Source organism: Planococcus sp. S3-L1, assembly GCF_030063085.1.
GTDB lineage: Bacteria > Bacillota > Bacilli > Bacillales_A > Planococcaceae > Planococcus > Planococcus kocurii.
Window position 1 is genome coordinate 115,344 of record NZ_JASISN010000004.1, and the last position, 57,671, is coordinate 173,014.

The window sequence follows — 57,671 nt, forward strand, 5'->3', positions numbered from 1 at the left end:
TCCCTTTTAAGTCTTGTTCTGTCCCAAAGCGATTTAAAGGCGTTCTGGATAATAACCCTTCCCGACCTTTATCCATCACTGCTTTTGACATTTTGGTTGGGAAAAATCCAGGGGCAATCGCATTAACATTGATATTATGCTGTCCCCACTTTGCAGCCAAATCTTTCGTGAAAGTAATGACGGCGCCTTTACTGGTGTTGTAGCCAATCGTATCCATTAACGTTGGATCAATTCCACCCAATCCGGCAACTGATGAGATATTGATAATTTTTCCGCTCTTTTGTTGGATCATCGCTTTTCCGACTTCACGACTCATCAGGAATGTGCCCGTAACATTTACATCTATCACTTTTTTCCAGGCATCTATCGGCATGTCAACAACAGGTGCCCCCCACGTGGCTCCCGAATTATTGACCAAAATATCTATCGAACCAAACGTTTCTAGTGTTTGTTGCACAAGGTTTTCTACATCAGACTCATTGGTGACATCACAGGCCAATGCTAATGTAGCGACTCCCATCTTTGCTAGTTTGTCTGCTATTTCCTGACAGGCCTCTACTTTTCGCGAACACAAGACAACGTTAGCTCCTGCCTCAGCAAAAGCTTCTGCCATCATAGCCCCAAGACCTCGGCCACCTCCTGTCACAATTGCCGTCTTACCATCTAGCTTAAATAACGCCATTACACTCATTTGTCATCCTCCTAACTGCTGATCGACCCTATACTAACTAGTCGGTATGTTCAGAATACTTAAAATTTATGTTACCGCTTCTCATTTTGTATTGCAAGAAAGGATTTCATAGTATGTAGAAAGGTTATCCCAAGAGAGCATGAACAATGACTTTTTAAGTGCAGCTCCTTTTGCATGCTACAGAACAAACTGATGTTCATTGCGACGTACGCTTCCTCGAAAGTTGCCGTTTTCATTGCCGTCAGCTGCTTTCTATATGCTCGGTGTCAGTCAAAAAAACAGCCGGAGAAAAAGAACCCTTTTTCTCCGGCTGTTTTATGCAAGAAGCTTATAGGACAGACCCAGCTTTTCATTTTCATTAGATGTTCACTATTTTTTTTGCTCGTGTTTGTCGCTGCCTTCATCTATTCGCCGAACATCGTAACTTTTAGTTTGTTACTCGACCCGCATCCAACCATTCAACTTTCTAACATATTCGAAATTTGATGAAGATCGATATTCCCACCAGACAAAATGACCGCAACCTTGTCATTTTTGCCCCCTACTTTCCCAGACATGACAGCAGCGAGTGCAGCGGCTCCTGATGGTTCGACAAGTTGCTTTGTACGTTCCATCAAAAATTGAAGAGTTTCTACTATCTCAGCTTCTGTAACCAGAACGGAATCATCCAAATGCTCTTTCAAAATAGGAAAGGTTAAATCACCCGGTTGTAAAGTACGCAGTCCGTCAGCGATAGTTGAAGTTTCGGAAATTGCGGTAATTTCTCCTTGTCGAAGTGATAAAAATGTATCATTTGCTGATTCAGGTTCGACACCTACCACTCGAACTGTCGGCTTCATGTTCTTGACCGCACAAAGAACACCAGCCATCAAGCCCCCTCCTCCTACTGGTACAACAATAACGTCAACTTCCATTACTTGTTGTAAAATTTCAAGTGCAACAGTGCCTTGCCCAGCGATAACAGCAGGATGATCATACGGGGGTATATATACTCCATTATTTTCTTTTGCACGTTGCTTAGCTCTTGGTATTCGATCAGCGGATGTTAACCCGCAATATTCAACTTCTGCACCGTATGCTTTAATAGCTGAGACTTTGGCACGATTCGCATCTTCTGGTACGACAATCACTGCGGGTATGCCCAGCTGATTAGCAACATAGGCAACTGCTTGCCCATGATTCCCTGACGACGCTGCTGTGATAAAGCACGCTCCTTCTGCCATTGCTTGCTTGACTGCATTGGCAGCTCCTCTTATTTTGAAAGAACCCGTTTTTTGGAGATGCTCTGCTTTTAAATAAACTTCTCTGTCACAACGGACGTTTAAAAGTGATGATGTTAAAATCGGAGTTTTATGGATAATATCGTTTATCTCCTCATGTGCTTTTTTTACGTCATCTAAGCTAACCACCTTGTTCACTTCCTCTCTTAATGATTGAATTTTTCTGTATGGACTGTATTTTATCATACTCACACTCAAGTAAATTAACTATTACAGTAATTCGGATCATCAGTAAGTACTTGCCGTTGTCACTTACAAACGGCTTGAGTATTCAATCCTTCTTCTTTCATGTAGACTAAAATTTCAAATCTTTTAAAGGGAGTGAAAAAATTGTTGAAGCGATTAGTCGTCACTGGTTACAAACAGCACGAACTAGGAATATTTGACGAAAAGAATCCCGGTATTCGCTTTATTAAAAAAGCGCTAGAAAACAGATTCCGTGTGTTACTTGACGAAGGGCTCGAATGGATTATTTTAAGTGGTCAGCTTGGTATCGAAACTTGGGCTGCAGAAGTCGTTCTTGAGTTGAAAGAAGAATTTCCTCAATTAAAATATGCGTTGTTAACACCGTTTATCGATCAAGAAAAAAGATGGAACGAAACTAAGCAAGAAAACTACCGAACGATCATCGACAGCGCCGACTTCCATCGCAGCTTAACTAGTAAACCTTACGAGGCGCCTTGGCAATTTATAGAGAAAAACAAATTTTTCCTGCGCAATTCTGATGGCATTTTAATCGTCTATGATGAAGAAACTGATGGTTCTCCAAAATTCATAAAAAAAGAAGCCGAACGTTACGCAGAGACAGCAGATTATGAAATACTAACGATAACTGGCGATGACCTCCGCGTTGTTGCAGAAGAAGAACAAATGGAGGAGTGGAATGATTAAAGACGAGTATGCCACAGCGGTTGACTATAGACCTGCTTTTAGGTACCCTTAAAGGCTATGTTAAAAATTTCCTCAGGAGGGTTTTATGAAAAAAGCTTCGAAAGTCTTTTATATCACATTTGCACTAGTAATTTTAACTGTTGCTTTTGGCGTTATCGCGCCGCAAGCCTTTGAGTCTGCCACTGGAAGTATCCGTAATTTTATCAATACAACATTCGGTTGGTATTATTTATTGATCATGGCAATTCTCATGATTTTTGTCATCATTATCATTGTGAGTCCTTACGGCAAAATTAGACTCGGCAAAGATTCCGATCGCCCAGAATTCTCAACATTCAGCTGGATCTCAATGCTGTTTTCTGCGGGTATGGGGATTGGTCTCGTCTTTTATGGCGCCTCAGAACCCTTATCTCACTTTGCTGTTCAACCTGCAACTGCTGTTCCAGGAACTGATGAGGCATTTAAGGAATCCTTGCAACGAACTTTTTATCATTGGGGGATTCACGTTTGGACGATGTACGGAATGGTTGCTTTATCTTTAGCCTTTTTCCAATTTAGAAAAGGCCAACCTGCATTAATTTCATCAACATTAAAGCCGATTTTTGGTGATAAAATGAACGGTCCTTTAGGGACGCTTGTTGACGTGCTTGCTGTTTTTGCTACCGTATTTGGTGTAGCAACTTCGCTTGGCTTTGGTGCTGCTCAAATTAATGGTGGACTCGCTTATTTATTTGGCGCACCTCAAACCTATTGGGTACAGATGGCAATTATCGGCGTGGTCACCATTCTATTCATCATTTCAGCATGGTCAGGACTTAACAAAGGCATCAAGTATTTGTCTAATACCAATATGGTCTTAGCCGTCGTTCTTTTAGTAATGGTGTTAATATTAGGTCCAACTCTGTTAATCTTGAACATGTTCACGGAAAATTTCGGAGAATACATTCAAAACCTAATTAGCACAAGTTTTAAATCTGCTCCACTAAATGCGGAAAACCGTAGTTGGTTGGACGGTTGGACTATTTTCTACTGGGCATGGTGGATTTCATGGGCACCATTTGTCAGTATGTTTATCGCGCGCGTCTCTAAAGGCCGCACCATTCGCGAGTTTCTGACAGGTGTCGTACTTGCGCCAACGATTTTTGGATCGATCTGGTTTGCCACTTTTGGAACAACCGCAATCAATTTCCAAAAGAGTGGTATAGATTTAGCTTCTTTCCCAGCTGAACAAACTTTGTTTGCGATGTTCAATGAGATGCCTTTTGGGTTTATCATGTCAATTGTCGCTATTTTACTGGTCAGCACATTCTTTATCACATCCGCTGATTCAGCCACTTTTGTGCTAGGAATGCAATCAACACGCGGTTCACTACTGCCTAGCAATCAAATCAAAATTTTATGGGGAATTGCTCAATCGACGGTAGCTGCAATTCTATTATCCGTAGGTGGTTTAACCGCAGTACAAAATACCATCATCGTTGCGGCATTGCCCTTCTCTTTTGTTATTATTTTAATGGTCATTTCTTTATTCAAAGCATTAAATTCAGAAATGGACATGATAAAAAATAAAAAATAAAAAAAGTCGTCTTCGGGAATGTTTCTGAAGACGGCTTTTCTTATTGATTAAACCAAGAAAGTTAGGGTAATGATAACTATACTATACATTTGGAGGTGTTCTAGTCATGCAGACAGAAACTCAAAAAGTGATACAGGAATCATTAGATGCCTTGCTAGAAAATGATTCATTTTTACCCGACCTAGAAAATCGCAGACAGGCATTCACTTCACTAAGTGCAATTCTTTCCACCCCCGACAATCTACATAAATCTTTTCTCAGGATTCCATTAGATGATGGAAGTGTGGTCCGAATTCCTTCTTATCGCGCACAGCATAACAATGCAATGGGTCCTTATAAGGGCGGTATCCGTTTCCATGAAAGCGTCAATGAAGATGAAATCATCAACCTCGCTTTTTTGATGACTTTAAAAAATGCTCTTCACAAAGTACCCTTTGGCGGAGCAAAAGGTGGCATCGTCATCAATCCGAGGAACTACTCAGAAAAAGAACTCAATCTCATTTCTAAAGAATATGTTCGGTATTTCACAGATGTTATCGGTCCTGACAAAGATATTCCTGCACCAGACATGGGTTCGGGTGAACGAGAAATGGACTGGATGATGGCAGAATATAAGGAAATCCATGACGGCACCCCTTACCTAGGAAGTTTTACTGGTAAAAGTGTTGTAAATGGTGGCTCACTTGGCAGGCGTGAAGCAACTGGCAAAGGAGTATACTTTACATTCCGTTATTTACTTCATGATTACGTGAAAGCCAATGAGCAAATGCTTGCCCAAAGCGACAACCTTTTTGCCAAAACGACATTAGAGTTATACGACCGGCCATTAAAAATGGCGGTTCAAGGATTCGGAAACGTGGGCTCTGTAGCCGCCCTCGAAGCCTATCACTGCCATTTGATCAAACATAAAATTGTCGCTGTTAGTGACCGCAACGTTACTTTATACAATGAAGACGGATTGGATATACCTACATTAATTGAATTCGCCAAAACGAATCGTGGTGATTTACCATCCACAGAAAAGCAGCTACAAAACGCTGCTATTAAGGCTGAAATCAAAGATCGCGACTGCCTAGTTACGTTACCCGTGGATATCTTGCTTCTCGCAGCGTTAGAAAACCAAATTCGAAAAGACAATATGGCAGACGTTCAAGCACGAATCATCATTGAAGGCGCAAACGCTCCGACTGCACCAGAAGCTGATCAATACTTGAGTGAGCATGGAGTCGTTATCATTCCTGATATTCTGGCAAATGCCGGCGGGGTCATTGTCTCTTATTTTGAGTGGCTACAAGGACGTGAAACTCAATTTTATAACGAAGCTGAAGTCTATCGGCTATTGATAGACAAAATGAAAGAAACGATGGACATGATTCTCCCGCAGTACTATGGAGATCCATTTGCTCTTCGTCAAAACTGCTTTATTCACGCGGTTATGCGATTATCGACTGTCATTTATCGACAGGGTAAGCTTTATTAAACGCAAACAACGCACAGCCTTATCAAGGGCTGTGCGTTGTTTACGTTTCTGACATTCTGCGTTGATGAGAAATTTCATATGCATGATGCCGGAAGTTTAGAATTCGATCTTCTGAACATTCGAGCCCTGCTGTCATAACAGTCGGGTCGAACAAAATATCTTCTGCCTCTGGTGCTTTTTCCGTTATTTCCAAATAGCCAACCGTTAGTCTTTCCCGAGTTTTTGGCCATTCTTTTGTCGGATCATCCGTGGGGTCTTCCGATTGACCTATTATGACATCAAGCCGGAATTTTACAGGACCTTTTGCAATCCGGTCTTCCATGTCTGCTTCGAAAAATCCGACCGGTAAAGCGATTGCGTCAAGCGGAGACAAAGTTTCTACTCCGTTTTCTGGTTCCCAAAGATATTTAATCGGCTGCTTTTGACCTTGTTGGCTAATCAAATAAAACGCGTGAATGGAATGGTACTGACCTGTAGCAAAACTAGAAGGCGCCTGCATTTTCCGAATATTATTGAGCATCGCCCCACTTTCAGGATAATCAGCTAATAAGCTTGCCAACTCTTTTAAACTAGGCTTTCCTTTTTTAAACGACTTCACCACGCCAAGCATTTCAGAAAAGATTTCAGGTGTTTTAGCAAAAAAAACAGGAGAGGTGACACCTACGATATTCGTCATTTCACCATCCGGCAAAAGGAATTGAACGGCCATTCCTTTGACTGGAGACATCGCATCAGCCCATGTTGGATCTGGAGAAAAATGTGAAAATCGGACAAATGCTGCGGTTTCTCCTTTTTGGAAATGGGGCGCTACAGTTAAATGACTAGCGGAACCGTTTGCTATAAAGCGAGCCTTATAGCTTTTTCCTCTTGCATGAGCTCTCCGGTAACCTGTTGGGACATCAAACACCTTTTCAATTTGATCAATAGTGGTCTTTGCCAGTTTTTTCATTTCATCACCTCTTATATCGTTGCATACCCTTTTTTCTACTTTTAACTTCTTCATTTAGATGAACATAAATGAATATTCTTTTCCCTAAAGGGAATACAGTAAAAGACAGTCGGATAACTAGTAATCGGAGGAGGGAACGTTAGTGGATTTCATATAGGAAAACAAAAAAATCTCAGCAATTGAAAATTCCGAAGAAATGGCATTTTTAAGCTATACAGCAAAAAATGAGGTACTAACTATCGATCATACTGAAGTGTCTCCACAGTTAGAAGGTCAGGGAATCGGTCAAAAACTAGTTGCACAAATTGTGGAATACGCCCGCAGTGAAAACAAAAAAATAGACCCCCAATGCCCATTTGCCAATAGCGTTATCGAAAAAACACCCGAATTCCAGGATGTACTGGAAAATAAATAATCACCCGTTTAGAACAAGAACTTGCTTTAAGCAAAGTAATTTTTAGATATCCAGCCAAGTGCTGGAAAAATAACCGAACTAAAAGGCGACCCGCAATGGGGTCGCCTTTTATACTTTCTATCTAAATTCGCCATCCGTGATGTTATACAAATAACTCCAGTTATCTGCTTTGTACAATTGGTGAAAAGTAAGTCGCTCTCCTGTACCCAGAATCACTTCTTCTTCAACTATCGCCACTACCATTGCCGTTCCTGTATTATCCAAGTTCAAGTAGACATCTCCAATAGAAGGGCGAATTGCGTTTTTCTCACGCAGTACTTCTTCTAATTGAGCATCTTGCTCGAGCTGTTCAGCCGACACCTTAGATTTATCAAAGTAAACGATATCGTTGCTGCTCGCTTCTTCGCCAGGTGTCATCACGAGAAATTCTTTTGATTTCACCGTATTTTGACGCGTCGTAATAACGTTTTTCCCTTCAACCGACTCAACTCTTTCAAATTCATTGAGCGAGTAATGATCCATGTAATCCGGATCTGGTTTAGTGATTAAGATATAGCCGCCTTCTTCTGCCGGCTGATTTTCACGCAAAGTAAATCTAGAACCAAAGAATAAGAAAGAATCCATGTGCTTTGGTTTGTAGAATGTGACTTCGTCAGCTTTGCTTGAGACTTGCTCCATATCTTTAACACGGAACATCAGTACTGACCTTTTAGCCAGCGGTTTTACAGAATAAACTTTGTGCAATTCATTTTGGTAATAAACGAATTGTCCTTTTCGTACTTGCAATAACTTCATAATTCATCCTCCGATACTATTGTTGCTATGCCTCCATTCTAGAGGAAAAATGGGCAGAAGTCCATGCAGGTACTTGAATAGTTTGGTATGCTACTATCACTAATCTATTTATGGTGGAGGTGCCTATACATGGACTATGAAAATCGAGATGAATACATCATTAAAAAATACCAACAAGATGAACAAATCATGGTACAACTTTTTGTTCAATGGTGTATAAACTATCAACTAAACCCCGCTGAACTTTATCAGCGTGCATACCCACAACAATTACAAAGTTCTGTCCTGACTGCTGCAATCGATCAGGCAGATGGCGAAAAACTGGACCTTAGCCACGAAACCTTATTGGATGTTCTCCAAATGTTTGGAAACGATGATTTGGCTTTTGTAGTTTCAGAAGAAATTGAAAAACTTTCAAAAAAATAAAAGATCGAGTGCCGACGCACTCAATCTTTTATTTTTTGCGTTTCCGCAGTTCTTTAGCTTTCATTTCAATGTAACTCGTCTGCAGATTTTCGTACCGGTTAGATGCAACATTGCTATAGATTTTATCAAACTTCGAATCCTTTTCGGCCGGTTCAATTTCTGCTTCAATTTCTTCCGGTTCTATAAGTCGTGAACGTTCTTCTAGTTCTTTTTCTTTTTTATCCTCCATCATCGTCAAGCACTCCTTTTTCTGATCCACTTCAATTTATTTAGCAAAAGAAGCCGGCATTACTACTGCCTTGACCTCGCCTGTTGCACATAGCGTTTCACCTGCGAAGACCTCTACCTTCACCTTAAATTTCTTTGGGTGAATTTCTTCGATTTTGCCAACTGCTTTTAAAGCAACTCCTTGAGGTGTCGGTTTTAAATAATCAACCTGTAAAGAAGCCGTAACAAAACGTGGCGGTGCTTCCCCACTTCCTGGCTCAAAACCGTTTTTTCGGTGCAGTGCTAACGACGCCGAACCCGTTCCATGACAATCAACCAACGATGCAATCAATCCTCCGTAAACAAATCCAGGAATTGCTGTATGTACTTGTTTTGGTCTATATAAAGTAACAGTTTCTTCGCCGTTCCAGGCTGTACGGAATTGATGACCTTCTGTGTTGAGTCTACCGCAACCATAACACCAGGCAAAGTCTTCTGCATATTCGTCCTGTATTGCCATTATTGAATGATTCTCCACGACTAATTCCCCCTATTCCTTTTTTAGCATTGAAAACACCTTACATAAACTTTAACTTTTCAAAAGTCTATACAAATAGCCTACACTAAAAAACTGATATTTCAAAATCCAAAGGAAAAAGCATGATCCTTTTCATCAGATCATGCTTTTTCCTTTTTCCATCCCTCGAAAACCCTGAGGGAGTTTTGCACGCGGAAAACCCTATTAAATTCTTTCTACAAACTGTACATCTCTGACGAATACGAAACTCTCGTCATTGCAGTTTAGTTACGCTGACTGTCATTCGCCAATAAGGCAATTGCATTCACATCAATATCTCAGTGAATTTTTTGGTACTGCAGTCAGGCTTTCAAATGCACTTCCACAAAAAACTTACGGCTTACTGTTTGAAACACTTACCGGATAGAAACCTGAATAACGATGGTCCCTGACAAGAGTAAATATCGTCAGTAAAGCAAATTTCCCGCCAAGGCTGTGCAATTTCTCGTCCGAAGGCGATTCTGGATCGAATCCAGTCGTATTCTTCTGACGGTGATTCCGCCTTGTATTTATATAGTACCACCATTAATCTATAAATAAACCTACTTTTTAAAATTTTTTAATAAATTCTGAAATTTATTTTTACATTTTTATATTTGCCGATTATACTAGTAATTAGTTCGAAATCCGTAATACATAGAGGAGAGATTATATGGTTACAAGTTTACCACCGCGTTCAACTATCCCCATCGAAGAGACATGGGATTTATCCAGTTTATACAATAGCTCTGACAGTTTCAATTTGGTCTTAGAAAATCTCGAGCAAGAAGCCAAAGATCTAAATCGAAAATTCCAAGGAAAGATTGTCGATTCGTCTACCATCATTTTAGTGTTAACAGACTACATGGCTTTTCTAGAAAAGTTAGTGTTGCTAAGTACTCATGCAAATTTGGCAGTCAGTACAGATCAAACAGACGATAAGGCTCAGCTGCAATCTAGTAAGTTTGGCGCAGCTGCCGCTAAAATTGGCAGCACACTTTCTTTTATTACTAGCGAACTTCTCGCTTTGCCGAAAGAAACAGTAGAGCAAGCAATAGAAGAATCAGCAGAATTTAATGTATTTCTTAATAAACTTCTCCGAAAAAAACCTTATCAGCTGCATCCAGAAGCAGAAAAAAGCTTGGCCGCTTACTCATCGACATTTAACGCACCTTATGGCCTTTACAATAAAACAAAAATGGTCGATATGAACTTTGAGGATTTTGAAGTAAACGGTCAAAAGTATCCACTTAGCTATGTCTCTTTCGAGGGGGATTGGGAAGCAGAACCGGATACAGAAATTCGTCGTGCAGCATTTGACGCTTTTTCAAAAAAACTAAAAGACTATCAGCATACGACGGCTAAAACTTACGATATGCAATTGCAGACGGAAAAAACAACAGCAGATTTACGTGGTTATGACAGTATTTTTGACTACCTTCTTTTTAACCAAGAAGTAAATCGCTCTCTTTATGATCGCCAAATTGATTTAATCACCAAGGAACTTGCACCTCATATGCAAAAATACGCCAAACTATTGCAGAAAGTCCATGGACTGGATCGGATGACTTTCGCCGATTTGAAAATTTCGTTAGATCCGAGCTATGAACCCGAAATTACGGTTGAAGAATCCAAACAATATATCGATGATGCTCTTGCCATTATGGGTCCGGATTATATTGAAATGGTCGATCGCTCTTATTCTGAAAGATGGATCGACTTTGCCCAAAACAAAGGGAAATCTACCGGCGCTTTCTGTTCGAGTCCTTACGGAAATCATCCCTATATTTTAATTTCTTGGACTGGTCGCATGAACGAAGTCTTTGTGCTGGCTCACGAACTTGGCCACGCGGGTCACTTCTATAATGCCAACCGAGAGCAAAACATTCTTAATGCACGGCCGTCTCTTTATTTTATCGAAGCACCTTCTACAATGAATGAAATGCTTGTCGCTAATCATTTATTGAAAAATTCGGGAGACCTGAAATTTAAACGCTGGGTAATTTCATCAATCGTCGCTAGAACCTATTATCATAACTTCGTTACACACTTACTTGAAGCTGCTTATCAGCGCAAAGTGTATGACCGGATTGATGCGGGGCAAAGCGTCAATGCGGGAATTCTGAACACGATTAAACGCAGTGTTCTGGAAGAATTCTGGGGAGATGCTGTCGACATTACAGATGGCGCTGAATTGACGTGGATGCGTCAGCCTCACTACTACCTCGGCTTATATCCCTACACTTACAGCGCGGGATTGACCATTTCCACTCAAGTATCCAAGCGAATTCTAAATGAAGGACAACCAGCCGTAGATGAATGGTTGGAAGTTTTAAAAGCCGGCGGCACTAAATCACCAGTAGAACTTGCACAGATGGCTGGAGTCGATATCACGACAGAACAACCATTACGCGACACGATTTCCTATATCGGAGAATTGGTTGACGAACTCGTCCGTCTTACTAACGAAATCGAAGCGGAATAACGAAAAGCGTAAGCGCCCGTGTAGATTTGACGGGCATAAGACAAACCGGCGAAGCGGCGTACTTTGCCGCACAGCTGGGTTGTCTTATGACCCTAGAATCTGGGCGCTGGAGTCTGGACATAGAAAAGCGCAAGCGCCCGTGTAGATTCGACGGGCATAAGACAAACCGGCGAAGCGGCGTACTTTGCCGCACAGCTGGGTTGTCTTATGACCCTAGAATCTGGGTGCTGGAGTTCTAGACACAAAAAAGCGCAAGCGCCCCAAAGTCTAAAAAAGAGCCTTACGCAAAGTAGCTGCGTAAGGCTCTTTCAATTTTCATTTTTTCTGCCACAATAATAGCTGCTCTACAGCAATGGCGATAATGGTACCGGTGATTAAACCATTTGATAACGTAGCTGCCACAACAGAAGGCAAGTTCGCCATGCTTTCAGTCGGTACAAACATGATGCCAACACCGCTCATCAGACCAAAAGCTACTACTTTATAAGCACGCTGTTTATTTGTTTCATATTCTAGTTCAATAAAGGCCATTTCCACCATTTTGGTGAATACTGCAAAAATGACAGCGTACGCTACCGGCGCTGGCAGCGAAGCAAGAATTGCCATGATATCCGGAAAAAAACTAATCAACACAACAATCACACCGCCAAAGATAAAAGGCTTTAGCGCTGGTGTTTTCGTGGCACTAACAAACCCAGCCGCTCCAGAAATAGGGACAGGTCCAATTGAAGAAAATAATCCAGCAAGAATATGATTGATTCCTGATGCTACGGATGCTTGCTTAATACGATCGGGTACCTCAATTGAAAAAGAATTCTTCAAAACACTCTCCATCACACGAATCGATGCCATCATATTGGCAATCAGCAAAATCGTCAAAAACAAGGCTGTGACGAACATCCCACTATCCCAAATCAACGGTCCAAAAACTAACATTTCCGGCATGGAAATTAAGTCACTAGTGGTGTTTTCAGCTTCTGGCAATTTGCCAATCACCCAGAAAATCAACCAACCTGCAGCAATTGCAAACAAAACAGAATAACGGCTAACCCAAGCTGCTTTATGATTCATAAAAAAGAAAGTCAATACGATGACCACAATACTGCCTATTAGTACGACCCCATCTACTGGGTCGCCTTCTGAAACGATTCCAAATAGGCCAGTCAAAATCGACTCACTAATTTGAAGCACCAACAATAATAAGTAAACAAAAGTAATGGTTGGTGTAAAGAGGACTTTCAGCTTATCAACTAAGCCTGTATAAGCAAACACAATAAACAAAACACCACTGTATAACAAGCCGCTTTGCAACGCTTGGAGAGATGCTTCCATAGTTGAATATAGTATTCCAACCAAACTCGCATAAACAATGAAAACTCCCCACCATAACCCGGCCGGCCCTTCATTAATTGGCACTCGGTGCCCGATAAACGCTTGCACTAAACAAGCAATTCCGAGTACGAATATAGTTCGTTGCACAAATAATGCCGCATCTGTCGTGTCCATACCGAAGATGCCGGTAATTGCGACTGGTGCTGCAATGGAAGAGGCGATCAGGAAAACCGCCCATTGCACTCCACCAAAAATATTTTTCATAATCAATTTCTCCACTTCTTACTGTTATCAATGATTACAGTATACACCTATTGAAACATAAAAAAACGAAGTCCTGACAGCTGTCAGAACTTCGTTTTTTTATGTGCTGCTTTTTTTTCGTTCGCTATGCGTACCGCTTCTTGTGGATCTACGACATCTTGATCTGATTTTCCAGCATCAAAACCATCTTTATATACTGCCGGATAACCTTGTTCTTCCAGTTGTTTCACTTGTTTACGAGAAGCTTTAACTAATAACCGAACAATCAGCACGGACAAAATAAATATAATAACGACAGAAATAATCCCAGGGATGTATTCCGATTTGTCTTCAGGAAAATATAAAAAATCCATTGTATTGATTCCCACCTTTAAACCTCAAGTTTCATCTTATTATACATGATTCATAAGGCTATTCTTTTACGGAACGTGAACATTTCATGGCAAGTTCTTTTGATCCTCCAAGAGTTTCATACTAATGAAAAAGCCGACTTCACGTGAAATCGACTTTTCAGGCTATTAATGATTTTCAGAAACCACAGTAAATCGCTTGTTTTCATGTTCACCGCTTTCGATTTCATCCACTACGGCAATTGCATAATCAGCATAGCTAATATAGCTTTTGCCTTTACGGTTAACAATAAACCCATCGTCGCCTTTTTGGTAACGACCTGTACGGCGTCCATCGGGATCGAAAAATGCCGCGGGACTTAAAAATGTCCATCGAACTCCCTCTGACGCTTCTAAATCGGCTAGATTCTGCGATTGTCCTCTCGCAATTGATTTAAAAGCCTCAGGAAACTCAGGGGTTTCAACCAAGCGAGTTGTCCGCGCTTCATCAACGAACAAACTACCGGCGCCTCCCACTACGATCAAACGAGTTCCTTGAGTTTTTTTCAATGCTTCTATTAAAATTCTTCCAGCTTCAATGTGCTGCTTAGCCTTTTCGGGTGGAACACCAAATGCATTAACTACAACATCGAATGGCGACAAATCTGCTGCCGTTAAACTGAAGACGTCCTTTTCGATCACTGACACATCTGGATTTTCGACTTTCTGTGAATTTCTGACAATGGCTGTTACTTCGTGACGTCTTTTTAACGTTTCTTTTAAAATCAGATTGCCCGCTTTTCCTGTAGCTCCGATAATTCCTATTTTCATTTACCTCTCCTCCAGTCTCTATTCCCTATATAGAAAACAATAGAATCCGTTTGCACTGCTTTAGCAGCTTTTTGTCAGACTCTTCAACGAGCTATTGAGTGGTTCACTGGAAATTTATACAGTAGCAACAGTAAAACGATTTGCGGCTTGTTTGAGAATTTCAAACGAGCGTTTTCTTTTCTCCTGATCGTAGATATAAGAAACCGCAATTACTTCATCGATCTGCAAGTCGGCTACAAACGTTCCCAAACGCTCGCTTATCGTTTCTTCATCACCTTTGAACGTGTATTGCGACATTCCCCGCACCTTCATTTCCTCGCGGTAACTCCATTGTCCGTCCATCGTATCAAGTGGCGGCTTCAATAAATTCTTACTACCTCTTACAACATTCAAATAAAATTGATCAGCAGACGTTGATAAAATTTCAGCTTCCTGATTGGAGTCAGCTCCGATAACGTTGACGCAAACCATCACATACGGTTCAGCCAAGTATTCAGAAGGTTGGAAGCCGTTGCGGTAAATTTGTAAGGCTTGTTCTAGTTGTTGCGGTGCAAAATGAGCTGCAAATACGTATGGCAGACCAAGACGTGCTGCAAGCTGTGCACTAGAAGTACTAGAACCTAAGATGTAAATCGGCACTCCCGTTCCTACGCCTGGATGCGCCCGGACAGGACCTTGTTCTTCAAGAGAGTTTAAATAGCTTTGCAATTCGACAACATCTTGCGGAAAAGCAAATGCCGTTTCTTGCGTCGTTCTGCGGAGCGCATGCGCCGTCTGCATGTCTGTACCTGGTGCTCTGCCAAGACCGAGGTTTAAACGGCCAGGATGCATCGTTTCTAAAGTTCCAAATTGCTCTGCGACAACCAATGGCGTATGGTTAGGTAGCATAATGCCACCCGAACCTACTTGAATAGATTCGGTGTTTTCAAGCACTTTAGAAATCAATATTGTTGTAGCAGAGCTTGCTAGTGTAGCTGTATTGTGGTGCTCAGAAAGCCAGAATCTACTGTATCCTAATTTTTCTACGTACTGGGCAATCGTGACCATTTCATCTAATGCATCTTTTGTCGTTCCGCCTTCACGAACTGGAACTAAATCCAGAACGGAAATTGGAAACGAATCTATAGGTTGTGTCATTGTCAAACTTCCTTTCAGCTTTCATATGCTTTAAGGATAGAAGTAAACTAGCTAGCACACAAACTATCTGCCTGCTGCTAGCTTATGTCAGCTGAGAGTCAAATCATATATTTTTTGCCGATCTTCGCAAACTCAACTTCGCCAGTATAGCTAGACTTAGCCGCTTGCAAAATCTCGGCCAAGTCTCCGTATTGAGGTAAGTGTGTTAGTAGCAGTTGCTTAACCCCTGCCTGTTCCGCCAACTCTCCTGCTTGTTTGCCACTCAAATGTCCTTGAATGATACCGACGTATTTCTCATAGAGATTCGATTCAGCAACTAACAGATCAGCTTCTCGAGCAAAATCCAGTAACTCATGCTTCCAGCCGGTATCTGCAGTAAATACAGCTGTCCGACCGTTTGCAGTGAATTTTATAGCTAGGCAATAAACAGGGTGAACTGTTTCACAAAATGACACTTGCCACGGTCCGAGTTCCATTGTTTCAGAAGCTTGTATCGCACGCCCTTCTGTCACCCCTTTATAGGAAAGCTTGCTAAATTCTTCTGAATCTTTGTCATGTGCATAAATTAACAAAGGCGTTTGCCATTCCTTTAACTGCATACCTACCATAGCCGCATGTTGAAGCACACCAATATCAGCAATGTGATCTGGGTGATAATGGCTAATAATTACAGCATTCAACTCACGTAACTCTGTGTAATTCTGTACGGCTGCTATTACTCCACTGCCGCAATCAACCAAACAGCGAAACCCCTCTTGTTCAATCAAAAATGCAGAAGTCGCTTCATTTTTATTGGGGTAGCCTCCCCAAATTCCAATCGGTATGATTTCCAAAAAATCACTCCCTAGCTTCAATTTCTTTCAGTATAACTGATTTGTCACACATCCTTTTGTTTAACCCCTCTTGCATCGTGGTATATATACTACTAAGTTAGAAATTATTTGGAGGGATTACATTGACAGTAAAAATGACAGTCGAAAACGCACTTCAAGCCAAATCAGAAATCGAAAAACTAGAAGCACAGGGATACACACATGAAGATATTTACATCTTTGCGCATGATAAAAAGCGTGGCAAGGACATCTCGAAAGCACTAGACACTGAAGAAGTCGGCATGAAAGAACAAGGCTTCCTCGATAGCATGAAAAACATGACAATTTCACGAGGCGACGAGCTTCGCTCGAAGATGGCTGCTGCTGGATTATCTGATCAAGAAGCAGAACAGTATGAAGAAGAGCTTGATAAAGGGAAATTGGTTATTATTGCAAATAAAGACGTAAAATAATTCACTAGTAAAGCATTGCCGGTCGAATCGGCAATGCTTTTTTTATGTACCAATTCAACATTTCCACTGATTTTTTCCTCCTATTTAAGTGTTACTAATATAGAGTTACCCAGTGCTTTACCTCTCTTTTTTATTGTATCGGCTTTATTTTTTTGCTATATTTAGATAAGGATTTTCTAATTTTTAAAAAACTTACATCCGTAGCAATCAGCATCAAGGGGGAACAACATGAAAAGTTTAAAAATGGGAAGTGCCTTTGTCGGCATTATTGTCGGTGCCGGATTCGCTTCTGGCCAAGAAATTCTTCAGTATTTTACTAGCTTTGGCTATATGGGAACTATTGCAGCAATCTTAGCAACTGCTTTATTTGCATATTTAGGAATGAGTTTAACTCGACTGGGAAGTCGTATGAAAACAACATCACATAAAGAAGCTATTTTTGGGATTAGCGGAAAAATAATTGGTACGATTGTTGATTACATCATCATCCTGACTCTTTTCGGAGTGGGTGTCGTGATGATTGCCGGAGCAGGCTCTATTTTCTCTCAGCAATTCAATTTGCCAGCTCCACTTGGTAGTACAGTCATGGCGATTCTGGTCGTCTTGACCATCATGCTGAATGTTAAAAAAGTCATTGCTATCATTGGCAGTATTACTCCATTTTTAATTATTGCCGTTGTAGTTTTAGCGGTCTATAGTTTACTGACGATGGATGCCACATTTGCATCATTAAACCCTATCGCTAATGATCAAGCTTCTGTTCTACCAAACTGGTTCCTGTCCGCTATAAATTACGTATCATTTAATATAGCTGTCGGTGCTTCAATGGCCATTGTCATGGGTGGTACTGAAAAAGACGAAAAAGTCGCAGCACGTGGGGGACTCATCGGCGGACTTATTTTAGGTGGTCTAATTATTTTGAGCCATTTGGCGATTTTCTCTAAAGTGGATGTTGTCGGTAGCGCAGAAATGCCTTTACTGCAAATAGCTGATGATTTATCACCAATTCTTGGAGTCTTCATGTCATTCATTCTTTTTGGCATGATCTACAACACTGCTGTCAGCATGCTGTTCTCATTCTCAGCGCGCTTTGTTGAAATGGGTACGATGAAATCTCGCATGTTCATCATTGCTGTCGGGCTTGTCGCTTATGTATTGAGTTTTGTTGGTTTCACGAAACTTGTTAGTCTGTTTTATCCGACCATCGGTTTTCTCGGTTTGTTCCTTGTTATTGCTTTGATTGTTGCAGACATTCGACAACCGCATAAAAAAAACTTCAATAACTAGAGGTGAAGCGAGTAATGAAAACGATTATTTGGATCAACGATACTAAACTAGAAGCTCTTCATTTCAAAGCAGAATTAATGGAGAATTCGAATGTTCACTCAAACAAACGAAAAATTTCTTTTGACTTCAAGGTAACAAGTGAAGACTATCATGACATTGCAGTATTGTTATATCAACTGAATTTCCGAATCCGTATTCCAGCTCAAGAATGGGATTTCAATGCATCGATTATCGATTACTCAACATCAATTACCGATTTGTATAAACCCAATCAAGTAGCCGATTACCATTTAGAACTGCTGGAACAAGATTAGATAGCTTAAGTAGAAAACCGTTATAACTTATATACAAGTACAAAGAGGAGCTTGTCCGATAAGCCTCTAACATAAAACAGACGGAGAAAAAGCGTTTCTTTTTCTCCGTCTGTTTTTTTGAATTGCCGCCGAAAATCCAGATAGTAGCTGATGGATACCAGCTACTTCCAAAAAATTGTGAGCCCGTGCGACAATCCTAAAATCGGTGTGTACTTTTTCGAGTTCCTGAAAATATAATTTTAGGAAGGACCGATTGCGCTTGACACGACCAAGCACATTTTTCCCATCAATTTTGCGTCTTCTTACAGAAATGAGTGGTTTTCGTCTCTTTTTCTAGAGTCAAAATGGCTGATGGTAATGAAGGACGACGAAAGGCAAAGATATGCTTCTGTAAGATTCGCTAGCTTCGTCGCAATGGACATCAGCTTGTTCTTTAGCAGACAAAAGGGACTGCACCGAAAAAGCCATTGTTTACGACCTTTTAAGACATCCCCTTCTTTTTACTTTCTTTTGAAACGACTTCCTTTTTTTCTCATTCTCAATCGCTCCATCAGCTCTTTTGTTTGTTGGTTTTTGATAAGAGAGGTTTCTTCATCCAGAATGATAGAAAGTTGTCTGTTTTCTGCATCAATCGTGAACCAAGAATTAATATGGCTTCCTGCGGGCAAACAATCGAAAAGCAAGATCAATTCAAGTTTTTCTGCTTCTACTAAGATGACCGCATATCTACCGTCTTCAATACGGTCCAAAATTCCTTTCATCGCATTACCCTCCTATGCAAGCCAGGCCCTGTTCTTGAATAACCTCCAGCGTCCCTTGCCCAATTCCTTTAATATCAATTAATTCTTCCACGCTTTCAAACGGTCGTTGCTCGATAATTGCCTTTGCGTAAGCATCGCCAATTCCCGATATCTCCTGCAATTCCGCTGAAGAAGCAATATTCAAATCGATACACCGATTTTCTCCTTCAGTGGGAACGCCTTTCTTCTGCGTTTTCACACGATACGATTTACCGTCTGTTTCTACCATAATCGTGCCGTTGACATCTGTCCCGTAGACTTCTGCTCCCGCATTTTCTACAGCTGCAATTACTTCTGCATGCGGATGTCCATAAGAGTTATTGGCTCCTGCACTATAAATTGCAACGTCAGGATTAACTGCCTTCAAAAAAGCCGCACTGGTTGATGTATTGGAACCATGGTGTCCTAAACGCAAAATTTCCGCATTTAACTCGATACCACTGTCAATCATTTGTTGTTCTTCTGTAATGCCCGCATCTCCTGTAAAAACAAAATCGACATCCCCATAGGTGATTTTTAATGAAATGGATTCCTCGTTTGCTGCACCGGTAAGTTCTTTTGGATGTAGCACTTCAATTTGCAAAGAGCCCACATCAAAAATGTCACCTGTTTTCGGCTCATCATACGCTGTATCACTTGCTTCAATAGCTTGCAGTGCATTTGTAAATGTATTAGAGCTACTCGTATTACCGGACATCCACACTTCTCCAACCTCAAATTCTCCGATTACTTGTGCCAGTTGACCAATATGATCAGCATCCGGATGAGTACCAACCACAATATCAATTTCTTTGATGCCTTGCTGCTTCAAGTAATCTACTACTTGGGTTGATTTCCAATGGCCCGCGTCAATCAACAGCAAAAACCCTTCAAATTCTACTAGTGTGGCATCGCCTTGGCCAACATCTATATAATGTACACTCAAGGTTTCTGCAACATCTTCGTTTAGGACAGGCTGTTCTACTTTATCTTTATCGTTCTCTTGCTGCTCCTCATTACTCACTGCTTCGTCTTTTGGTTGCTCAGCTGCTTTGTTGCAAGCTGACAGCAACAGTAACATTAAAATTACTAGGAAGGACACTACTGTTTTTTTCAAAAACTCACTCCTGTTCTCCACTAAATTTTAGCATATGAAAACAGAAATGAAAAAGCAGGACAAGAAACGTCTCTTGCCCTGCTTTCTACTATTTACGTAGACATATAGTCGCCACCATTCATATGCAAAAATTGACCTGTCATATATGAATTTTGCGGATCTGCCAAAAAAACATAGGCCTTCACCAATTCGTACGGCTGCCCTGGACGTCCAGCTGGAACATCTTCACCAAAATCATCAGCGACATTTGGATTTAAATCACCGAAGGTTTTTGTAATTAGCGGCGTCCAGATGGGTCCTGGTGCGATGCCATTCACTGCAATTTCTTCGCGCACTAAACGTCTTGCCAGTGACCGCGTCATGGCAACCATCGCGCCATTTGCTCCCGCATAATCAATCAAATCCGAATGTCCCCGGTAAGCATTGATGGATGCGGTATTGATAATTCGTGAACCTCTTTTTAAATGCGGAAGCGCCGCTCTCGTCAAATAAAACATAGCAAAGGCTTTAATTTCAAAAGTTTTAAGTAATTGTTCATCTGTAATATCAAGTGGTGAAGTTTGAGGATATTGGTAACCTGCGTTATTGACCACTATATCCACTTGGCCAAATTCCGCTAAAGTAAACTGGACCAACTCATCACAATTCGCTGATTTCCCTAAATCACCGCTTAACACTTTCACTTTGCCTCCATAACTTTCAATTAATGTGATGGTTTTTTGAGCACCTTCATCGTCTCCTAGATAACCGATAACCACCTTAGCGCCTTCTTTGGCGTAAGCGATTGCTACTGCTTGACCGATACCACTACTGCCACCTGTAACAATTGCAACTTTTCCAACGAGTGCTCCACTTGCCTTATAGTCTTTTAAATCAGTGTTATCAAAATGATGATCTGTCATATTTCCACCCTTTCACCGACTAATATACGCTGGGGATTTTTGTTAAATGCCAAACATCATTCGAATATTGCTGAATGGTACGGTCGCTTGAGAAAATACCGGAAGCAGCGATATTTTTGACGCACATTTCAGCCCATTTTACTGGATTCGCATAAGCTGCCAAAATTCGTTCATGTGCATTTGAGTAGCTGTGAATGTCTTTCAAAACAAAATAAGGGTCCCTATCTTCTAACAGCTGCCCCACAATAAAATCAACATTCTCTTTTCCTTCTGTCCATTCTCCATCAACCAACTGCTTCATCATTTTTTTAATTTCAGGATCTGAATTGATTATTTCTTTCGGATCATAGGATTGTTCTTTTTCATACTGCATAACCTCTTCAGCACGCATCCCGAAGACAAACGCATTTTCTTGACCAGCTTGCTCGAATATTTCGACGTTCGCACCGTCCAAGGTACCAATCGTCAATGCCCCATTCATCATCAACTTCATATTGCCCGTACCGGAAGCTTCTTTAGAAGCGGTAGATATTTGCTCGCTCACATCAGCTGCTGGAATTAAGTATTCAGCTTGCGTGACATTGTAATTTTCGACAAAGACAATGTGCAGGTGTTTTCTTAGCAGTGGATCATTATTCACTTTCACTGCTACCGTATTAATCATTTTAATCACTTGTTTGGCAAAATGATAACTCGGCGCCGCCTTTCCTCCAAAAAAGAAAGTTCGTGGATGTGGCCGGTACGTTGAATCTTGTTTAATTCGATCGCAAAGCATTTGAATATGCATGATGTTCATTAGCTGTCGCTTATAGCCATGAACACGTTTAATGTGGATATCAAAAATAGAAGCTGGATCTACAATTATATTTTCATTTCGTTGAAGATGATAAAGTAATTGTTCTTTTTTCAAAGTTTTAATTGCTTGAAAATCTTGAAGAAAGGAGTGATTTTGAGCAAAATAATGCAATTCGTTTAAACGTTCAGGCTCTTCAATCCACCGAGGTCCAATTGTTTCAGTAATTAGTCCAGATAACTCTTGGTTGGCTTTAACGAGCCACCTTCGATGTGCGATGCCATTGGTTTTATTGTGAAACTTGTTCGGAAACTGTTCGTTCAGTTCTTTCATTTCTCGTTTTTTCAAAATTTCTGTGTGCAGTTTGGCCACACCATTTACTTTATAGCTTCCTACTACTGCTAATACGGCCATTTTAATCACACCATTTTCAATAATTGACAGCTTTCGAAATGTTTCTTCGTCTATAGTTTGTGTCTCTAGACTTTCTTTGAAACGCTTGTCGATTTCTTCGATGATCGTATAGACTCTTGGCAGTAAAGATTGAATCAGCCGACTGTCCCATTTTTCCATCGCTTCTTCCAAAATCGTATGATTTGTATAGGAAATAGTGCGCGTCGTAATATCCCAAGCTTGTTCCCAAGTGAGGTGATGATCATCAATCAATAAGCGCATCAATTCTGGAACGGCCAAAGCTGGATGTGTATCATTGATTTGAATGGCGACATTTTCTGGAAGTTTCTCCATAGAAAAGCTGCGATTATTCAAGATATCTTGGAGTGATGCACTACAGAGAAAGTATTGTTGCTTCAAACGGAGGATTTTGCCAGATTCTAGAGAATCATCAGGATAAAGTCGGTCGGTGATCTTGGCGGTTTCTTGTTCATAAACCAAGTAATCTTTATCTCCAGGAAACGGGAAATTTGAAACTTCTGCCTGCCACAACCGAAGTGTATTAACTGTCCCCCCATTTGCTCCGACAATTGGCATATCATAAGGCACTGCTTTGACCCATTCCGAATTTTCTACCTTCATCTTTAGTCCGTCTGTCCCCATGACTAATTGAACGTCTCCATAATAAGGAATGTCTATTGCAAGGTCTTCACGACGAGCATCTGCGTTGTGCTCTTCTTGTATCCATTCTGTAGGTTGTTCTGTCTGATAGCCATTGACGAAATGCTGAGTAAATAGCCCACCTTTATAGCGCAGCCCATAGCCATGTCCCGGTAATTGAAGAGAAGCCAGCGAATCCATAAAACAAGCTGCCAATCTTCCTAACCCGCCATTACCAAGACCCGGCTCTACTTCAAGTTCTTCTACTTCAGAAAGTTGAAAGCCCAGTTCATCAAGACCTTCTTTAACGATGTCGTAAGCATTTATATTCATAAGGTTTTGTCCTAAAACACGACCAATCAGAAATTCGATAGAGAAATAGTACAATTGTTTTTCATCATTTTCTTTATACAGCCCATTTGTTCGATCCCAACTCTCTTTGATCCACTCACAAGTCATTTCCCGCAGTATCTCATAAGCTAGCTCCGTCGTTTTTCTCATATCTTTAGATTCGATTCGTGTGATAAAGCTTTTTTTGAACTCTTCTTTAGAAGAAAACATCATTGGCACGCCCCTTTAGATTAGCTTTTCATAAAGTTTGGCGTATTCTGTCGCAGAACGCGACCATGAATAATTGCCTTCCATGCCATTTTTCTTGATTGTTTCCCAATGCTTAGGCTGCTGGTAAAAATCTAAACATCGTTGGAGGGCAAGATCAAAGGGCTTGTCCTGTGAAAAATCGCTCAAAAATCCATTACCGGTCTTTAAATTTTCATCGTATTCAATGACTGTGTCTTTCAATCCGCCTGTTTTATTGGCTACAGGGACTGTTCCGTATTGCATTGAGATCAATTGACTCAAACCACAAGGCTCGAAATGAGAAGGCATGAGGAAAATATCCGCTCCTGCGTATAGTAGATGTGCAAAGGCCTCATCAAAGCCAATATGAATGTAAACCTTATCTGGAAAATCAGCTGCTAACTTCTGGAAAAACTGCTCGTACTTTTCCTCTCCTGAACCCAATAAAGCAAACTGAACATCTTCTTTTTCCAACAAATTAGGCAATACTTCTTGCAAGACGTCAACTCCCTTTTGTCCTGCTAGCCTCGAAATCATTGTTAGTAACGGAACATCTCCACGTTCAGGAAGACCTGCCTTTGATTGGATTTCACGCTTATTGACTTGCTTTCCTTCCATGCTCATTGCATCAAATTCCCGTACGATGGCAAGATCCGTCGCTGGATTATAGACTTCTGTATCAATGCCATTTAAAATACCGACTAAATCTTGTTGCTTTTCTTGTAGAAGACTATTTAGTTTCTCTCCATAAAAATCCGTCAAAATTTCGTCTCGATAAGTCGGACTCACAGTCGTTATTTTATCCACGTAGGAAATGCCTGTCTTTAAAGAGTTGAAGCCACCGCGCCATTCTACAATTCCCTCGTCATAGTAACGCTCATCCATTTCAAAATTCTCCAGAAATTTTTCTTTTGAAAATTTACCTTGAAATTGCAGGTTGTGGATGGTCAAAACGGTCTTAATTGCTTGAATCGAAGCATATCGCTGATCCTCCTTTAGGAGGAACGGGATCATAGCCGTATGCCAGTCGTGCACATGAATTACATCGGCTTGTTGCTCTTGAAGTTGGACAATTTCTAGCACGGATCGGTTAAAAAAAGCGTATCGTTCAGAGTCATCTTTTTGTCCGTAAATTTGTTCTCTTTTAAAATAATCATCATTTTCTACAAACAAGTAGGTTACTCCGGCTTGTTTGTATTCAAAAAGTCTAAAAGGAAGTTGCCGTCCTTTAAAATTCACTTCGATAGATTCTTTCAAGATAAATTTCAATGCGTACTGTTCTGAGATCAAGCTATATTTTGGTATAATGACCGTAATATCATGGCCTAATCTGCTAAGTTCTTTCGGTAAGGCTCCGATTACATCTGCTAATCCTCCAGCTTTTGCAAAAGGTGCACATTCTGCTGCTGCCATAATGACTTTCATCATAAATCCTCCTTCGTGACGATTGCTCCTTTACGTAAAACAATCGGCTGTTCTGCAGTTCCACGTAAAACGACTCCTTCACCGATATGAACTTCTTTGTCTGCAATTACATACGACAAATCACAATTTTCTTCAATTACACATTTCTGCATAATCACGCATTTTTCTAATTGTGTATTTTTCTTAATGCAAACTCCCCGACTAATGATACTATCCATCACACTCCCCATAATGGTGCCGCCATTGGCTACCAAAGCTCGCTTAACATGGGCCCCATGGATATAGCGCGTTGGAGGCTCATCTTTGACTTTTGTATAAATTGGACGATCTGGTAGGAATAACTGCTTCCTATTTTCTTCATCTAACAAAGCCAACGACGCTTGGAAATAACTTTGAATCGAATCAATAATTGCAAAATATCCGCTGTATTCATAGTCATTAAACGTATAAGGACTTTTCTTTAAATTGACGACATCTTCGACACTTACTACTTTTTTATCACGGTGCGTTTGAATCAGTTCAATTAACAACTCTTTAGACAGAATATAGGTTTTCAAAGAAACTCCGCTACTAACCGCTTCTGTAATATCAGCACCTGATTTGATATGCTGCTTCAGCATGTCTTTAAAGTCTAATTGAGTAACAACAAAGCTATTAATGACGACAACGTAAGGTTGAATACTTTTTGTAAAAAATTGCATATGCTCTTCTAATGCTGCAAATGGGCCCACGGTTGATAATCCACCATTTCGCTGCGTAACCGGCAGAAAAAACAAGCCGTTTTTTCTTCGGTCTAAGTCCCAACTTTTTCCTCCACCAATATGATCTAGCAGAGAAGAAAAAGGATTCGATGGGAATACGCCAACCGTATTGACTCCCGAATTGACGAGATTCGATAATGGAAAATCAATTAATCGGTAACGCCCCGCAAAGGGTACTGAAGAAACAGTTCGTTGCATCGTCAAATCTTGTAATCCTTCTTTATTAACAGAGGCGTCTACTACAGCAAGTAGGTTCATTTCCCCTCACGCTCCTTCCATTCATCCAATTGCTCTTGAATCAGAAGAACCACTTCATCCTGCTGATCATGGATTTCAAATCCTTCCGGCACCTCTAAATTCGGCGGTACAATTACCCGATGAAGCTTGGCACCTTTTTTTATCGTAGAGCCACTCATGATGACACTTTCAGAAACGGCAGCTCCTTCTTCAATCGTTACCTTCTGAAAAACAACCGACTTTGAAACGTCTCCAGAAATTACGCAGCCTTCGTTAACCATAGAGCTTTGAACATTACCTGTTTTATTAATCACCTGTGGTGGTAATTGTGGATTTGAAGAAAAAATACGCCAAGCAGAGTCATGAAGATTTAAGCCAGAGTTCAAATCAAGCAAGTCCATGTTGGCTTCCCATAGACTTTCAACCGTTCCGACGTCTTTCCAGTATCCTTTAAATGGATAAGCAATCATTTTTTCGCCTTTTTCTAACATAGCCGGTAGGATATCCATACCAAAATCATGAGAAGACTCTTTATTTAAATTGTCTATTTCTAAATATTCTTTTAGCTTTTTCCATTTAAATACATAGACACCCATAGAAGCTAAATTACTTTTTGGATTTTCTGGTTTTTCATCAAATTCTTTAATGATCATGCTGTCATCGACGTTAATAACACCAAACCTGCTTGCTTCTTCCCACGGAACTTCTAGCACCGAAATGGTGACATCCGCTTCATGTTCTTTGTGATAATCGATTAGTACTTCGTAATCCATTTTATAAATATGATCTCCTGATAGAATCAAAACATACTCAGGATCACATGATGTAAGGTAATTGATATTTTGATAAATGGCACTGGCTGTACCTGCATACCATTTAACCCCTTCTATTTCGGTATAAGGTGGTAGCATGGTGACTCCCCCGTGACGTCGATCTAAATCCCACGGAGTTCCCAGTCCGATATATTCATGAAGGACATGCGGCTGATATTGTGTCAGCACGCCAACGGTATTGATTCCTGAATTGGTGCAATTGGACAACGGGAAATCGATGATTCGATATTTTCCACCAAAAGGCAATGCGGGTTTTGCTATTGTATACGTTAATGACTTTAATCTGCTTCCTTGTCCGCCGGCTAACAACATTGCAACGACTTTATCGTTCATGTTGATTCCCTCCCATTCTCTTTAGTTTCCAGATAATCAATGTAAATGCTGGCAAATCGATCGAAATGGCATACATCAAGCCCTCACCTGCATGATTTGTCGCACCAACCGCTATTTCTGAAGGTTTGCTTTCTGACGTAAAAATTTTTTCATAAGTATTGTTTTCAGGAACCTCCAATTCAAAATCGGTATAATGTTGGTCTGAAAAATTACACACCACAATACACTCATCCCGTGGCAAATGGCCCCTACGAATAAAGGCAGCTACACTTTGTTGGTGGTTGTCCGCATCGATCCAAGTAAAACCGTCCGGATGATCATCTAATTCAAAAAAAGCTTTTTCAGTTTTATAAAAAGACAGTAATTCTTTTGTAAAATTAGCCATTTTTTTGTGGTCTTCAGTTTCCAAAGAACCCCAATCCAATTCTGATGTGAAATTCCATTCTTCAAAATGACCAAACTCTTGACCCATGAAAAGCAATTTTTTTCCTGGGTGAGCAATCCAAAAACTGAGGAGTAGTCTGAGTTGAGCAAAACGATCACTCAAGGTCCCTGGAAGTTTGTTCAGCAAAGAACCTTGGCCATTTACTACTTCATCGTGGGAAAGTGCAAGAAGATAACGCTCTTCATACTGATACACGAGAGAGAAGTTCATTTTTTTATGCACCTCAGAACGCTTTGATGGCTGAGTTTCCATATAATCCAGCGTGTCACGCATCCAGCCAAAATTCCATTTATAATGAAAGCCGACTCCTCCTTCTGCTGTATCGTGTGTCACTTTCGGATAGTTCCACGCGTCTTCTGCAATTAATAAAACTTCTGGATGATGCTCTTTTAAACTATTTGTCAACTTCTTTAGAAAAGCGGCACCTTCTTCGTTAGGTATAGCCTCTTCACGGTTTGGTACAAATAGCAAACAAATTAGAGCGTCCATACGAAAACCATCAAACTTAAATTCGCTTAGCCAATAGTGACTGCTCGACAGTAAAAAACTAGCGACTTCTCCCTTTCGAATATCGAAATTCAACGTTCCCCAGTCTGGGTTGGCACGCCGGTCCTCCTGCTCGTACTCATATAAATAGCCACCATTAAAGTTTGCCAGTGCATGTTCATCGACGCAGAAATGACCCGGTACCCAATCTAAAATTAAGCCAACTTTTTTTTCTGCGCATTTAGCAATAAAATACTTCAAATCATCAGCAGTTCCGTATCGGCTCGTTGGCGCAAAATAACCAGTCGTCTGATAGCCCCAAGATTCATCTAACGGATGTTCTGTGATGGGCAGAATTTCTATATGCGTAAAACCCATCTCCAAAACATATGGAATCAACTCATCTGCCAATTCACGATAATTTAAAAACCCCCCTTGTGCATTACGTTTCCATGTCCCAATATGCAATTCGTAAATTGCTATCGGTTTTTCACCATGCTTATTGTTTAAAACTTTCTTTTGATGCAATACAGTTTTTGACCAAGTGTGTTTAGAAAAAGCTGCTACTATAGATTTGGTTTCTGGTCTCATTTCGCTCATTTGAGCGTACGGATCAGATTTCCTTACTACTTCTCCAGTTAGTGTTTCAAAGATATACTCATAAGCGTATCCAGTTAATCTCCGGGGAATTCTCACTTGCCAAATGGTTTCATCAAGAACGTGCTGTTCCATTTGAAAAAATTCTTCCACAAGACTTTCAGGATGTGTACAGGCTACCGCTACTTTAGTCACACCTGGAACCCATAGAGTAAATGTTGTTTCATTTGTAGCGGTATGCGCTCCAAAATAAAGATAAGCGTCTTTCATCAGACCTGTATGGAAAGCTTCCAACTTGTCTGGAGTAAGATGGCGTTGAAGATCATTCATTTTTGCACCTCCAATAGTTCAATGGTTCCATGTCTCTTTTTAATTCTACGTAAGACTCGTAAATACCTTGTGAAGATACAAAATTATTCAAAAATTTAGATAAATATAGGAATTCAGAAGGATATCTGTTCGAAATGTCTACACATTTCTTTTCCTTTATGCCCTTGTTTGACAGCATAATTTCCACTACGCTTAGGAGGATATCTGTTATTGAAAGAGAGGCTGACATTTTTGAGAAAATATAGAGGACTATTACTAGCAGTTTTCTTCAGCATTTTTCTGGCTGCCTGCAACCAAGGCGTTGAAGATCCACTTGAGTGGGAAATAGAAGATTTTACTTTTACTAATCACAACAACGAAGATTTCGGCTTAGCTGACTTAGAAGGTGACGTGTGGCTTGCTGATTTTGTTTTTACTAACTGCACAACCGTTTGCCTGCCAATGATGGCCAACATGACAGACTTACAAGAACAGTTAAAAGAAGAAGGATTAGCTGTTGAAACGGTTTCTTTCAGTGTAGACCCTTCGTTTGACAAGCCTGAAGTCTTGAAATCTTATGCAGAAAATTACGGAGCTGATTTAGCTAGTTGGAATCTGCTGACCGGTTATACCTCCCAAGAAATTGATGACTTTGCTATGGATAATTTCCGAACTTTAGCCAGAAAACCTGAAAATGATGATCAAGTTCTTCATGGCACCTCTTTTTACTTAGTCAATAAAGAAGGAATCATTATGAAGGCGTATGATGGTTTGAATCCACCGGTAGAGGATATTCTAGCGGATGCAAAAATTCTATTAACGGAGGAATAATAAATGCAGCAGAAAAAAATATGGATGAGCGTGTTGTTTCTCGCTGCCCTGCTATTGCTACTGCTTTTCTTTATCCCAAGAGAAAACGTGCCAGCGCCAGAAACTCGTGTGATCTTGGAACATTCGTTTAGAACATATATTGCACCTTCTTGCTTTGAACAGGCGGACGCCACCAACTTTTTAGAAGAAGAAACTCTGGAGAAGGCTCTTGAACTAAATTATCCTCCCCACTCTTCGTGTACAGAAAAAGCATTTGAAGGCAATCGAGACAGTGGTTTTATACGACTTTTGAAAGAACTGGACATTGTCGAAAAAGAATCAAAAGATTGGTAAGAAAAAAAGACGGAGACACTCTCCGTCTTTTTTTCTTATTTGATCACTTTTACACATACAGGCGCTGTCGTTTGGACAATATTCTCAACGATACAAGGCATGCCTGAACAACTCATTTTCAGCGTAGCAAGTGTGTGGGAGTTTTCATTCGCTACTACTAGCCACTCATTTCCTGGAATCAAAGCAAAATGTCTTGGTCCTTCTCCTCCGGACTCTGTCAATCCGAGCGTTTCTAACGTTCCATTTTCCTGGATAGCAAAAGAGGCAATACTATCGTAGCCCCGATTTGACGCATAGACAAAACAGCCATCGCTTGAAACTGCAATTTCTGCACTGGTGTTTTCTCCCTCATAGCTATCTGGCACTAAAGGCAATAGCTGTAAAAAATCCAGTTTGCCTTCTTGACTGACTTTGTAGACCATCAACGTGGAATTTATTTCGTTTACTGAATAGACAAAAGCTTTTGAGGGATGGAAACTTAAATGACGAGGTCCTGCTCCCGCTTCTGTTTGTGCAGCATATTTAAACGTTAAGGCACCGGTTCCGGCATCTAATTTATAAGTAGAGATTGTGTCGGTGCCCAAGTCCGATACCAAGAACAGATTTTTTCCTGGGATTTGAATAATTGAATGAGGATGAGCGGCGTCTTGCCGATTTTTGTTAGGCCCTCCTCCTTCATGCTTTACAGAAGCTGCCAAATCTCCAATTGCTCCGTCTGCATAAAGCGGATGGACATTAACTGTAGCTCCTGAATAAGTAACGGATAATAGCCATTGACCCGTTTCATCAATTGTCACGTGAGCTGGATGATCACCATTCGAAGATTGGCGATTGATTTCGACTATTTTTTTTGTAGTTGGATGGACCCAGTAACTAACTAGTTGGCCGTCCCCTACTTCACTCGTAGCGACAAAACTTGTACCCGTTGGATGAACAGCAATAAAAGAAGGGCGTTCAATCCCTCCTATACCCATCAGTTCCGTCAATTCGCCGGTCATGCCTTCAAGTTCCCAGAGCTTAATGCCCTGTTCTTTTTCTGATGCATACGAACCTGTCAGCAAATAGGTAGATGTCATGAAATTCCTCCTTGAAGCTAGATGTCATAAAACTCGAAATTGATTTTCTGATTCAAATTAGTTAATTGACAATTCTTATGAATTTTCTATACAGATAAGGTAAAGTAAGCTATGAACCCGACTAAGCTATTAAAAGAGAAAGAAGGTTGCTCATGAGAAATTTCGGTTTATCCATTCGCGAAAAAAGTATTGTCTGCATTGGATTTATGGGAGTGGGAAAAACCACTGTTGGCAAACTGTTAGCTCAAAAACTCTATCGTAGCTTTGTTGATATCGATGAGGAAATCGAGAAGTTTTATACGATGCCAATTCCGCAAATATTCGAAATCTATGGCGAACAGGCCTTCCGGGCTAAAGAGAAAGAGTTGATTGTAAAGTATAGCCAGCGCCCTCTCAATATCATTTCCGTTGGTGGCGGTGCCTTTTTGCAAAAGGAGATTCAGGATATTTGTATGGCCAATTGCATCGTTCTATTTCTCGATATTTCCTGGGAATCATGGAAAGAACGTATTCATATTCTCGCTGACAACCGTCCTTTGTTACAGGGACGTTCTCTTGAAGATATCGAAATGCTATTTCTAGAAAGGCAACGTATTTACTCATTAAATCATTCTAAATTTCAAGTAGATCATTTTGAGGCAGAAGAAGCCGCTGGTTACTTGGCAGATGCTTTGAAGTTATCATGGGAAATTAATGCGCCCCAACCGAAATAATACCAGAAGCCGCCATATAGACTTGGCGGTTTTTCATATGGCAAAAAGCGCCGCTTCGTCAGACCGTCTTATACCTGTCAGAGCTCTACAGGCACTTCCGCTTTTCTTTGTCTAGACTCCAGTGCCTAGCTCTTCGGGATATAAGCCATTCTGACTGTGCGGCAAAAAGCGCCGCTTCGTCAGACCGTCTTATACCTGTCAGAGCTCTACAGGCACTTCCGCTTTTCTTTGTCCAGACTCCAGTGCCTAGCTCTTCGGGATATAAGCCATTCTGACTGTGCGGCAAAAAGCGCCGCTTCGTCAGACCGTCTTATACCTGTCAGAGCTCTACAGGCACTTCCGCTTTTCTAGGAGTACTGTGCTTTTACTGTGTTTAACAACCCTGCTTTTTCTAAATAATGTTCGGGTGCGAGGAACGTGATTGTTACGACTCCTGGGTGTCGACCAATTTCAATTGACCCCGTTATGGTAGCTCGGTTCATGATTTCTGGAACTGTGACGTTAAACAGATCGGCTGCGCGTTGCAGTCCATTTTCTGTAGCATCATTCAAAGTTGGTCCTGTACCGACAAAAGAAACCGGCAGCGACTCTTCTAGCTTGTCGATATTCCATTTTTTTGCAAGCTGTTGAGCCGTCTGTCTTTCTTGTTCTGTAAAAGGTTTAGCCGTATAAGGTAGGTCTTCGACATTCGGCAAGAGAATAGGTCCCGCATTATTTAATCCTTTAACGACATGAACTTCAAGATGAACAATACCGGCAACGTCCGATGTATGTCCAGCAATTTCTCCGTCCCCTTGCATGGCATGCATATCCCCTAGATAAATCCCACCACCTGGTACTTTCACTGGACAAATCAATACGGCTCCAGCCCGAACACGGCTGATGTCCATATGACCATCTGTCCGATGAGTTTCCAATTCTTCCTGTGTACTTGCGTATTCGTGCGGAGCTCCGACAAGAAAAGAACCAAAATCTCCTGCATTATGTGAGTCCGGTGTCGGACGAGAAGGCGTTGTTCCGAGTTGACCTAAAAACGGCCGCATGCGTGCAATGGTTCCAACTAAATCGTGCGGTGCAAAAGTGACAATTGGATTTTGTACAGAATTCTCAGGCGTTTTCATGTAACCCCGGCCATTTTCCGCAATTGTTTCGGCTGCTTCTTTGGATAGCGTGATTCCTACGTCGCCCTTTTCTCCAAAAAACATCGTATAGCCGTTAGTAAAAACAAATGGTGTCACATCCGCATCGCACTTAGCGCAGCGAATAGCTTCTTGTCCAACACCTCTAATAATCGTATCTGGATACATCGTTCCACAGCCTGGGCATTTTACCGCGATAAAAGGGTCTCCAAGAAAACGACCTTCAACAGGACTGTCATTTCCTGAGGAAGTGGCATGGGATGTTACTTCGACTGATTTAATTTTAATAACGATGCCATCTCCCGGTTCTGCACCTTCGACATAGACGGGCAGCGTCACTTCATGCCCCCCTCGAATACAAGGCGTAATCATCGGCCCCCAACAACCTGGTGCTGTGTGGGCAATAATATGACCTCCATCTTTTAGAGGACCCAACATTTCTTTTCCGGGATCTAACACTCCATCAATATACCGGTTAACTAGTAAAGTCTCGACCGCTGTTTTTTTAGCAAGTATTTTTTTATTCATTTCTCTACCCCTCCAAGTTTTAATATTCAGTTATTTAAAATTATACGCCATGTTCCTCTGCCTTACAATTTTAGGTCTTCTGAATAAAAAATACACATAAAAGTCTCTACAGACTGCTATGTGTATTGAAAATTTCAGTATAGATAGATAGCTGTTTGGATAAACAATTGGACCATCACGTAAAAAGCAATTGCAAATTTCAAATTAAATTGCAAGCCATTGCGAATTCCACTTAAGCCATTTACGCTACTTAATATAATTACAGGCATAACAAAAGGTGACAAAATGATAGAAATAACACTTCCAGAAGTAACGGCTAATACAACCAATTCAGGTGGGTACGGAAATGGCACAGCCTCCAGAACCCCTGTCACCAAAACGATTACTGGCAACGGTCCCAATCCAATAAAACCTAGCAGGATCACAATGAATGGAATTAAGAACAATATATTTAACAGTGGAATGATTCCTGTTAAAAAATTCATCCCGTTAATAACATAGTCACCAACATTCGATTGATTTAGCGCATAAATCAATAATCCAGCAGCTACTAAAATGCTAAATTGCTGGGCTTGTTTCGCAATACCTACGGAAAAATAATACCGAGTTTCCACAACAAAGTTAGACAATCTCTTTTTAAATCCAAAATAAAGGAAAGTCCACACTAAAATGACCAGTGGTATGGTCAGTAAAAATTCCAATCCCGTCGTTTCGTGTACAAAGAAAATCGTTCCAAAAAGAGACACAAATAAAAAGACAAACTCCGCTACGTCTTTATTCCATTTTCCTTGATTGCGTGAATTTCGCATGGCTTTTTCAATTTCTTGTTTCAAAACAAAAGAAAAATCCATCCCGTATTTCTGTTCTTGATAATACGAAAAAATTACTGATAAGACGGTCCCGGCCAAAGCAAAAATAAAGCCGAGCACCATCGATTTCCAAAGAGTTGCTTCTAATGCTTCTACCGCAAAAATGAAACTTGGAATACTGATAACCCACATTGTAGAAAGTCCAAAGCCACGTAAAATAGCTGTTCCTTTGAAATTTTCCCATGCCTCTCCTTTATGATCTTTTAAAAAACGATCAATAAAGTGGTACATCATCGGTACGACACCAAATAACAGAAAATGCGAAATCACTTGAGTCATTGCCATTAATCCAAAATAGAACTTCTGGCTCTTATTTAAAAAGTTGTGAGCATAACTCATAATTTCTTCTATGTAAGGCTCTTCCTTCAAAACCCAGCTAATCATTGGCACGATCAGCAACAACCCAATCAAATTTCTCATTTGCTGCAATCCCAAAATTAAATCGCCTAAGAAAGAATCACTCGTGAAAAACAGTACAGCTAAAGCTGCAATCACTAGAAACAGTTGCAACTGAATTTTCTTGAGAGGTAATAAGAACGCAGCTGACAATAACATGAATACTCCTAAAACAGAAAGTATTAACGTTAACCAGGCACTTTCGTAAAAGTAAGTGATAAAATGCAGCAAGGCATATACTGAACTTGAAATCATAAAACTCACAGCTGCTTTTCGATTCATGATAAATCCTCCTCACTTTTAACAACCACTTTTTCCATTCTACACTTATTTTACAGCTTCACAGTCAAAACCTAGTGCATTGTTAAGCTTGCCTATTCCTTAATGCGCGTCCCTGCGTCAGACGGATGTATTCTCTACTCATCACGGGAGCATTGACATGCTAATTTTTTTTATCAACCAACTAAACAAAAGCGTGACTGTCTACAGCATCTATCTACGCTAAGATTTTTTGTTTTCAGTTAATATGTGATATGCTCTGAGGTAATAATGGATTATACAGCAACTTCCTCCGGAAATTAGACTGTATTTCATTGAGCAGGGGATTTCCTGTTCTAAAGCTTGGCTATCGACGAAGTGTTTTAACAGTATAGGAGGAATTAAAGTGGGTGTAACAAAAAATTTCTTTATCGGGTTGTCCAAAAACCAAGCGTTAAATAGTGCCGCTAAAAAATGGGGATTGAAATTAGGCGCAGGAAAAGTCGTCGCTGGGACTGATATCAAGAGCATGATGCAGTCTGTAAAGGAACTGAATGCCAATGGAATTAGTGCCACAATCGATAGCTTAGGTGAATTCGTCCACACAGAAGAAGAAGCCACAAAAGCGAAAGAAGCCATATTAAAAACACTTGAAGCCATACAGATTTATGGCGTTAATGCACATATGTCTGTTAAATTAACACAAATCGGTTTGGACATTGACACGGCCTTTTGCCTAAAAAATATTCAGGAAATTGTAGCAGCTGCAGCTAATTATGATATTTTTATCAACTTAGATATGGAAGATTATGATCACTTGCAACAAACGCTTGATATTCTCAAAACGCTGCTCCAGGAATACGAAAATGTAGGTACCGTTATTCAAGCCTATCTGTTCCGTTCCGAAAAAGATGTGGAAAACCTGCAAAATGTACGACTTCGTCTCGTAAAAGGTGCTTACAAAGAAAGCGCAGAAGTTTCCTACCAAGAAAAGAAAGAAATTGATGAAAATTATTTAAAACTTATCAAAATTCATCTTCAAGCTCCTGGATATACGTCCATTGCGACTCATGACCACCATATCATTGAACAGGTAAAAGCATTTGTAAAAGAAAAAAATATTTCTCTAGACCGCTTTGAGTTCCAGATGTTATACGGATTCCGCTCAGAAATGCAAAAAGATTTGGCAAAAGAAGGATTTTCTTTCACCACTTATGTTCCTTTTGGTAAAGACTGGTATGCGTACTATATGAGACGGTTAGCCGAAAGACCTCAAAACATTAATTTGGCCTTAAAAAGTATGATTTCTAAATAATGACAAGAAGCACCTTCGAATTTTCCGAAGGTGCTTCTTGTTATCTAGCTTCTACTTTTAGGTGCTCACATGTTTTTACTTTTTTGATTTTAGATTTTTTACTCTAATAGGCGGCAGATTACGCTGAATATTTTTTCGATGTGTTTCGTACTGCTTGGGCAGCATTAACGCTTCGCCAAGGGATTCTTGGGGTTCGTCTATCGCAAATCCTGGTGGGTCCGTAGCGATTTCAAACAAGATGTCCCCGTATTCGCGGAAATAGATCGCGTTAAAATACTGTCGATCTTGAACAGGTGTTACGCCCAGCCCATAAGTTTCTATCTGCTCTTTCCAGTCTAGTTGATCTGCATCGTCTTTTGCACGCCAAGCAATGTGGTGGACAGTTCCAACGCCCATTTGTCCTGTACCTACTGGAGATAATTTCACATCAATGATATTACCGAGATCATTTGCTGCACGGAAACGCAATAAATCGTGTTCTTCTCCTATTTTTTCGAGTCCTAAAACGGTTTCTAACAATTCAGCTGTTTTTTCAGCATTAGCTGTATATAAAGTTGCACCTCCAAAACCTTTAATAGCCACATCTTCTGCCACTTCTTGAGTTTCCCAATTATTCAGTTGCCCGGATTGTCTTTCCACGAGTTCTAAATGAAGGCCATGTGGATCATCAAATGCTAAATACCGCTCTTCAAAGCGTGTTGTTTTTGAAAATGGAATCTCGAATTTTTGCAGTCTTTTTTCCCAGAAAGCTAAAGCTCCAGTCGGTACTGCGTAAGTAGTAACGCCGACTTGTCCATCTCCGATTTTCCCTTTGTACGCATTGCCCCATGGAAAAAAGGTGATGATGGTACCTGGTTTGGCGGTTTTATCACCGAAATACAGATGGTACGTATCGGGATCATCAAAATTCACTGTTTTTTTTACTAAACGCAAGCCTAATACACCCGCATAAAAATCCACATTTTCCTGAGGATCTCCCACAATAGCGGTAATGTGATGAATTCCCATTGATTTTTTTGTCATTCCGTAGCACTCCTTTAGTTAGTAACTCTATCTAGCATCTTACCATTTCACTATCTCGAATTAAAGATAGCTAGTGACCTGCCACTTATTCGGTTTCTTTTTCAGTATCTTGCTCCGGCATGTTGTCTTTAAATTCTTTTATTTGTTCTTTCTTTTGCTTTTTGACTTTCTTCAATGCTTCTTTGTCTTCTTGTTTGTCTTCTTCGATTTCTTGTTTCATTTCTTTTTCTTTAGATTTGGTAATATTCGAATTTTCCTGTTCTTCTTCTACTTGATCTTTTAAGTGTTCTTTAACTTCTTCAATTTTCTCTGAATCCTCTTTATATTGCTCTTCTACTTCTGAAGTAGAAGGCAGAAAAGGTTCGTCATTGTAATCCGTTCTTTTACCATAACGCAGCATTTCATAAATAATCAGACCGTTGTTCGGCATACCATTAGCCGTTTTCATTGGTACGGCATCAAATAATACGTAGTAAAACGCATAAAAGACAAATCGATTCCAAAACGTTGCTTGCTCTTCAAACAAGCCATTCGCTATCATGGCATTTAATGACACTGCTACTATTACATTGACTAGAATAGGACCTGCATAAAGTGCTATATAGGCAAACTTGCCTTCACGTTTTAGTGAATCGTACGAATACCAGCTATACAAATGATAATATTTTCGTACGTCGAACATCCCTATTTTGAAAATTCTTGGTCCTGAACCAATTGTCATCCTCGGGTTTTTCACTCCCAAAATCAAGCTCATCAGCAAATAACCTGATTCTCTCAAAAAGACAACGACGGGCAATATAATAAATGCAGAAATAATTAATGCAATTAAATCAGCTAATCCAAACATTCGCCCACTCCTTTCAGAAGCTTTAAAAGCCTCACCTCTTAATCTACCCGCCTTATGTTGCGTTCTGACATAAACATGATGACAAATACATTTCATTTTGATGAACTTAATTCTTTGGTCGCTATCTTTTTTCTGTTAGCATAGCTATTATATAGAGAAGTTGGACATAATTGGAATTGACGCATAGGACTTATTTAATCTATACCCAAATAGATAGCTATTCAATATAGGCCATTCAGTGAAATTTTAGTTTAAAGGAGAGCTATCGTGAGAGTAAAAATGGAACGCTTAACGCTAAAAAAATGGATTGTTTCTACTTTATTTATTACGTTTTTATTTGTTATGGTCATTTTTGAAGAAGTCACTGCTCCACCTGATGCTTTAGCTTCCATACAAATTACAGGTTCTGCTGCATTTAGCTCTCCACCTACTATTCATGAAATCACCGAACGAGTCACTCGTGTTAAAAACTTATCCTATAATTCTTCTAAAAATAGCTTGTTGGATATTTATTATCCCGAAAATGCACCTGCATCAATGCCAGTCATTTTATGGATACATGGTGGAGGGTACGTTGGTGGCTCTAAAGACAGTCGCCAGGATTATGCCATGGCTCTTGCAGATGCGGGCTACGTCGTGGCGAACATTGATTATGCGCTAGCTCCTGAATCGCTTTATCCCGGGCCTGTAGTACAAGCAAATCAAGCGCTTACTTATATGCAACTTCATGCTGCTGAATACGGTGGTGATATGAACCGAGTCTTTATCGGGGGTGACTCAGCAGGGGCTCAGATTGCTAGCCAAGTTGCTGCGCTTATGTCCAATACTGAATTGGCTGAAAAGATGGCCATTCAGCCGGCTATTTCCAATAGCCAGCTTCAAGGAGCCGTGTTGCTATGCGGCTTGTACAACTTAGATACAGTGAGAGCGACCGCTTTTCCAAACATTGATAAGTATTTAGCAGCTTATACAGGTGTGGAGCCTTTTGAATCGTTCTCGAAAATTGATGAACTTTCCACCGTTCAACATGTCAGTTCTAATTTCCCGCCTGTGTTCATTACAGTTGGCGATGCAGATCCTTTTGTATCTCAGTCAACCGAACTCGTTGACGTTTTGCAATCTCATGATATTCCAGTAAACTCTGTCTTTTTCGAAGGTACTCAAAAAAACCTGAAGCATGAATATCAATACGATTTAAGCATGGAAGACGCTCAAGAAACACTGCAAAAAACAATTCAATTTCTTTCTGTTCAGGGTGAATAAAAAATGAGCAAGTCGCGAACTCGCGACTTGCTCATTTTTTATTCACCCTTGGTTTATTGCATTATCTTTCACAGCTGCTGCTGCACGTTGACGATTTTTAGAAGGCAGCATATTGAAAAGAATATTTAAGACAATAGCGGTAACACTGCCGGCAACAATGCCATTGCTAGTCAAAATTTGAACGCTTGAAGGCAGTTGTATGAATAATTCAGGAACTACTGTCACGCCCAGACCAATTCCAACAGAACAGGCTATAATCATAGAATTATCTTGAGAATCCGTAACAACAGTGCTCAACATTTTAATACCTTGTGCAATAACCATACCAAACATCGCAATCATCGCTCCTCCGAGAACTGATGGAGGAATGATCGTTGTCACAGCAGCAATTTTCGGAACAAATCCAAGCGTCACCAACATAATAGCTGCAATGAAGATAATTTTTCGTGATTTAACACCAGACATTTGAATCAGACCGACATTTTGTGAAAAAGCAGTGTACGGGAACGAGTTAAAAATACCACCAAGAACAATGGCTAATCCCTCTGCACGATACCCTTTTGCTAAATCTTTTTCTTTAATGTTCTTTTTTGTAATGTCTCCAAGCGCAAAGTAAACGCCTGTCGATTCGACTAGTGACACCATCGCCACTAAAATCATTGTTAAAATAGCAGGTAATTCAAATGTCGGCATTCCAAAGTAAAAAGGCTCGACCATATGGAAGTACGAGGCATTGGCAATAGGAGAGAAATCCACTTTCCCAAGCAAGGTAGCAGCAATTGTCCCAACGACCAATCCTAAAAGAATCGCGATAGCTTTCATAAAACCGCTAGAGAATCTAAATAGAAAAACGATAAACAACAGCGTTCCAAAAGACAAAGCAATATTGGTTAGTGAACCGAAATCACTGGCACCTTGTCCACCGCCCATATTGTTGATTGCAACCGGAATTAACGTAATTCCGATTATGGTAACGACCGTACCCGTAACGACTGGTGGGAAGAACCGAACAAGACTTCCGAAAAATCCACTGATCAAAACGACAAATAATCCAGAAACAAGAATAGCACCATAAATAGCGGATATGCCATACTGTCCCCCAATAGCAATCATTGGTCCAACTGCTGTAAACGTACAGCCGAGCACCACCGGAAGTCCGATACCGAAAAAACGGTTGCTGACAATTTGAAGAATCGTCGCTACCCCACAAAGTAAAATATCAATGGCAACCAAATACGTTAGCTGTTCTGGCGTCAGTCCAAGTGCTTCTCCAACGATTAGCGGAACTAATACCGCTCCTGCATACATCGCTAATACATGCTGAAATCCTAAAGCCGTTTCGCCCAGCATCTTCTTCATTGCGTGTTAGCCTCCCCGAAAAATGACACTGTCCCATTCTCCAAAGACTCAATATTCGCCAATGTTTCCACGCGGATGCCACGTTCACGAAGCAATTTGCCTCCGGGCTGGAACCCTTTTTCAATAACGATACCGATGCCTGCAAGTTTAGCACCTGATTGTTCAACGATATCTAATAATCCAAGAGCTGCTTGACCATTAGCAAGAAAATCATCCATTACTAGGACTACATCATCTTGTTGAATAAAATCTTTTGATACAGAAATATCGTTAGTTTCATTTTTAGTGAATGAGTGGACACTAGCTGTGTACATATGATCAACCAATGTTAGCGATTTACGTTTTCTTGCAAATACGGCGGGTACGCCTAAAACTAACCCCGTCATCATCGCAGGTGCAATACCCGAAGACTCCAACGTTAAAATTTTTGTGATGCCATCATTTTTAAAACGCAATGCAAATTCTTCTCCAATTGCTTGCATTAATGGTGGATCAATTTGATGATTTAAAAATGAATCTACTTTTAATACCGATTCCGACAAGACTTTGCCGTCCGATAAGATTTTGTCCTGCAATTTTTTCATAACCGTCAGCTCCCTTTCTGTCACGGCTGAAGGCATGAAAAAAAGCCCTCAGAACGTGCATCCATCCATATCATGAGTGGAGCAATGTCCTTCGAGCTTGAATTCGAAAGGAAACAACAAGAATAGACACCTAAAAAGGCCCAATCCTTCTGTTTCGTTGCTTCTCATAGTCAGTTTATTTAAGGTAAACTGGTAGAAACTTGCGAGCCATATTCTCGCTGTTATATGAGTGAATCGTATTTGAATGGTCTTATTATAGCACGCTACTGTAGCTTTTCAAGCAAGCCTCGATTTAAAAAAGTATTCCATTTTTTCAGATAAAAACAGTTATCTAGTTCTTAGTAAATCATTTCTGGATTTTTTGGGATACTTCACTTTTATAACAAGAAAAAGATGGCTGTTGAGTTAGCAGCCATCTTTTCTCTATTAATTATTAATATACTTCTCAAACACATCTCCGAAATCTTTCACGTGGTATTGGTTGCGGACGGAAGTCATCCACGTAAAACCAAAATCAGTAAGCTTCGAATATTCGTCTCCTAACGCAACTTCACCCACTCGCGAGTTTTGTAAAATGGTAACGGCCTTGTTTAAGCTGTCATTTGCCATATTGATAATAATTTCGTTTTCGTGTGTGCTTTCAGCAATTCTCAATAACGATTTGTACAGGTCCGTTAACCGGTTTGCCTGTTGTTTTTGAACATCAATTTTAAAAGGTAGCGTTCCTACAGCAAAGGCAAGTTCAATATCCAAGTCGATTTTCCCAGCAGTTTCGAGAACAACATTTGAAATGGTGTGCTGAGAATAAAGGAAACGTCTTAATGTTCGTTTAGACGACATTGCACTTTCACCATCAACGTGAATGATTGCGAGATTTGTGAAGCAATATTCATCCGCCTTGGTCTTGATTAGAAAATAGATTTTCTCTCCGTCTTCGTGCATCACGTAGTCGTCAGAATCCGTTTTATCGAAATCTTGCGGGTCAATTATTTTTCCTATGTCCGATAAGCCAAGTGCTTCTGAAGCCATTTTTTTAAACATTTTACTCGTTCCCCTTTGCCTGTAAAGTAATAGTCGTTCGAGTTGATTTTATCAAAAAAACGAGCAGGGCGACATAATTATGCAGCTCTTCTTTTAGCTGATTTTTTGAAAAAAAGGTTCTATATCGGTCGAACTAAAGGAATAGTTTTACCTCATTGCGTAAGAAATCATCAAACCATAGAGCACAATGGAATCACTGTTTCCATTTACTATCGTTCACATTTATTGAATTTGTTCTTCAGTTCTTCTGTCCACTTTATAAGTGAACTCTACCTCTACTTTTTTACCTGCAGCTAGATGTACACGAAATTCCAGTTTATTGGACTGCTTTAATTCGTAATCATGACTAGACGATTCCATCTGCCAGATCTGTTCGAAAACCTGATGAGTCACTTCGATTCGTACAGATTCCAATTTTTTATTTTGCAACTCGTACACATAAGTTACGTAGTCAAAATGTCCACTTCTGCTGCGTTTTTTCTCCCGGCTTTCACTACTGATATCAAAAGCTTTTCCGATAGCTAACGATACTTTCTGCTGATTCGTTTTGTGGATCATGGCATCTTCTCCGATGAACTCCATTTCGTCATTACTGTCTTGCTCATATACTTTAACTATTCCTTTAGGTAGCGGAACACCTAGCTTGTTTTCCACGTTATTGTAAAACTCCACACGAACTTCTGCCTGCTGACTACCCGATTCAACTTTATAGACCTTTCGGAAATCTACTCCTTGTATTTTCATCAATCTGATTTGCTTTGTTTGATCCTGTAAAATGGTCACGGGGCGGGCCATACTATACATGTGGTAATCCTCGAAAGTGTGCTCTTCAAAAAAAGACTCCTCTTCCTCTGTAGCTGCAAATAGCCGCGCTTGTGCATGCAACGGGTGTGCCTCTTTGTATCGATTTACGTTTCCTGAAGTCAACTTGAGTCGGCTTTCGAAAAAATCGATCCCACTATCATTAGAAAGTTGAATCCAACTCGTGAGATTTAAATAAGATCCACGGATTTCCGCGACGTAGTTTGCTTGCCATTTTAATCCTTTTGTTAAATAAGAAATCCCCACTTCAGTAGCCGTTTCAACTGCCACGATCTTACATACTAACGTCGGTCTCATCAAAAGCCCCTCCGGCAGCGAAGGTAGGATCAACTGTCCAATCGGATCAATAGTGATTTCTCCGGTATCGAGTTGTTCCACAATAATGTTACCTGACGTGCTCAATAAACGAACTTTTATCGCTTCACCCAATTCTGCATTGTTTACAGTAATAACCTGACCGATATACCAGTCTAAGAGTTTTTCTTTGCTAATGAAGTTGGCACTATACGTTTTTTCTAGTACTTGGAGCCCTTCGATCAATACGGAATCTGCTTCAATCTCTGAAGCGACATCCAAAAATTGAATGTCAGTCACTGCTTTGTTTTCTGGAACCATCCGCTTTTCTTTGACCATTCCAAATCCATCGTTATAAACAGTCAAACCTGAAGACGTCACTTGTTGGCGTGTTGATTGAAATTTCATCCAAATCTCTCCTTCCAAATCCAACTTGTCTAGCGGTTAAAATACGCTCTTACATAAGCAATGGTTCCCAATCGACATTGTTCTGTCAGAGGAGATTTTTTCGGATGCACGAGTTCTCCATACAGCAATTCCCCTAAAAATCTCAACTCTTCTTGGTACCACTGGTTTTTTTGGTGATCATAGACATCAATTTTGACATAAATCGCTGTTTCTCGTTCCACAAAATCGGTAACAGTAATTTGGCAGTCCATGTTGGTTCCTCCCGTTTTTTACTCTTCACTTTCCTTGTATTCTACCACCTCTCTCGATGATTGGCTTTTCATTTTTAATGATTGAATTTTTCTCCATCAAAAAAGACTCAGAGCTTTCGCCCGAGTCTTTGTTCTTAAAATAAACCAATTGCTTTGCCATCATTTGTTACATCCATCTTCAAAGCAGCAGGTTTTTTTGGTAAACCTGGCATCGTCATAATGTCGCCTGTTAGGCACACTAAAAATCCTGCGCCCAGTTTCGGTATAATTTCTCGTATGGTAATCGTAAAGCCTTCAGGACGACCTAATAATTTAGGTTGATCTGATAATGAGTATTGCGTTTTCGCCATACAAATCGGCAATGAATCCCAGCCGAATTTTTTCAATTCAACTAACTGCTTTTGCGCAACATCAGACAACTGAATGCCTGCGCCTCCGTAAACCTTTTGAACAATCGCACAAAGTTTGTCTTCAAATAGATCTTCTTCTTTATAAAGATAATGAAAGTCTGTTGGACGCTGCAATTCTTGTTTGACTAGCTTGGCTAAAGCAATTCCACCTTGCCCGCCCTTTTCCCATACTTCCGTTAGTGCAATGGCAACGCCTTCGATTTTTGCCCAGTCTAACACGACAGCTAACTCTGATTCGCCATCTCCTGCAAAGCGATTGAGTGCTACGACGGGTTCAATTCCGAATTGACGGATTGTGTCTACATGCTTCGCCAAATTGACCATACCGCGCTTGACGGCATCTGCATTTTCTTCTGACAACAGATCCTTTGTCACACCACCGTGCATTTTAAGCGCACGAACAGTTGCTACAATTACAACCGCATCCGGATGAAATCCACCTTTTCTGGATTTAATGTGCATGAATTTCTCAGCACCTAAATCTGCACCAAATCCTGCTTCTGTCACTACGATGTCCGCTATTCTTCTAGCTGTGTTCGTTGCAATGAGCGAGTTGCAGCCATGTGCAATATTGGCGAATGGTCCGCCATGTATAATAGCGGGCGTTCCTTCAATTGTCTGAACCAAGTTAGGCTTAAAGGCATCTTTCAACAATAAAGTTAACGCTCCTTCAACTTCAAGGTCTCTGACAGTTACCGGCTCTCTATCGTAAGTATACCCAATGACCATTTGTGCGAGTCGCTCTTTCAAATTCTCTAGCGAAGTCGCCAAACACAAAACCGCCATAATTTCTGAGGCTACAGTGATGTCAAAGCCATCTTGACGTGGCACGCCTTGTCCAGGTCCACCAAGACCAATCGTTACTTGGCGTAGCGCGCGGTCATTGATGTCCAATGCTCTCTTCCACGTAATGCGACGCGGATCAATATTGAGGGTATTGCCTTGGTGTAAGTGATTATCAAGAAACGCAGCTAATGAATTATTGGCTGACGTGATGGCATGGATATCTCCCGTAAAATGCAAGTTTATATCTTCCATCGGTAGCACTTGTGCAAAGCCACCACCCGTTGCACCACCTTTTACACCCATGACCGGACCTAAAGATGGTTCACGGAGAGCTACTGCCACTGATTCATCCAATTGTTTAAAAGCATCCGCCAAACCTACCGTTACAGTAGACTTCCCTTCTCCAGCAGGTGTCGGACTAATTGCCGTTACTAGTACGACTTTCCCTAATTTTTCAACAGGTGGCAACTGATCTACATTGATTTTCGCTTTAAAATTCCCGTATAATTCCAAGGCTTCTTTAGAAATGCCCGCTTGTTCGGCAATTTCCAAAATCGGCAGTATAGTCGCTTTGCTCGCAATCGATAAATCAGTAAACGCCATGAATAAAATCCCAACTTTCAATTTTTTTATTTAGTATAACCTGTTTTTCAATAAAACAAAAAATAACCGCTTTTCTATCTTTCAGAAAAGCGGTTGATATGCACCGGTAAACAGAGCAGAATCCTTTAGTCTCTAAGATTTACAGACAGTTAAAATGTTGACTTTTTTTAAAAAGTAAATCTTGCATCAAAATCGCAAATCTCCGATAATGGCCAGTTCCGGAAAGTCTTCCTCCATTATTGCCAATAAACTATTTTCCTCTAGCTGATCATATAGCTCTTCTTCATCAGCTTTTTGGATTGTTTCCAAGCCTTCTGTTAGATCATGAAATTTCAGAATGTATTTTCTCTGATCGTCTTTAGTCAATACATAGACATCAAACGGCTTGTATTTTTTCACTTCACCCACATCTTGATGTTCCACGATTGATGCCGCGTCTAATTTATCGAAATGACTATAAAGAAAAGCTTCAGAACGTTTTTCTTCGGCTGAGATAAAACTCATCTTTGCGTAATGCCGGTTGATAAAGCGTTCCGACAAGCGTTGGTGGAACGAAATGGTTTCCCATTCCACATCGTTGCTGTACTTTTCAATAAAACGTTCCGATAAGACTTGGTGACGTGTAACGAGTAGCCAATCTACTTGATTTGCATGTCGATGAATTAACGGCATCGGCAAGTACTGATAGCGGCTCAGTTCATGCCACGCTAATTTGTTCTGATGCCTCTCCATAAACGCCGGCGACAAGCCCTTGGAATTCGCCAATTGTTGCTTCATGGAGACAAACTTCCAGTAGTCTCCAGCATCAAACGGTTTGCCTTCTTTTTCAACTAGCTTTTGCTGTTTTTTGCTGAGTTGTTCTACATTAATCGGCTGCCATTTCTTTTTAGTCCCATAATTTTCGATAAAACGTTCCGACAGTTTTTGCGCTTTAATAATATCTTCCCAAAATAAGCGACTTCTATACTTCTGTATGAAACTCTCGGATAATTCTTGATAGCGTGAAATCAGCTGCCAGTTAACTTGATCTAAATTTTCTTTAATAAAGTTCTCTGACAAGGATTCTTCTTGGCAAATTTGACTCCATGGAATCGAGCGTTTATCTTTCAAGTTTTTTGCTTCCATTAGTTCTACTAAAGAATTAAACATAGTAACCACTCTCTCTTTACAGTTTGTTACTGTCCATACTAACATGCCTTTCCGCGAAAAACTCACAATAGACATAGCAAAACCCTTGCCTCTAGAAATAGAGGCAAGGGTTTTGCTATGCGTCCTTATTCACTACTTTTTCATTTTAGCAATTGCTACAGTACATCTCGAAATACAAATCAATTTTTCATCTTCATCAACGATTTTAATATCCCAAACCATAGTTGTGCGTCCTTTATGGAGTGGCGTACCGATGGCGGTTACTATTCCGTCCTGCTTACCGCGCAGATGGTTGGCATTGATTTCTAACCCTACAGCGATTTCCGTTTCCTGATCGATTAAATTCCACGTTCCCATACTCGCAACCGTTTCAGCCAATACTACGGATGCACCTCCATGCAATAGCCCAAAAGGTTGATGAGTCGCTGCATGGACAGGCATCGTCGCTATGACTTTTTCTGGAGTAACCTCGGTTACTTCAATTCCTAATGCACCTAAAATAGTTTCTTTCATTGATTTCATTTGCACGTTAACATTCTCCTTGTCTGTATATCCCCTAGTTATTGTTATCCCTATTTATCGTCTTTGGCATAAAGTTCACGCAACAGAAATTTCTGTATTTTACCGCTGGCATTTCGTGGCAGTTCATCGACAAACTGGTAAGATCTGGGCCGCTTAAAGCGTGCAAGGTTGTTGTTATCGAGGCAATACTCTTCCAATTTCTCTTTAGTGAGTGATGTGTCTTTTGCAACAATAAATGCCATCACTGCTTCGCCCCATTTTTCATCGGGAATCCCTAAAACCGCAACATCTTGAACCATGTCGTGTTCATGAAGAGCATCTTCCACTTCACGCGGATAAATATTTTCTCCACCGCTAATAATCATGTCGTCAACTCGATCGGACACAAACAAATAGCCATCTTCATCCATATACCCTAAATCACTCGTATGGTACCACCCTTTATATAGCACACGGGCCGTTGCCTGCGGACGATGGAAATAACCACCCATCATGCTCGGTCCACGAACAATAATCTCTCCCACCTCAAATGCTGCTAATTTGTCATCGGGTTCAGAAGAACCTTGTTCTTGTGTCCGAACGATTCGAATTTCGTGGTTAAAAGCCGGTTTTCCAGCTGAGCCTGCTTTTGTCAACTGTTCATCTTCAGCAAGAAAGGTAATCGCTGGTCCCATTTCCGTTTGACCATAAGCTTGGATCAATGCAATTCCCAGTACTTCTTTAACTCGCTTTACGAGTACAGGCGCCATCGGAGCTGCTCCATACAGCCCGCGCTGCAAAGTTTTCACTTTAGATGCGGCTCCTTCTAATTCGGTCATCATGCTCCACATTGTCGGCACAGCAAACATAACCGTAACTCTTTCGTTTTCAATGGTCTCGATTGCCGTCTGCGGATTAAATTGATGCATGATAATACTTGAAGCGCCGGCCTGGACGCGTGGAATAACGCAGCAATGTAATTCTGCACAATGAAACATGGGTGCGACGACTAACCCCACATCATTCTTCGTATACTTTAACATTGCAATGCACGTCATACTTTGTTCCGCCATGTTGCGGTGGTAGTGAATTACTCCTTTTGGTCGTCCTGTTGTGCCACTTGTATACATAATCGCGTAAATATCCATTTCATCTACTTCTACAAGCGGATCTGTTGCAGACGCCGCATTGACTTGTTCCCGATAACTTATTGCGTAAGTAGGAACCGTATCGTCTATAAACCAAAATTGAATACTCGGAAACTGGGAAGCTATTTTCTCAACTGTATCTTTTAAAGCTTCTTCAAAAAGAACGATTTCTGGTGTCGCGTCATTTAGAATATAAGCTAACTCTTCGGGCTTTAAACGAAAATTAATGGGATTGAAAACGGCTCCTATTTTTGCACAAGCAAATAAAGCAGTAGGCAATTCACTATTATTGAAAAGAAAACTTGAAACACGATCTCCTTTACAGACACCTACAGCAATTAGCGCATTTGCTAAACGATGAACTTCATCACTCCACTGCGAATAGGTCCACCTTTTCTCTCTTCTCATATCTACCAGCGCTTCTTTATTTGGATACATGCTTACTGTCTGATCGAATACTTTGCCAAGTGTTGCATACATTTTGTGCTCCTCCTTTTGATGAAACCATTTGTTCTATCAAATCAACTATATGATGTCAGAAAAAACCCAATATTGCAACAACTCTAAATCTATCTTAAATCAAGGCATTAACTGGACGATGTCTATATCACCTGTCGCTGTTGCAAACGATTAATTTAATATATTTTTTTGCAATAAACAATCATCTAACAAGAGCTATTAACTTTTATTAAAACTGACCGATATTATTTTGTGTAGGACCTACGTCTGCCTATAATTCTTCAACTAAACATTCCTTATTTAAAGATTTAAAATCAAATTATCATTACTTTTATTTTTGTAACACAAATGTAATATTGATTCTTATTGCCTATATTGAATTAATTATATAGAATTAAGAAAATTACAAAAACAATAAACTAAATAAACAAGATTAGAAAAAGGGGCTTGAGAATGAGAAGAGTTATTTTTACTTTAGTTGCTGCTACTGCATTATCGATGGCGATCGGGGCTTCCAACACAGAAGCAAGTACATATACCGTTAAACCAGGAGACACATTATGGAAGATCGCTTCTAGTAATAAGGTTTCAGTTGATCAGCTGTTATCGTGGAATAAGTTACCATCTACTTCGATTCATCCAAATCAGACCATCAAAGTCGCAGCTACTTCGGCTACCGCTCCACCAAAAAATACCGGAACTAAAGCACCAGTAATCTCTACTAGTACATATACAGTCAAAGCCGGGGACACTTTGTCACAGATAGCTCGAATTCACAGTACCAACGTGAGCTCTATTCAAAAATTGAATCAGCTACCTGATAGCAATATACGTCCCGGCCAAAAGCTAACAGTCAGCGGCAAGGCGCAAGCTAGCACACCAACAGTTACTAAACCCAATACATACCGCGTAACGAGTGGAGACACATTAACAACTATTGCAAAGCGGCACGGTGTTTCCGTTTCGCAATTAATGAGTTCTAACAGCTTAAAAACAAGTTCGATTCGTCTGGGCCAAGTTTTAATAATTGATGGCAGTTCAGCCACTGGTCAACTGGTTACCGTTTCGAAACCAACTACTACTGCGCCTAGTTCTGGAGCCATTTCTACAGTTATTGCTATAGCCAACTCTTCAATAGGTACCCCTTATAAATGGGGAGGAGCTGCACCAGGTGGATTTGATTGTAGCGGCTTTATTTATTACGCATACAATCAGGCAGGATTCAACGTTCCAAGAACCAGTACAACAGGCTTTGACGCAATTTCTTCTCCTGTGAGTTCTCCACAAATTGGCGATTTAGTATTCTTTAAAAATACGTATCGGGCCGGAATTTCACATATGGGTATTTTTATTGGGAACAATAGCTTTATTCATGCAGGTGGCGATCGTGTTCAAGTGACAAGTCTAAATGACAGCTACTGGGGTTCACACTTCGATAGCTTCCAACGCCTAAATGTTACGAAATAAAAATACAAACAGTACCCGTCCAACAGGTACTGTTTTAGCTTGTAGACAAAAGAATACTTATTCATTTTTTGTCTACACCTAGGATTCTCCGCACCAAGTGGACGCTTTGCGACGAAGCTAGCGCAGCGATGCAGGAGAATGGGTTTTCAGTGACGAGGAGACTGAAGCTGAGCCCACGGAAAGTAAAGTGGCCAGCCCAGTTGGAGATTATACATCACTATTCAGTTTAATAAGACTTTGTCTATAGTCTGAAACAGTACCCGTCCAACCGGTACTGTTTTTTTGCACACATTCAATGGCTCATTAGATATAGAAACTCCTTAATTATAGTTATTATCATTTAGTATTGATTTTAATTTAAAGGGTGATATGATTAGAGGTATAGTGTTTATATTAAAATAGAAAATGAGGTGTTCGATTTATGACTACGAACAAAACAGGTTTAACAACTAGCTGGGGGGCTCCAGTAGGAGACAACCAAAATTCTCAAACCGCCGGACAACGCGGTCCCATTCTTTTGCAGGACGTTCATCTTCTTGAAAAGCTTGCACATTTCAACAGAGAACGTATTCCTGAGCGTGTAGTTCATGCAAAAGGAACAGGCGCACACGGTTATTTCGAAGTAACTCAAGACGTTTCAACATATACGAAAGCGGCTTTTTTATCGGAAGTTGGTAAGAAAACAGAGATGTTTGCACGCTTTTCAACTGTTGCTGGTGAACTAGGCTCAGCGGATACAGTTCGCGACCCACGTGGCTTTTCTTTAAAGTTCTACACAGAAGAAGGAAACTATGATTTAGTCGGTAATAATACGCCAATCTTCTTTATCCAAGACGCGATTAAATTTCCGGACTTTATCCACACACAAAAGCGCGATCCACGTACTCACTTGAAAAACCCTAACGCAGTGTGGGACTTTTGGTCATTGTCACCAGAATCATTGCACCAAGTAACTTATTTGATGGGTGACCGCGGAATTCCCGCTACACTTCGTCATATGCACGGTTTTGGGAGCCATACATTCAAATGGACCAACGCTGAAGGTGAGTCGGTTTGGGTCAAGTACCATATGTTAACTGAACAAGGCATTCAAAACATCACACAAGAAGTTGCTGACAAAATCGCTGGCGAAAATCCTGATTTCCATACAGAAGACCTTTTCAATTCAATTGAAGAAGGCGACTTCCCTGCTTGGAAAATGTATGTACAAGTTATGCCTTTAGAAGATGCCAACACATACCGCTTTGATCCATTCGATGTGACTAAAACATGGTCTCATAAAGACTATCCACTAATGGAAGTTGGCCGCATGGTACTTAACCGCAACCCCGAAAATTATTTTGCTGAAGTTGAGCAAGCTACTTTCTCTCCAGGCACTTTGGTTCCGGGTATCGACGTATCTCCAGACAAAATGCTGCAAGGCCGTTTGTTCGCATACCACGATGCACATCGCTACCGTGTAGGTGCTAATCACCAAATGCTGCCAATTAATGCAGCGAAAAACCAAGTGAATAATTACCAACGCGACGGCCAAATGAACTTTGGCAACAACGGTGGTGGTTCTGTCTACTACGAGCCGAATAGTTATGGGGGTCCTACTGAAACTGCAGCTGCTAAACCAGCTCCACTTGAAGTATCTGGCGTAACTGATTCGGTGCCTTATTACAAAGAGGATTATTACACACAGCCAGGCGATCTTTACCGCTTGCAAAGTGCTGAAGAACAACAACGTCTTGTTGCAACTTTCGTTGGCGGCTTAAATGCTGTTGACAAAGAAGACATTAAACTTCGTCAAATCAGCCATTTGTATAAAGCAGATGCTGAATTTGGTACACGCGTTGCTGAAGGTCTTGGTCTTGCGGTTCCAGATCTTACAGAAATAAAATAAGTACTTGATAATATCATTTCTATTTTCTCAATTAGCCGTTTATCCAAAATGTGGATAAACGGCTTTTTATTGTTTTAAACCTAAAAAAAGACCATTGCTGGCCTTTTTTCTACTCTTCAATTTGATCGGCTAAATTATTAGCGATAATTTCTGCCAGATCGGAGCCATTTTGAATACACGCTCCGATTCCGACACCAAAATAAGAGGAACCTGCTAATTTAATACCCGGTACCAATTCTTCCATTTTCAATTCTAACGCACTAAGAGCTGTTTTATGGCCCATGTGATAATTTGGCATTAAGTTTTTCCAACCAGTCACTTCGACAGCCAAAGGTACATCTTCAATTCCTAAGCTTTTGCGGACATCTTCCATCGCTACCGCTGTCAATTCTTCTTTTGTTAAACTCTTTAACCTACCGTAAGATGGGTGTGAACTCTTGTAAAATAGGCGCACGAGTAATTTATGGTTTGTGGACGTATGACGCCACTTCCGACTCGTCCACGTACAAGCATTGCAATGCAAATCACTTTCCTGCGACACAATGAATCCCGTCCCATCTTCAGGCAGTCGATCATCTGGAATATCAAATCCAAGATAGACACTTATCAAGGACGAATTCAAAAACTCATCAAATTCCGTGTCCAGCTCCGCTATTTCTAAAAGTTGCTGCGCTACTTGATGAGGCGTTGCTAAAATTACATAATTTGCTTCTATTGTCTCGCCGTCTTCAAGCTCTATTCGGTAGTGTGCCGCTTCTTTTTTGACGGCTTTGGTTCCAACTCCCTTAATTATACGGGCATGTTGTAACTTATTTTCCAATTCGTCGATTAACACCTGCATACCGCCATCAAATGAGATAAATTTTTTATTGACCGCACCTTGGAAAAATTCTTTATTGGCTTCGAATCCTTTTATAATACTGCCATACTTATTTTTGTAATCAACCAAATAAGGCAATGTCGATGCCAAGGTCAATTCGTGAAGGTTTCCAGAATAGACTCCCGATAACACAGGCGCAATCTGATTTTCAACCAATTCTTTTCCTAAGAAAGCTTGGAGAAAATCCCCAATTGAGCTATCCCGCGTAAAGCTTTCGTTCATACTATCTAAATCTTCTAACGCTCTCTTTTTGCCGTCGTCAGAAACAAGCGTCGAACTAAACAAAGCCTCTTTACTCATCGGAATACCAAAAACAGTATCTTTCGGAATAGCATGCAGGACATTATTGGCATATAAATACGAAATTCCAGTGCCGTTGTAAACCATCCGTTTTTCCAAGCCTAACTCTTCTATTAGCGGCAGAACACTGGCATGACGTGCAACGATAGAATCTGCCCCGACTTCCATTATAAATTCCGAGTCTTTCACCGTTTTGATCTTCCCGCCTAATTGTTCCTTTTCTTCAATCAGTACTAACTCCATATCGAGATGTTCTTTCAGGTTTAGTTTTTGTAAATAATACATTGCGGAAAGACCCGTAATTCCCCCGCCGACTACAACAATTTTTTTCAACTCAATCCACTCCTTGCCTATACTTATATTCTACCAACACTTTCAGTTGTCAGCCTAATTGTTCATGTCTTTTTTGATACACTTTTAATCTCTCTGCGTGTTAGGATAAAGAATAGATAACCGCATTTTTTGCGAAAGGGAGAGACGTTTAATGATGAACGCTATTGATCAGAATATCATAGAAAGACGCTCCATCAAGAAATTTAAGGATGATGCGATCAACGTGGAAGAAATTATCGAACTGCTGAATGTCGCCAAATGGGCGCCTAACCATAAAGTTAATGAGCCGTGGCGCTTTCAATTGTATACAGCTGCTGGGAAAGAAAAATTCGTTGAAGCTTTTATGTAAGCCATGCGAACGCCAGAAGGTGAAATTCCACCAAAAGCGCTAAACAAAGCCGACTACTTCCGGAGTATTCCACTTCATTTGGTTGTCGTTATGCCTGAAGATCCAAGGCAACGAAGATGGGACGAAGACTACGGTGCAGTTTCATCGATGCTTCAAAATTTCCAACTGGCTGCATGGCAACGCGGCATTGGTATGATTTGGCGTTCTAACGACTGGATCTACAACCCTATATTCCGTGAAGCCCTTGGTGTAAAACCGGGCGAAAAAATTATTGCTACTATGATGATTGGGTACCCTGCTCATATTCCGGCAAAACAACAACGCACTGATATCCGTGAAAAACTGACAATTATTAGTGAATAGCATCGTTAAGCTTGTTTTCTAAAGCTTCTCCCATTATTGGGGTAGTTCACTTTTTTAATATTGAAAAGTATATTTTTTATGAATAATGGTAAGTTAGCTACTTATTTAACCTGATACAAAAGAGATGATGCAGCCTGCAACATCTCTTTTTATTTGCAACAACTCGGACACGATCAATAAAATTAAAATTCCTACTACTATTTACTAATTAGTGGAACTATTTCAATTAATAACGGTCTTATAGAGAAAGTGCGGAGAGTCTAAAAAAAAGGGTGAAGGCATTATGAAAGCTGCATGGATAATCCTTATCTACCTATCTGTTTTCGGCTTGTCTATTTATTTATATGCCACACAACTAAACGGCCCTGCAACTGAACTACATCAACGACTTTTACCTGTCGAGATCAAAACAGTCCGGTCAGGTACGACTGACGATGAGCTTCAGAAAATTGTTCGAGAAGCAAAGAAAACTGAAGAGGTTCTCTCAATCGCAGGCATGCAACGTAGCCAAGGCGGACAGACAGTTTATCCGAACGGTATCATGATGGATATGAAGCCGTACAACCAAATAGTCAACGTTGATAAAGCAGCAAAAACGGTGACTGTGCAAAGTGGAGCAACGTGGGCAGACATTCAAGAAGCCATCAATCCTTATGGCTTTTCACTAAAGGTAAGTCAATCGCAAAACATCTTCACTGTTGGTGGTTCACTGAGCGTGAATGCACATGGCTTGGACATTCGGAATGGTGGATTGACTGATACGGTTTCTTCAATGCGTCTAATAGATGCTAACGGGGATATTATCAAACTAAGCCCTACTGAAAATAGCGAGTTGTTTTATGCGGTTCTTGGTGGCTATGGTTTGTTTGGTATTATTCTAGACGTCACCCTACAGCTGACTGATGATGAGTTGTATAAAACCGATACGGCAAGCATGTCCTATCGCGATTACCCATCTTATTTCAAGCAACACGTACACAACGATCCCGATGCCAAAATGCACCTAGCTCGAATTTCAATTGCTCCAGAATCTTTTATGGAAGACATGTACACCATTACGTACAAGTCAGCTCAAGATCAACAAAAGCTTGCTCAATACCAAAAGCTGAAAACCGAAAACCTAGTAGCAGTACCGAAGTTTTTCTTAGGGCTGTCACGTATTAATGATGCTGGAAAAGACAGCTTTTGGAATGCACAAAAAACCTATACACAACAAATCGATGGCAATCTCGTATCGCGAAACAATGTTATGCGATCCGATTCTGAGTTCATGGAGTACGACAATAGCCGAAGAACCGAAATTTTACAGGAGTATTTTGTTCCTGTAGATCAATTTGAAAACTATATTCCGGCATTAAAAGCAGTTCTTGAAAACAGTCCTGACTTTAATTTAGTAAACGTCACGATCCGTTATGTGGAGAAAAATGAGGATGCCGTTTTATCTTATGCAAAAGAAGACATGTTTTCACTGGTACTGCTCATTAACCAAGGAACCGATGCAAAAAGTGTAAAAGAAACAGAAAAGGTCGTTCAGGATATGATTGATGTGACACTCGCACACGACGGTAGTTATTATTTACCTTATTTCGGCTACCCAACAAAATCTCAAATGCAAGAAGCTTATCCGAGAACCAAGGAATTCTTTGAGTTGAAAGACCAATTTGATCCGGATCACCGCTTTATGAATCTCTTTTATGAGGAGTATCGGCCATGAACTATAAACGTTTTATTTATTATCAAGGCACAATCGGCATGGCGTCCAGTATGATTTTCCCTTTCTACATTTTACTGATTCGCAATGTTGGCGATAGCTATGCTCAGTTTGGCTGGGCATATGGCTTGTTCGCGTTGACGGCTGCTCTTTGTTATCCGCTGATTGGGAAATACGCTGACCAAGTTGGGGATAAAACGTTACTTTTTGTTTATTCTTGGGGAATGGCGATTCTTTTGCTATTTTTCCCACTAGCTTCTGAAGTTTGGCACGTGTATATTCTACAAGTTCTCATGGGGATGCTGGGTGCTGTCCAGAAAAACTCTGAAAAAACGGTCTTAGCACGCTATGTTACAAAAGAAATGGCTGGCACGCAAATCGGCCACTATCACGTCTGGACTTCTGTCGCTGCAGCTGTTGCTATTATTGCTACGGGTTATCTCGTTGATTTTCTAACGATTGCCAGTATTTTTTATGTAGCATCCGTCATCTTTGCCTGGAGCGGTTTAATGCTAATGAAATTAAAGTCTGTCGAGGTATCATAAGCTGTTGACTATGTTGAATGTAACATTGCCAAACTAAAGACGTCTATGCACCCATCTTGATGGCTGCATAGACGTCTTTTTAACAGGTAACTAACCCCTTTTTTTAGCTAACGAAGACATCGCTCCCATCGCTCCTGAAAATTCCCCATTATTGAGAAATACAGGAACAGAGCCGCGCAAAATCGTATAGCTTGTCACTACTTCTTTCAGTAACGGATTGTCGATAAAAGAAGAGCCGATATAAACGATG

General features: G+C 40.5%; 53 protein-coding genes, 1 pseudogene and 1 riboswitch (2 of these 55 cut by a window edge). Of the genes and pseudogenes, 19 read left to right on the forward strand and 35 right to left on the reverse strand.

Annotated features, from left to right (window positions below; all coding sequences use genetic code 11):
- Positions 1-691 carry the 5' portion of an SDR family oxidoreductase gene (locus tag QMF37_RS06040; protein ID WP_078080084.1) on the reverse strand. Its footprint begins 83 nt before the window's first position, so only the first 691 of its 774 coding nucleotides appear in the window; the start codon lies at positions 689-691; its stop codon lies beyond the left edge, outside the window.
- 458 nt (positions 692-1,149) lie between these two features.
- Positions 1,150-2,100 (reverse strand): threonine ammonia-lyase, encoded by a 951-nt coding sequence (locus tag QMF37_RS06045; RefSeq protein WP_071153442.1) that lies wholly within the window; start codon positions 2,098-2,100, stop codon positions 1,150-1,152.
- Between the two features lie 201 nt (positions 2,101-2,301).
- On the opposite strand from QMF37_RS06045, the gene QMF37_RS06050 reads away from it, so the two are divergent.
- The 3 genes from QMF37_RS06050 (at position 2,302) to QMF37_RS06060 (ending at position 5,918) form a co-directional block, all read left to right on the forward strand.
- A complete protein-coding gene (locus QMF37_RS06050) occupies positions 2,302-2,862 on the forward strand; it encodes an SLOG family protein (protein WP_071153441.1) in 561 nt (186 codons plus the stop codon).
- Between the two features lie 85 nt (positions 2,863-2,947).
- The gene (locus QMF37_RS06055) at positions 2,948-4,438 is read left to right on the forward strand and encodes a glycine betaine uptake BCCT transporter (protein WP_058386535.1); all 1,491 of its coding nucleotides are present in this window, start codon (positions 2,948-2,950) and stop codon (positions 4,436-4,438) included.
- A gap of 106 nt (positions 4,439-4,544) precedes the next feature.
- Complete coding sequence (locus tag QMF37_RS06060) at positions 4,545-5,918, forward strand: Glu/Leu/Phe/Val family dehydrogenase (protein ID WP_283477234.1); 1,374 nt, start codon at positions 4,545-4,547, stop codon at positions 5,916-5,918.
- Between the two features lie 40 nt (positions 5,919-5,958).
- Here the strand turns inward: QMF37_RS06060 and QMF37_RS06065 are convergent, their stop codons facing one another.
- A complete protein-coding gene (locus tag QMF37_RS06065) occupies positions 5,959-6,867 on the reverse strand; it encodes a catalase family peroxidase (RefSeq protein WP_071153440.1) in 909 nt (302 codons plus the stop codon).
- A gap of 196 nt (positions 6,868-7,063) precedes the next feature.
- Here QMF37_RS06065 and QMF37_RS06070 point away from each other — a divergent pair, with 196 nt between their 5' ends.
- The gene (locus QMF37_RS06070; RefSeq protein WP_071153540.1) at positions 7,064-7,282 is read left to right on the forward strand and encodes a GNAT family N-acetyltransferase; all 219 of its coding nucleotides are present in this window, start codon (positions 7,064-7,066) and stop codon (positions 7,280-7,282) included.
- A gap of 117 nt (positions 7,283-7,399) precedes the next feature.
- On the opposite strand, the gene QMF37_RS06075 is transcribed toward QMF37_RS06070, so the two are convergent.
- Positions 7,400-8,077 (reverse strand): hypothetical protein, encoded by a 678-nt coding sequence (locus QMF37_RS06075; RefSeq protein WP_058386539.1) that lies wholly within the window; start codon positions 8,075-8,077, stop codon positions 7,400-7,402.
- Positions 8,078-8,206: 129 nt separating this feature from the next.
- On the opposite strand from QMF37_RS06075, the gene QMF37_RS06080 reads away from it, so the two are divergent.
- Positions 8,207-8,503, forward strand: a complete 297-nt coding sequence (locus QMF37_RS06080; protein ID WP_071153439.1) for a hypothetical protein — start codon at positions 8,207-8,209, stop codon at positions 8,501-8,503.
- A gap of 28 nt (positions 8,504-8,531) precedes the next feature.
- On the opposite strand, the gene QMF37_RS06085 is transcribed toward QMF37_RS06080, so the two are convergent.
- Together QMF37_RS06085 and QMF37_RS06090 are read right to left on the reverse strand one after the other, a co-directional pair.
- A complete protein-coding gene (locus QMF37_RS06085; RefSeq protein WP_071153438.1) occupies positions 8,532-8,735 on the reverse strand; it encodes a hypothetical protein in 204 nt (67 codons plus the stop codon).
- Positions 8,736-8,768: 33 nt separating this feature from the next.
- Positions 8,769-9,230, reverse strand: a complete 462-nt coding sequence (locus tag QMF37_RS06090; protein ID WP_078080810.1) for a PaaI family thioesterase — start codon at positions 9,228-9,230, stop codon at positions 8,769-8,771.
- 709 nt (positions 9,231-9,939) lie between these two features.
- On the opposite strand from QMF37_RS06090, the gene pepF reads away from it, so the two are divergent.
- Positions 9,940-11,751: an oligoendopeptidase F gene (gene pepF, locus QMF37_RS06095; protein ID WP_283477240.1), complete on the forward strand. Its 1,812-nt coding sequence runs from the start codon at positions 9,940-9,942 to the stop codon at positions 11,749-11,751.
- Between the two features lie 315 nt (positions 11,752-12,066).
- On the opposite strand, the gene QMF37_RS06100 is transcribed toward pepF, so the two are convergent.
- From QMF37_RS06100 to QMF37_RS06120, 5 genes are all read right to left on the reverse strand, one after another.
- Positions 12,067-13,347: a purine/pyrimidine permease gene (locus tag QMF37_RS06100; RefSeq protein WP_283477242.1), complete on the reverse strand. Its 1,281-nt coding sequence runs from the start codon at positions 13,345-13,347 to the stop codon at positions 12,067-12,069.
- Positions 13,348-13,430: 83 nt separating this feature from the next.
- Positions 13,431-13,700 carry a hypothetical protein gene (locus QMF37_RS06105; RefSeq protein WP_071153435.1) on the reverse strand — a complete coding sequence of 90 codons (270 nt, stop codon included), beginning with the start codon at positions 13,698-13,700 and terminating at the stop codon, positions 13,431-13,433.
- Positions 13,701-13,865: 165 nt separating this feature from the next.
- A complete protein-coding gene (locus QMF37_RS06110) occupies positions 13,866-14,507 on the reverse strand; it encodes an NAD(P)-dependent oxidoreductase (protein ID WP_071153434.1) in 642 nt (213 codons plus the stop codon).
- A gap of 114 nt (positions 14,508-14,621) precedes the next feature.
- Positions 14,622-15,644: an LLM class flavin-dependent oxidoreductase gene (locus tag QMF37_RS06115; RefSeq protein WP_283477245.1), complete on the reverse strand. Its 1,023-nt coding sequence runs from the start codon at positions 15,642-15,644 to the stop codon at positions 14,622-14,624.
- Between the two features lie 98 nt (positions 15,645-15,742).
- Entirely contained in the window at positions 15,743-16,477 is a 735-nt protein-coding gene (locus tag QMF37_RS06120) for an MBL fold metallo-hydrolase (RefSeq protein WP_071153432.1), read from the reverse strand.
- Positions 16,478-16,599: 122 nt separating this feature from the next.
- On the opposite strand from QMF37_RS06120, the gene QMF37_RS06125 reads away from it, so the two are divergent.
- The 3 genes from QMF37_RS06125 to QMF37_RS06135 all read left to right on the forward strand — a co-directional run bounded on the left by QMF37_RS06125 (position 16,600) and on the right by QMF37_RS06135 (position 18,530).
- Entirely contained in the window at positions 16,600-16,929 is a 330-nt protein-coding gene (locus tag QMF37_RS06125; protein WP_283477247.1) for a YflT domain-containing protein, read from the forward strand.
- 228 nt (positions 16,930-17,157) lie between these two features.
- Entirely contained in the window at positions 17,158-18,216 is a 1,059-nt protein-coding gene (locus QMF37_RS06130; protein ID WP_071153431.1) for a YkvI family membrane protein, read from the forward strand.
- A 14-nt stretch (positions 18,217-18,230) separates the two neighbouring features.
- Positions 18,231-18,530 (forward strand): DUF3219 family protein, encoded by a 300-nt coding sequence (locus QMF37_RS06135; protein WP_283477250.1) that lies wholly within the window; start codon positions 18,231-18,233, stop codon positions 18,528-18,530.
- A 500-nt stretch (positions 18,531-19,030) separates the two neighbouring features.
- Here the strand turns inward: QMF37_RS06135 and QMF37_RS06140 are convergent, their stop codons facing one another.
- The 8 genes from QMF37_RS06140 to glgB all read right to left on the reverse strand — a co-directional run bounded on the left by QMF37_RS06140 (position 19,031) and on the right by glgB (position 29,200).
- Positions 19,031-19,291: a DUF3006 domain-containing protein gene (locus QMF37_RS06140; RefSeq protein ID WP_283477252.1), complete on the reverse strand. Its 261-nt coding sequence runs from the start codon at positions 19,289-19,291 to the stop codon at positions 19,031-19,033.
- A 4-nt stretch (positions 19,292-19,295) separates the two neighbouring features.
- Complete coding sequence (locus QMF37_RS06145) at positions 19,296-20,426, reverse strand: MBL fold metallo-hydrolase (RefSeq protein ID WP_283477255.1); 1,131 nt, start codon at positions 20,424-20,426, stop codon at positions 19,296-19,298.
- Positions 20,427-20,518: 92 nt separating this feature from the next.
- Complete coding sequence (locus QMF37_RS06150; protein WP_283477257.1) at positions 20,519-21,328, reverse strand: SDR family oxidoreductase; 810 nt, start codon at positions 21,326-21,328, stop codon at positions 20,519-20,521.
- A gap of 19 nt (positions 21,329-21,347) precedes the next feature.
- The gene (locus QMF37_RS06155) at positions 21,348-23,735 is read right to left on the reverse strand and encodes a glycogen/starch/alpha-glucan phosphorylase (RefSeq protein WP_071153539.1); all 2,388 of its coding nucleotides are present in this window, start codon (positions 23,733-23,735) and stop codon (positions 21,348-21,350) included.
- Positions 23,736-23,750: 15 nt separating this feature from the next.
- Complete coding sequence (gene glgA, locus QMF37_RS06160; protein WP_071153425.1) at positions 23,751-25,178, reverse strand: glycogen synthase GlgA; 1,428 nt, start codon at positions 25,176-25,178, stop codon at positions 23,751-23,753.
- Positions 25,178-26,197 (reverse strand): GlgC family sugar phosphate nucleotidyltransferase, encoded by a 1,020-nt coding sequence (locus QMF37_RS06165; protein ID WP_071153424.1) that lies wholly within the window; start codon positions 26,195-26,197, stop codon positions 25,178-25,180. Before QMF37_RS06165 ends, glgA begins: the two co-directional genes overlap by 1 nt.
- The gene (locus QMF37_RS06170) at positions 26,194-27,342 is read right to left on the reverse strand and encodes a glucose-1-phosphate adenylyltransferase (RefSeq protein ID WP_071153423.1); all 1,149 of its coding nucleotides are present in this window, start codon (positions 27,340-27,342) and stop codon (positions 26,194-26,196) included. The genes QMF37_RS06165 and QMF37_RS06170 overlap by 4 nt, the downstream gene beginning before the upstream one ends.
- Positions 27,332-29,200, reverse strand: a complete 1,869-nt coding sequence (gene glgB, locus QMF37_RS06175; protein WP_283477259.1) for a 1,4-alpha-glucan branching protein GlgB — start codon at positions 29,198-29,200, stop codon at positions 27,332-27,334. The genes QMF37_RS06170 and glgB overlap by 11 nt, the downstream gene beginning before the upstream one ends.
- A gap of 231 nt (positions 29,201-29,431) precedes the next feature.
- Between glgB and QMF37_RS06180 the strand changes: the two genes are divergently transcribed.
- Positions 29,432-30,010 carry an SCO family protein gene (locus QMF37_RS06180; RefSeq protein ID WP_058386980.1) on the forward strand — a complete coding sequence of 193 codons (579 nt, stop codon included), beginning with the start codon at positions 29,432-29,434 and terminating at the stop codon, positions 30,008-30,010.
- Between the two features lie 3 nt (positions 30,011-30,013).
- Positions 30,014-30,343, forward strand: coding sequence for a hypothetical protein (locus QMF37_RS06185; protein ID WP_071153421.1), 330 nt, complete (start codon positions 30,014-30,016; stop codon positions 30,341-30,343).
- 35 nt (positions 30,344-30,378) lie between these two features.
- Here the strand turns inward: QMF37_RS06185 and QMF37_RS06190 are convergent, their stop codons facing one another.
- A complete protein-coding gene (locus tag QMF37_RS06190) occupies positions 30,379-31,419 on the reverse strand; it encodes a lactonase family protein (protein ID WP_071153420.1) in 1,041 nt (346 codons plus the stop codon).
- 152 nt (positions 31,420-31,571) lie between these two features.
- Here QMF37_RS06190 and QMF37_RS06195 point away from each other — a divergent pair, with 152 nt between their 5' ends.
- Positions 31,572-32,132, forward strand: a complete 561-nt coding sequence (locus tag QMF37_RS06195; RefSeq protein ID WP_283477263.1) for a shikimate kinase — start codon at positions 31,572-31,574, stop codon at positions 32,130-32,132.
- A gap of 347 nt (positions 32,133-32,479) precedes the next feature.
- Here QMF37_RS06195 and QMF37_RS06200 read toward each other — a convergent pair whose 3' ends face one another.
- Together QMF37_RS06200 and QMF37_RS06205 are read right to left on the reverse strand one after the other, a co-directional pair.
- Positions 32,480-33,799, reverse strand: a complete 1,320-nt coding sequence (locus QMF37_RS06200; RefSeq protein WP_078080080.1) for an acetamidase/formamidase family protein — start codon at positions 33,797-33,799, stop codon at positions 32,480-32,482.
- A 134-nt stretch (positions 33,800-33,933) separates the two neighbouring features.
- Positions 33,934-35,346, reverse strand: a complete 1,413-nt coding sequence (locus QMF37_RS06205) for a hypothetical protein (RefSeq protein ID WP_283477265.1) — start codon at positions 35,344-35,346, stop codon at positions 33,934-33,936.
- 382 nt (positions 35,347-35,728) lie between these two features.
- Between QMF37_RS06205 and QMF37_RS06210 the strand changes: the two genes are divergently transcribed.
- Positions 35,729-36,637 (forward strand): proline dehydrogenase family protein, encoded by a 909-nt coding sequence (locus QMF37_RS06210; RefSeq protein ID WP_071153419.1) that lies wholly within the window; start codon positions 35,729-35,731, stop codon positions 36,635-36,637.
- A 75-nt stretch (positions 36,638-36,712) separates the two neighbouring features.
- Here the strand turns inward: QMF37_RS06210 and QMF37_RS06215 are convergent, their stop codons facing one another.
- Positions 36,713-37,660, reverse strand: a complete 948-nt coding sequence (locus tag QMF37_RS06215; protein ID WP_071153418.1) for a ring-cleaving dioxygenase — start codon at positions 37,658-37,660, stop codon at positions 36,713-36,715.
- Between the two features lie 85 nt (positions 37,661-37,745).
- Positions 37,746-38,507, reverse strand: coding sequence for a hypothetical protein (locus tag QMF37_RS06220; protein WP_071153417.1), 762 nt, complete (start codon positions 38,505-38,507; stop codon positions 37,746-37,748).
- A gap of 342 nt (positions 38,508-38,849) precedes the next feature.
- Between QMF37_RS06220 and QMF37_RS06225 the strand changes: the two genes are divergently transcribed.
- Complete coding sequence (locus tag QMF37_RS06225) at positions 38,850-39,770, forward strand: alpha/beta hydrolase (RefSeq protein WP_071153537.1); 921 nt, start codon at positions 38,850-38,852, stop codon at positions 39,768-39,770.
- Between the two features lie 42 nt (positions 39,771-39,812).
- On the opposite strand, the gene QMF37_RS06230 is transcribed toward QMF37_RS06225, so the two are convergent.
- The 9 genes from QMF37_RS06230 to QMF37_RS06270 all read right to left on the reverse strand — a co-directional run bounded on the left by QMF37_RS06230 (position 39,813) and on the right by QMF37_RS06270 (position 49,606).
- Positions 39,813-41,129, reverse strand: a complete 1,317-nt coding sequence (locus QMF37_RS06230; RefSeq protein ID WP_151897504.1) for a nucleobase:cation symporter-2 family protein — start codon at positions 41,127-41,129, stop codon at positions 39,813-39,815.
- Positions 41,126-41,713: a xanthine phosphoribosyltransferase gene (locus QMF37_RS06235; RefSeq protein WP_058386567.1), complete on the reverse strand. Its 588-nt coding sequence runs from the start codon at positions 41,711-41,713 to the stop codon at positions 41,126-41,128. The genes QMF37_RS06230 and QMF37_RS06235 overlap by 4 nt, the downstream gene beginning before the upstream one ends.
- Positions 41,714-41,860: 147 nt before the next feature.
- Positions 41,861-41,962, reverse strand: a riboswitch (purine riboswitch).
- A gap of 177 nt (positions 41,963-42,139) precedes the next feature.
- Positions 42,140-42,754, reverse strand: a complete 615-nt coding sequence (locus QMF37_RS06240) for a PH domain-containing protein (protein ID WP_283477270.1) — start codon at positions 42,752-42,754, stop codon at positions 42,140-42,142.
- Positions 42,755-42,976: 222 nt separating this feature from the next.
- Positions 42,977-44,278 carry a DUF4139 domain-containing protein gene (locus QMF37_RS06245; RefSeq protein ID WP_283477272.1) on the reverse strand — a complete coding sequence of 434 codons (1,302 nt, stop codon included), beginning with the start codon at positions 44,276-44,278 and terminating at the stop codon, positions 42,977-42,979.
- Between the two features lie 29 nt (positions 44,279-44,307).
- Complete coding sequence (locus QMF37_RS06250; protein ID WP_058386570.1) at positions 44,308-44,529, reverse strand: hypothetical protein; 222 nt, start codon at positions 44,527-44,529, stop codon at positions 44,308-44,310.
- A 134-nt stretch (positions 44,530-44,663) separates the two neighbouring features.
- Positions 44,664-46,328, reverse strand: coding sequence for a formate--tetrahydrofolate ligase (locus QMF37_RS06255; RefSeq protein ID WP_283477274.1), 1,665 nt, complete (start codon positions 46,326-46,328; stop codon positions 44,664-44,666).
- Between the two features lie 186 nt (positions 46,329-46,514).
- Positions 46,515-47,477 carry a hypothetical protein gene (locus QMF37_RS06260; RefSeq protein ID WP_058386572.1) on the reverse strand — a complete coding sequence of 321 codons (963 nt, stop codon included), beginning with the start codon at positions 47,475-47,477 and terminating at the stop codon, positions 46,515-46,517.
- A 132-nt stretch (positions 47,478-47,609) separates the two neighbouring features.
- Entirely contained in the window at positions 47,610-47,999 is a 390-nt protein-coding gene (locus QMF37_RS06265) for a hotdog fold thioesterase (protein ID WP_418054999.1), read from the reverse strand.
- A gap of 50 nt (positions 48,000-48,049) precedes the next feature.
- The gene (locus QMF37_RS06270) at positions 48,050-49,606 is read right to left on the reverse strand and encodes a fatty acid--CoA ligase (RefSeq protein WP_283477277.1); all 1,557 of its coding nucleotides are present in this window, start codon (positions 49,604-49,606) and stop codon (positions 48,050-48,052) included.
- A gap of 432 nt (positions 49,607-50,038) precedes the next feature.
- Here QMF37_RS06270 and QMF37_RS06275 point away from each other — a divergent pair, with 432 nt between their 5' ends.
- Together QMF37_RS06275 and katA are read left to right on the forward strand one after the other, a co-directional pair.
- Positions 50,039-51,052: a C40 family peptidase gene (locus tag QMF37_RS06275; protein WP_071153412.1), complete on the forward strand. Its 1,014-nt coding sequence runs from the start codon at positions 50,039-50,041 to the stop codon at positions 51,050-51,052.
- Positions 51,053-51,473: 421 nt separating this feature from the next.
- Entirely contained in the window at positions 51,474-52,940 is a 1,467-nt protein-coding gene (gene katA, locus QMF37_RS06280) for a catalase KatA (RefSeq protein ID WP_078080078.1), read from the forward strand.
- 109 nt (positions 52,941-53,049) lie between these two features.
- Here katA and QMF37_RS06285 read toward each other — a convergent pair whose 3' ends face one another.
- Complete coding sequence (locus QMF37_RS06285; RefSeq protein WP_283477281.1) at positions 53,050-54,453, reverse strand: protoporphyrinogen oxidase; 1,404 nt, start codon at positions 54,451-54,453, stop codon at positions 53,050-53,052.
- 154 nt (positions 54,454-54,607) lie between these two features.
- On the opposite strand from QMF37_RS06285, the pseudogene QMF37_RS06290 reads away from it, so the two are divergent.
- The 3 genes and pseudogenes from QMF37_RS06290 to QMF37_RS06300 all read left to right on the forward strand — a co-directional run bounded on the left by QMF37_RS06290 (position 54,608) and on the right by QMF37_RS06300 (position 57,421).
- Positions 54,608-55,165, forward strand: a pseudogene (locus QMF37_RS06290) (nitroreductase family protein).
- A gap of 283 nt (positions 55,166-55,448) precedes the next feature.
- Complete coding sequence (locus tag QMF37_RS06295; protein WP_283477283.1) at positions 55,449-56,879, forward strand: FAD-binding oxidoreductase; 1,431 nt, start codon at positions 55,449-55,451, stop codon at positions 56,877-56,879.
- Positions 56,876-57,421, forward strand: a complete 546-nt coding sequence (locus QMF37_RS06300; protein WP_058386579.1) for an MFS transporter — start codon at positions 56,876-56,878, stop codon at positions 57,419-57,421. The genes QMF37_RS06295 and QMF37_RS06300 overlap by 4 nt, the downstream gene beginning before the upstream one ends.
- 90 nt (positions 57,422-57,511) lie before the next feature.
- On the opposite strand, the gene coaW is transcribed toward QMF37_RS06300, so the two are convergent.
- A protein-coding gene (coaW, locus tag QMF37_RS06305) for a type II pantothenate kinase (protein WP_071153409.1) crosses the window boundary here: on the reverse strand, positions 57,512-57,671 show its final stretch. Its footprint extends 656 nt past the window's final position; the window shows 160 of its 816 coding nt (coding positions 657-816); its start codon lies off the right edge, out of view — the gene reads right to left on this strand; the stop codon is at positions 57,512-57,514.

Bases quoted from the DNA above. Each gene is read 5' to 3' on its own strand.
- QMF37_RS06230 (WP_151897504.1), bottom strand. From the start codon at position 41,129: ATGAAGAAGATGCTGGGCGAAACGGCTTTAGGATTTCAGCATGTATTA.
- QMF37_RS06135 (WP_283477250.1), top strand. From the start codon at position 18,231: ATGAAAACGATTATTTGGATCAACGATACTAAACTAGAAGCTCTTCAT.
- QMF37_RS06245 (WP_283477272.1), bottom strand. From the start codon at position 44,278: ATGAAATTTCAATCAACACGCCAACAAGTGACGTCTTCAGGTTTGACT.
- pepF (WP_283477240.1), top strand. From the start codon at position 9,940: ATGGTTACAAGTTTACCACCGCGTTCAACTATCCCCATCGAAGAGACA.
- QMF37_RS06115 (WP_283477245.1), bottom strand. From the start codon at position 15,644: ATGACACAACCTATAGATTCGTTTCCAATTTCCGTTCTGGATTTAGTT.
- QMF37_RS06195 (WP_283477263.1), top strand. From the start codon at position 31,572: ATGAGAAATTTCGGTTTATCCATTCGCGAAAAAAGTATTGTCTGCATT.
- QMF37_RS06265 (WP_418054999.1), bottom strand. From the start codon at position 47,999: ATGAAATCAATGAAAGAAACTATTTTAGGTGCATTAGGAATTGAAGTA.
- QMF37_RS06185 (WP_071153421.1), top strand. From the start codon at position 30,014: ATGCAGCAGAAAAAAATATGGATGAGCGTGTTGTTTCTCGCTGCCCTG.
- QMF37_RS06295 (WP_283477283.1), top strand. From the start codon at position 55,449: ATGAAAGCTGCATGGATAATCCTTATCTACCTATCTGTTTTCGGCTTG.
- QMF37_RS06170 (WP_071153423.1), bottom strand. From the start codon at position 27,342: ATGAACGATAAAGTCGTTGCAATGTTGTTAGCCGGCGGACAAGGAAGC.
- QMF37_RS06150 (WP_283477257.1), bottom strand. From the start codon at position 21,328: ATGACAGATCATCATTTTGATAACACTGATTTAAAAGACTATAAGGCA.
- QMF37_RS06300 (WP_058386579.1), top strand. From the start codon at position 56,876: ATGAACTATAAACGTTTTATTTATTATCAAGGCACAATCGGCATGGCG.
- QMF37_RS06090 (WP_078080810.1), bottom strand. From the start codon at position 9,230: ATGGCAATACAGGACGAATATGCAGAAGACTTTGCCTGGTGTTATGGT.
- QMF37_RS06240 (WP_283477270.1), bottom strand. From the start codon at position 42,754: ATGTTTAAAAAAATGGCTTCAGAAGCACTTGGCTTATCGGACATAGGA.
- QMF37_RS06065 (WP_071153440.1), bottom strand. From the start codon at position 6,867: ATGAAAAAACTGGCAAAGACCACTATTGATCAAATTGAAAAGGTGTTT.
- QMF37_RS06080 (WP_071153439.1), top strand. From the start codon at position 8,207: ATGGACTATGAAAATCGAGATGAATACATCATTAAAAAATACCAACAA.
- QMF37_RS06140 (WP_283477252.1), bottom strand. From the start codon at position 19,291: ATGAAAGGAATTTTGGACCGTATTGAAGACGGTAGATATGCGGTCATC.
- QMF37_RS06100 (WP_283477242.1), bottom strand. From the start codon at position 13,347: ATGAAAAATATTTTTGGTGGAGTGCAATGGGCGGTTTTCCTGATCGCC.
- QMF37_RS06200 (WP_078080080.1), bottom strand. From the start codon at position 33,799: ATGAATAAAAAAATACTTGCTAAAAAAACAGCGGTCGAGACTTTACTA.
- QMF37_RS06260 (WP_058386572.1), bottom strand. From the start codon at position 47,477: ATGTTTAATTCTTTAGTAGAACTAATGGAAGCAAAAAACTTGAAAGAT.
- QMF37_RS06165 (WP_071153424.1), bottom strand. From the start codon at position 26,197: ATGAACCTACTTGCTGTAGTAGACGCCTCTGTTAATAAAGAAGGATTA.
- QMF37_RS06155 (WP_071153539.1), bottom strand. From the start codon at position 23,735: ATGTTTTCTTCTAAAGAAGAGTTCAAAAAAAGCTTTATCACACGAATC.
- QMF37_RS06085 (WP_071153438.1), bottom strand. From the start codon at position 8,735: ATGATGGAGGATAAAAAAGAAAAAGAACTAGAAGAACGTTCACGACTT.
- QMF37_RS06255 (WP_283477274.1), bottom strand. From the start codon at position 46,328: ATGGCGTTTACTGATTTATCGATTGCGAGCAAAGCGACTATACTGCCG.
- QMF37_RS06275 (WP_071153412.1), top strand. From the start codon at position 50,039: ATGAGAAGAGTTATTTTTACTTTAGTTGCTGCTACTGCATTATCGATG.
- QMF37_RS06220 (WP_071153417.1), bottom strand. From the start codon at position 38,507: ATGTTTGGATTAGCTGATTTAATTGCATTAATTATTTCTGCATTTATT.
- QMF37_RS06225 (WP_071153537.1), top strand. From the start codon at position 38,850: ATGGTCATTTTTGAAGAAGTCACTGCTCCACCTGATGCTTTAGCTTCC.
- QMF37_RS06205 (WP_283477265.1), bottom strand. From the start codon at position 35,346: ATGAATCGAAAAGCAGCTGTGAGTTTTATGATTTCAAGTTCAGTATAT.
- QMF37_RS06250 (WP_058386570.1), bottom strand. From the start codon at position 44,529: ATGGACTGCCAAATTACTGTTACCGATTTTGTGGAACGAGAAACAGCG.
- QMF37_RS06070 (WP_071153540.1), top strand. From the start codon at position 7,064: ATGGCATTTTTAAGCTATACAGCAAAAAATGAGGTACTAACTATCGAT.
- QMF37_RS06105 (WP_071153435.1), bottom strand. From the start codon at position 13,700: ATGGATTTTTTATATTTTCCTGAAGACAAATCGGAATACATCCCTGGG.
- QMF37_RS06270 (WP_283477277.1), bottom strand. From the start codon at position 49,606: ATGTATGCAACACTTGGCAAAGTATTCGATCAGACAGTAAGCATGTAT.
- QMF37_RS06110 (WP_071153434.1), bottom strand. From the start codon at position 14,507: ATGAAAATAGGAATTATCGGAGCTACAGGAAAAGCGGGCAATCTGATT.
- glgA (WP_071153425.1), bottom strand. From the start codon at position 25,178: ATGAAAGTCATTATGGCAGCAGCAGAATGTGCACCTTTTGCAAAAGCT.
- QMF37_RS06235 (WP_058386567.1), bottom strand. From the start codon at position 41,713: ATGAAAAAATTGCAGGACAAAATCTTATCGGACGGCAAAGTCTTGTCG.
- QMF37_RS06060 (WP_283477234.1), top strand. From the start codon at position 4,545: ATGCAGACAGAAACTCAAAAAGTGATACAGGAATCATTAGATGCCTTG.
- QMF37_RS06190 (WP_071153420.1), bottom strand. From the start codon at position 31,419: ATGACATCTACCTATTTGCTGACAGGTTCGTATGCATCAGAAAAAGAA.
- QMF37_RS06215 (WP_071153418.1), bottom strand. From the start codon at position 37,660: ATGACAAAAAAATCAATGGGAATTCATCACATTACCGCTATTGTGGGA.
- QMF37_RS06055 (WP_058386535.1), top strand. From the start codon at position 2,948: ATGAAAAAAGCTTCGAAAGTCTTTTATATCACATTTGCACTAGTAATT.
- QMF37_RS06075 (WP_058386539.1), bottom strand. From the start codon at position 8,077: ATGAAGTTATTGCAAGTACGAAAAGGACAATTCGTTTATTACCAAAAT.
- glgB (WP_283477259.1), bottom strand. From the start codon at position 29,200: ATGAATGATCTTCAACGCCATCTTACTCCAGACAAGTTGGAAGCTTTC.
- QMF37_RS06130 (WP_071153431.1), top strand. From the start codon at position 17,158: ATGAAAAGTTTAAAAATGGGAAGTGCCTTTGTCGGCATTATTGTCGGT.
- katA (WP_078080078.1), top strand. From the start codon at position 51,474: ATGACTACGAACAAAACAGGTTTAACAACTAGCTGGGGGGCTCCAGTA.